The sequence below is a fragment of the Pantoea sp. QMID4 genome (genome assembly GCF_030270445.1).
In the GTDB taxonomy this organism is placed as follows: Bacteria; Pseudomonadota; Gammaproteobacteria; order Enterobacterales; family Enterobacteriaceae; genus Pantoea; species Pantoea vagans.
The window spans coordinates 286,728-344,398 of record NZ_BSXL01000003.1; the positions used below are offsets into that span (position 1 = coordinate 286,728).

General features: G+C 52.2%; 49 protein-coding genes, 1 tRNA gene, 2 pseudogenes and 1 riboswitch (1 of these 53 only partly in view). Of the genes and pseudogenes, 21 read left to right on the top strand and 31 right to left on the bottom strand.

Going from position 1 to position 57,671, the window contains the following annotated elements; genetic code table 11:
- The 5 genes from QSK07_RS08750 to QSK07_RS08770 form a co-directional block, all read left to right on the top strand.
- Positions 1–109, top strand: partial view of a TRAP transporter substrate-binding protein gene (locus QSK07_RS08750; protein ID WP_285721383.1) — the 3' end only. 863 nt of this gene lie to the left of the window's left edge; the window shows 109 of its 972 coding nt (coding positions 864–972); the start codon falls outside the window, past its left edge; it ends in the stop codon at positions 107–109.
- A gap of 49 nt (positions 110–158) precedes the next feature.
- Entirely contained in the window at positions 159–665 is a 507-nt protein-coding gene (locus QSK07_RS08755) for a TRAP transporter small permease (protein WP_285721384.1), read from the top strand.
- A 14-nt stretch (positions 666–679) separates the two neighbouring features.
- Positions 680–1,966 (top strand): TRAP transporter large permease, encoded by a 1,287-nt coding sequence (locus tag QSK07_RS08760; RefSeq protein ID WP_285721385.1) that lies wholly within the window; start codon positions 680–682, stop codon positions 1,964–1,966.
- A 133-nt stretch (positions 1,967–2,099) separates the two neighbouring features.
- The gene (gene metC / locus QSK07_RS08765) at positions 2,100–3,290 is read left to right on the top strand and encodes a cystathionine beta-lyase (RefSeq protein WP_285721386.1); all 1,191 of its coding nucleotides are present in this window, start codon (positions 2,100–2,102) and stop codon (positions 3,288–3,290) included.
- A gap of 175 nt (positions 3,291–3,465) precedes the next feature.
- Positions 3,466–4,128, top strand: a complete 663-nt coding sequence (locus QSK07_RS08770; RefSeq protein WP_275221542.1) for a DedA family protein — start codon at positions 3,466–3,468, stop codon at positions 4,126–4,128.
- Positions 4,129–4,158: 30 nt separating this feature from the next.
- Here the strand turns inward: QSK07_RS08770 and QSK07_RS08775 are convergent, their stop codons facing one another.
- Positions 4,159–5,067: an AraC family transcriptional regulator gene (locus tag QSK07_RS08775; protein ID WP_150014756.1), complete on the bottom strand. Its 909-nt coding sequence runs from the start codon at positions 5,065–5,067 to the stop codon at positions 4,159–4,161.
- 203 nt (positions 5,068–5,270) lie between these two features.
- Between QSK07_RS08775 and dkgA the strand changes: the two genes are divergently transcribed.
- Positions 5,271–6,095, top strand: coding sequence for a 2,5-didehydrogluconate reductase DkgA (dkgA, locus tag QSK07_RS08780; RefSeq protein ID WP_061063370.1), 825 nt, complete (start codon positions 5,271–5,273; stop codon positions 6,093–6,095).
- Between the two features lie 91 nt (positions 6,096–6,186).
- On the opposite strand, the gene ftsP is transcribed toward dkgA, so the two are convergent.
- The 4 genes from ftsP to QSK07_RS08800 all read right to left on the bottom strand — a co-directional run bounded on the left by ftsP (position 6,187) and on the right by QSK07_RS08800 (position 11,773).
- Positions 6,187–7,617 (bottom strand): cell division protein FtsP, encoded by a 1,431-nt coding sequence (gene ftsP, locus QSK07_RS08785; protein WP_098052354.1) that lies wholly within the window; start codon positions 7,615–7,617, stop codon positions 6,187–6,189.
- 142 nt (positions 7,618–7,759) lie between these two features.
- Positions 7,760–8,497: a 1-acylglycerol-3-phosphate O-acyltransferase gene (locus tag QSK07_RS08790; RefSeq protein WP_285721387.1), complete on the bottom strand. Its 738-nt coding sequence runs from the start codon at positions 8,495–8,497 to the stop codon at positions 7,760–7,762.
- 45 nt (positions 8,498–8,542) lie between these two features.
- Complete coding sequence (parC, locus tag QSK07_RS08795; RefSeq protein ID WP_033733904.1) at positions 8,543–10,816, bottom strand: DNA topoisomerase IV subunit A; 2,274 nt, start codon at positions 10,814–10,816, stop codon at positions 8,543–8,545.
- A 192-nt stretch (positions 10,817–11,008) separates the two neighbouring features.
- Positions 11,009–11,773 carry a transporter substrate-binding domain-containing protein gene (locus QSK07_RS08800; RefSeq protein ID WP_285721388.1) on the bottom strand — a complete coding sequence of 255 codons (765 nt, stop codon included), beginning with the start codon at positions 11,771–11,773 and terminating at the stop codon, positions 11,009–11,011.
- Between the two features lie 166 nt (positions 11,774–11,939).
- Between QSK07_RS08800 and QSK07_RS08805 the strand changes: the two genes are divergently transcribed.
- Both QSK07_RS08805 and QSK07_RS08810 read left to right on the top strand, forming a co-directional pair.
- Positions 11,940–12,521 carry an NAD(P)H-dependent oxidoreductase gene (locus QSK07_RS08805; RefSeq protein WP_285721389.1) on the top strand — a complete coding sequence of 194 codons (582 nt, stop codon included), beginning with the start codon at positions 11,940–11,942 and terminating at the stop codon, positions 12,519–12,521.
- Positions 12,522–12,570: 49 nt separating this feature from the next.
- Positions 12,571–12,879: a putative quinol monooxygenase gene (locus QSK07_RS08810; protein ID WP_098052350.1), complete on the top strand. Its 309-nt coding sequence runs from the start codon at positions 12,571–12,573 to the stop codon at positions 12,877–12,879.
- Between the two features lie 363 nt (positions 12,880–13,242).
- Here QSK07_RS08810 and QSK07_RS08815 read toward each other — a convergent pair whose 3' ends face one another.
- The 6 genes from QSK07_RS08815 to nudF all read right to left on the bottom strand — a co-directional run bounded on the left by QSK07_RS08815 (position 13,243) and on the right by nudF (position 18,692).
- The gene (locus QSK07_RS08815; protein WP_098052348.1) at positions 13,243–14,142 is read right to left on the bottom strand and encodes a LysR substrate-binding domain-containing protein; all 900 of its coding nucleotides are present in this window, start codon (positions 14,140–14,142) and stop codon (positions 13,243–13,245) included.
- A gap of 92 nt (positions 14,143–14,234) precedes the next feature.
- Complete coding sequence (gene parE, locus QSK07_RS08820; protein WP_033733909.1) at positions 14,235–16,130, bottom strand: DNA topoisomerase IV subunit B; 1,896 nt, start codon at positions 16,128–16,130, stop codon at positions 14,235–14,237.
- 49 nt (positions 16,131–16,179) lie between these two features.
- Complete coding sequence (gene yqiA / locus QSK07_RS08825) at positions 16,180–16,761, bottom strand: esterase YqiA (protein WP_285721390.1); 582 nt, start codon at positions 16,759–16,761, stop codon at positions 16,180–16,182.
- A gap of 3 nt (positions 16,762–16,764) precedes the next feature.
- Positions 16,765–17,592 (bottom strand): 3',5'-cyclic-AMP phosphodiesterase, encoded by an 828-nt coding sequence (cpdA, locus tag QSK07_RS08830; protein WP_098052347.1) that lies wholly within the window; start codon positions 17,590–17,592, stop codon positions 16,765–16,767.
- A gap of 42 nt (positions 17,593–17,634) precedes the next feature.
- A complete protein-coding gene (locus QSK07_RS08835; protein WP_008925735.1) occupies positions 17,635–18,060 on the bottom strand; it encodes a DUF1249 family protein in 426 nt (141 codons plus the stop codon).
- Positions 18,057–18,692, bottom strand: coding sequence for an ADP-ribose diphosphatase (gene nudF, locus QSK07_RS08840; protein WP_098053129.1), 636 nt, complete (start codon positions 18,690–18,692; stop codon positions 18,057–18,059). The genes QSK07_RS08835 and nudF overlap by 4 nt, the downstream gene beginning before the upstream one ends.
- Positions 18,693–18,905: 213 nt before the next feature.
- On the opposite strand from nudF, the gene tolC reads away from it, so the two are divergent.
- From tolC to QSK07_RS08855, 3 genes are all read left to right on the top strand, one after another.
- Positions 18,906–20,372, top strand: coding sequence for an outer membrane channel protein TolC (gene tolC / locus QSK07_RS08845; protein WP_098052346.1), 1,467 nt, complete (start codon positions 18,906–18,908; stop codon positions 20,370–20,372).
- A 142-nt stretch (positions 20,373–20,514) separates the two neighbouring features.
- Positions 20,515–21,186 (top strand): DUF1190 family protein, encoded by a 672-nt coding sequence (locus QSK07_RS08850; protein WP_285721391.1) that lies wholly within the window; start codon positions 20,515–20,517, stop codon positions 21,184–21,186.
- Between the two features lie 7 nt (positions 21,187–21,193).
- Positions 21,194–22,354 (top strand): glutathionylspermidine synthase family protein, encoded by a 1,161-nt coding sequence (locus QSK07_RS08855; protein WP_285721392.1) that lies wholly within the window; start codon positions 21,194–21,196, stop codon positions 22,352–22,354.
- Positions 22,355–22,407: 53 nt separating this feature from the next.
- Here the strand turns inward: QSK07_RS08855 and ygiD are convergent, their stop codons facing one another.
- On the bottom strand, positions 22,408–23,193 hold the full coding sequence (gene ygiD, locus QSK07_RS08860; RefSeq protein WP_285721393.1) for a 4,5-DOPA-extradiol-dioxygenase: 786 nt from the start codon (positions 23,191–23,193) through the stop codon (positions 22,408–22,410).
- A 234-nt stretch (positions 23,194–23,427) separates the two neighbouring features.
- Positions 23,428–24,084: a 3,4-dihydroxy-2-butanone-4-phosphate synthase gene (ribB, locus tag QSK07_RS08865; RefSeq protein WP_013359061.1), complete on the bottom strand. Its 657-nt coding sequence runs from the start codon at positions 24,082–24,084 to the stop codon at positions 23,428–23,430.
- A gap of 110 nt (positions 24,085–24,194) precedes the next feature.
- A riboswitch (FMN riboswitch) is annotated at positions 24,195–24,352 on the bottom strand.
- A gap of 171 nt (positions 24,353–24,523) precedes the next feature.
- Here ribB and ubiK point away from each other — a divergent pair.
- The gene (gene ubiK, locus QSK07_RS08870) at positions 24,524–24,913 is read left to right on the top strand and encodes a ubiquinone biosynthesis accessory factor UbiK (RefSeq protein ID WP_095706653.1); all 390 of its coding nucleotides are present in this window, start codon (positions 24,524–24,526) and stop codon (positions 24,911–24,913) included.
- A gap of 38 nt (positions 24,914–24,951) precedes the next feature.
- On the opposite strand, the gene hldE is transcribed toward ubiK, so the two are convergent.
- From hldE to QSK07_RS08885, 3 genes are all read right to left on the bottom strand, one after another.
- The gene (gene hldE / locus QSK07_RS08875) at positions 24,952–26,376 is read right to left on the bottom strand and encodes a bifunctional D-glycero-beta-D-manno-heptose-7-phosphate kinase/D-glycero-beta-D-manno-heptose 1-phosphate adenylyltransferase HldE (protein ID WP_285721394.1); all 1,425 of its coding nucleotides are present in this window, start codon (positions 26,374–26,376) and stop codon (positions 24,952–24,954) included.
- Positions 26,377–26,446: 70 nt separating this feature from the next.
- A complete protein-coding gene (gene glnE / locus QSK07_RS08880; protein ID WP_285721395.1) occupies positions 26,447–29,299 on the bottom strand; it encodes a bifunctional [glutamate--ammonia ligase]-adenylyl-L-tyrosine phosphorylase/[glutamate--ammonia-ligase] adenylyltransferase in 2,853 nt (950 codons plus the stop codon).
- Between the two features lie 33 nt (positions 29,300–29,332).
- Entirely contained in the window at positions 29,333–30,643 is a 1,311-nt protein-coding gene (locus QSK07_RS08885) for a CYTH domain-containing protein (protein WP_285721396.1), read from the bottom strand.
- A 271-nt stretch (positions 30,644–30,914) separates the two neighbouring features.
- On the opposite strand from QSK07_RS08885, the gene QSK07_RS08890 reads away from it, so the two are divergent.
- Positions 30,915–31,535: a TIGR04211 family SH3 domain-containing protein gene (locus QSK07_RS08890; protein WP_285721397.1), complete on the top strand. Its 621-nt coding sequence runs from the start codon at positions 30,915–30,917 to the stop codon at positions 31,533–31,535.
- Between the two features lie 157 nt (positions 31,536–31,692).
- Complete coding sequence (locus QSK07_RS08895; RefSeq protein WP_285721398.1) at positions 31,693–32,925, top strand: multifunctional CCA addition/repair protein; 1,233 nt, start codon at positions 31,693–31,695, stop codon at positions 32,923–32,925.
- Positions 32,926–32,940: 15 nt separating this feature from the next.
- Here the strand turns inward: QSK07_RS08895 and bacA are convergent, their stop codons facing one another.
- Both bacA and folB read right to left on the bottom strand, forming a co-directional pair.
- Positions 32,941–33,759: an undecaprenyl-diphosphate phosphatase gene (gene bacA / locus QSK07_RS08900; RefSeq protein WP_098052337.1), complete on the bottom strand. Its 819-nt coding sequence runs from the start codon at positions 33,757–33,759 to the stop codon at positions 32,941–32,943.
- Between the two features lie 191 nt (positions 33,760–33,950).
- Positions 33,951–34,310, bottom strand: a complete 360-nt coding sequence (gene folB / locus QSK07_RS08905) for a bifunctional dihydroneopterin aldolase/7,8-dihydroneopterin epimerase (protein WP_033733928.1) — start codon at positions 34,308–34,310, stop codon at positions 33,951–33,953.
- Between the two features lie 108 nt (positions 34,311–34,418).
- Here folB and plsY point away from each other — a divergent pair, with 108 nt between their 5' ends.
- On the top strand, positions 34,419–35,024 hold the full coding sequence (gene plsY / locus QSK07_RS08910; RefSeq protein ID WP_098052336.1) for a glycerol-3-phosphate 1-O-acyltransferase PlsY: 606 nt from the start codon (positions 34,419–34,421) through the stop codon (positions 35,022–35,024).
- A gap of 29 nt (positions 35,025–35,053) precedes the next feature.
- Here the strand turns inward: plsY and tsaD are convergent, their stop codons facing one another.
- Positions 35,054–36,067, bottom strand: a complete 1,014-nt coding sequence (tsaD, locus tag QSK07_RS08915) for a tRNA (adenosine(37)-N6)-threonylcarbamoyltransferase complex transferase subunit TsaD (protein ID WP_275221549.1) — start codon at positions 36,065–36,067, stop codon at positions 35,054–35,056.
- A gap of 276 nt (positions 36,068–36,343) precedes the next feature.
- Between tsaD and rpsU the strand changes: the two genes are divergently transcribed.
- The 3 genes from rpsU to rpoD all read left to right on the top strand — a co-directional run bounded on the left by rpsU (position 36,344) and on the right by rpoD (position 40,627).
- Positions 36,344–36,559, top strand: a complete 216-nt coding sequence (gene rpsU / locus QSK07_RS08920; protein ID WP_001144069.1) for a 30S ribosomal protein S21 — start codon at positions 36,344–36,346, stop codon at positions 36,557–36,559.
- 118 nt (positions 36,560–36,677) lie between these two features.
- Positions 36,678–38,423, top strand: a complete 1,746-nt coding sequence (gene dnaG, locus QSK07_RS08925; protein ID WP_098052334.1) for a DNA primase — start codon at positions 36,678–36,680, stop codon at positions 38,421–38,423.
- A 362-nt stretch (positions 38,424–38,785) separates the two neighbouring features.
- Positions 38,786–40,627: an RNA polymerase sigma factor RpoD gene (gene rpoD, locus QSK07_RS08930; protein ID WP_013359071.1), complete on the top strand. Its 1,842-nt coding sequence runs from the start codon at positions 38,786–38,788 to the stop codon at positions 40,625–40,627.
- Positions 40,628–40,701: 74 nt separating this feature from the next.
- Here the strand turns inward: rpoD and mug are convergent, their stop codons facing one another.
- Entirely contained in the window at positions 40,702–41,220 is a 519-nt protein-coding gene (mug, locus tag QSK07_RS08935; protein WP_285721399.1) for a G/U mismatch-specific DNA glycosylase, read from the bottom strand.
- Positions 41,217–41,801, bottom strand: coding sequence for a TetR/AcrR family transcriptional regulator (locus QSK07_RS08940; protein ID WP_285721400.1), 585 nt, complete (start codon positions 41,799–41,801; stop codon positions 41,217–41,219). The genes mug and QSK07_RS08940 overlap by 4 nt, the downstream gene beginning before the upstream one ends.
- Before the next feature lie 138 nt (positions 41,802–41,939).
- Here QSK07_RS08940 and QSK07_RS08945 point away from each other — a divergent pair, with 138 nt between their 5' ends.
- The 3 genes from QSK07_RS08945 (at position 41,940) to QSK07_RS08955 (ending at position 43,467) form a co-directional block, all read left to right on the top strand.
- Positions 41,940–42,731 carry an SDR family NAD(P)-dependent oxidoreductase gene (locus QSK07_RS08945; RefSeq protein ID WP_285721401.1) on the top strand — a complete coding sequence of 264 codons (792 nt, stop codon included), beginning with the start codon at positions 41,940–41,942 and terminating at the stop codon, positions 42,729–42,731.
- Between the two features lie 202 nt (positions 42,732–42,933).
- Positions 42,934–43,009, top strand: a tRNA-Ile gene (locus tag QSK07_RS08950).
- A gap of 239 nt (positions 43,010–43,248) precedes the next feature.
- Positions 43,249–43,467: a hypothetical protein gene (locus tag QSK07_RS08955; RefSeq protein WP_285721402.1), complete on the top strand. Its 219-nt coding sequence runs from the start codon at positions 43,249–43,251 to the stop codon at positions 43,465–43,467.
- 108 nt (positions 43,468–43,575) lie between these two features.
- Here the strand turns inward: QSK07_RS08955 and QSK07_RS08960 are convergent.
- From QSK07_RS08960 to QSK07_RS09005, 10 genes and pseudogenes are all read right to left on the bottom strand, one after another.
- Positions 43,576–44,112 (bottom strand): annotated as a pseudogene (locus QSK07_RS08960) (IS30 family transposase); the annotation flags it as partial.
- A 103-nt stretch (positions 44,113–44,215) separates the two neighbouring features.
- Positions 44,216–44,716 (bottom strand): site-specific integrase, encoded by a 501-nt coding sequence (locus QSK07_RS08965; RefSeq protein WP_352230961.1) that lies wholly within the window; start codon positions 44,714–44,716, stop codon positions 44,216–44,218.
- 1,394 nt (positions 44,717–46,110) lie between these two features.
- Positions 46,111–46,992: an EamA family transporter gene (locus QSK07_RS08970; protein ID WP_285721403.1), complete on the bottom strand. Its 882-nt coding sequence runs from the start codon at positions 46,990–46,992 to the stop codon at positions 46,111–46,113.
- A 13-nt stretch (positions 46,993–47,005) separates the two neighbouring features.
- Positions 47,006–48,301, bottom strand: coding sequence for a type III glutamate--ammonia ligase (gene glnT / locus QSK07_RS08975; RefSeq protein WP_285721404.1), 1,296 nt, complete (start codon positions 48,299–48,301; stop codon positions 47,006–47,008).
- A 19-nt stretch (positions 48,302–48,320) separates the two neighbouring features.
- Positions 48,321–50,996, bottom strand: coding sequence for an aminomethyl-transferring glycine dehydrogenase subunit GcvPB (gene gcvPB, locus QSK07_RS08980; RefSeq protein ID WP_285721405.1), 2,676 nt, complete (start codon positions 50,994–50,996; stop codon positions 48,321–48,323).
- Positions 50,989–52,284 carry an ATP-grasp domain-containing protein gene (locus QSK07_RS08985; protein ID WP_285721406.1) on the bottom strand — a complete coding sequence of 432 codons (1,296 nt, stop codon included), beginning with the start codon at positions 52,282–52,284 and terminating at the stop codon, positions 50,989–50,991. The genes gcvPB and QSK07_RS08985 overlap by 8 nt, the downstream gene beginning before the upstream one ends.
- Positions 52,285–53,157, bottom strand: coding sequence for a phytanoyl-CoA dioxygenase family protein (locus QSK07_RS08990; RefSeq protein ID WP_285721407.1), 873 nt, complete (start codon positions 53,155–53,157; stop codon positions 52,285–52,287).
- Positions 53,158–53,169: 12 nt separating this feature from the next.
- Positions 53,170–53,376, bottom strand: a complete 207-nt coding sequence (locus QSK07_RS08995; protein WP_285721408.1) for a hypothetical protein — start codon at positions 53,374–53,376, stop codon at positions 53,170–53,172.
- A gap of 18 nt (positions 53,377–53,394) precedes the next feature.
- Positions 53,395–55,353: a carbamoyltransferase C-terminal domain-containing protein gene (locus QSK07_RS09000; protein ID WP_285721409.1), complete on the bottom strand. Its 1,959-nt coding sequence runs from the start codon at positions 55,351–55,353 to the stop codon at positions 53,395–53,397.
- 378 nt (positions 55,354–55,731) lie between these two features.
- Positions 55,732–56,857 (bottom strand): annotated as a pseudogene (locus tag QSK07_RS09005) (IS3 family transposase).
- Between the last annotated feature and the right edge of the window lie 814 nt (positions 56,858–57,671).

A 57,671-nucleotide genomic window follows, 5' to 3' on the forward strand; every position in this document is an offset into this window, starting at 1 on the left:
CTTCCAGCAGACCGACCGCGACTATTTCGTCAAAGCGACTCAGTCAGTACGCGATCAGTTTGGCGGCAAATATCAGGATCTGATGACCCGGATCGCTGAGGTGAAATAACCCTTCCCGCGCCACGCTGCCGTGTGGCGTACTTAATCAGGTATCAATTATGTCTGCTTATACGCGTCTGATGGATGGGCTTTATCTGCTCTGCATGCTGGTGGCCGCCGTGGCGCTGTTGATCATGGTGACGGTGATCCCGATTGGGATCTTCGCCCGTTACGTGATGAACGGCGCACTCTCGTGGCCGGAGCCGGTTGCCATTATCTGCATGATTATTTTTACCTTTATTGGCGCGCCGGTGGGTCTGCGCGCCGGAACCCATATCTGCGTGTCGATGGTCACTAATCGCCTGTCGCCTGCCCGGCAGCGCCTGATGCTGCGCGTCAGCGATCTGATGATGATCGTTACCTGTCTGGTGATCTTCCAGGCCAGTTACAGCCTGTGTGAAGCGATGTGGGTGCAGACCCTCGCCTCACTCCCGGCTGTGACCTACGGCGAAATGTATCTGCCGATACCGACTGGTGCAATTTTCACTCTGCTGTTTGTTATTGAGCGCTTGCTGCGCGGCGATCAGAGCCAGCGGCCGATTGTCATGCTGGGCGGCACCCACTAACGCGGAGCAGAAAAATGGATGCATTGATTTTGATAGGCAGTTTGCTGGTGTTGCTGGTGGTGGGTTTTCCGGTCGCCTTTGCGGTGGGACTGAGCGCCTTTATCGGAGCCTGGTGGATCGATCTGCCGCTGGAAGCGGTGGTGATTCAGGTGACCAACGGGATTAACAAATTTTCGCTGCTGACCATTCCGTTCTTTATCCTCGCTGGCGCGATTATGGCAGAGGGCGGCATTGCCCGTCGCCTGGTCAACTTCGCCTATATCTTTGTCGGCTTTATTCGCGGCGGGCTGTCGCTGGTTAATATCGTCGCGTCAACCTTTTTTGGCGCTATCTCCGGTTCGTCGGTAGCCGATACCGCCTCGATTGGTTCGGTGATGATTCCGCAGATGGAGGAGAAAGGCTATCCGCGTGACTTTGCGGCTGCCGTAACCGCCAGCGGCTCCGTTCAGGCGGTGCTGACGCCTCCCAGCCACAACTCCGTCATCTACTCGCTGGCGACCGGCGGCATGGTAACCATCTCCTCGCTGTTTGTTGCCGGGATCTTCCCTGGCCTGCTGCTCGGCGGTTGCCTGATGGTGATGTGTCTGGGCTTTGCACATAAACGCGGCTATCCCAAAGGCGAGCGTATTCCGTTTCGTCAGGCGCTGAAGATTTTCTTCGACGCCTTCTGGGGGCTATTTACCGTCGTGATCATTATGGGCGGGATCCTCTCTGGCATCTTTACCGCCTCGGAGTCCGCTGCGATTGCGTGTATCTGGGCGTTCTGCGTCACCATGTTTATCTATCGCGACTTCAAATGGAGTCAGTTGCATATCCTGCTGTTCCGCACCATTAAAACCGTCACCATCGTGATGGTGCTGATCGCTTTCGCGGCCGGGTTTGGCGCGGTAATGACCTTTATGCAACTGCCGACTATTATTACCGAAGCGTTTACCAGTCTCTCCGATAACAAATATGTCATCCTGATGTGTATCAACATCCTGCTGCTGGTGGTAGGCACGCTGATGGATATGGCGCCGCTGATTCTGATCCTGACGCCGGTGCTGCTGCCGGTAGCCACCGCGCTAGGGGTCGATCCGGTTCACTTTGGCATGATCATGCTGACTAACCTGGGCATCGGGCTGATTACGCCGCCGGTCGGCACCGTGCTGTTTGTGGCCAGCGCAGTGAGTAAGCAGAAGATTGAGCAGGTCGTCGGGGCGATGTTGCCGTTCTACGGCATGCTGTTCCTGGTGCTGATGCTGATTACCTATATTCCCGCTATTTCACTCTGGTTGCCGCGCCTGATGGGCGTGATGTAGCACCATGAAAACCGGCCTGTTCGCAGGCCGTTTTTTTTCCTGCGACGCACTCTGATAATCACCATTGAGTCTCAACCCTGCTGGCCGTTTCGTGATAACGTGGGGGCTTAGTCTGAAGCGGTAAAGGCGACTCATGACCACCAGAAAAATTGATACCACGCTCGTCAGTGCAGGACGCAGCAAGCGTTATACCCAGGGCTCGGTGAATAGCGTCATTCAGCGCGCCTCTTCGCTGGTTTTTGATACGGTTGCGGAGAAGAAACGCGCCACCGCCGGTCGGGCAAAAGGCGAACTTTTTTATGGCCGCCGCGGCACCCTGACGCACTTTGCACTACAGGATGCGATGACCGAGCTGGAAGGCGGTGCGGGCTGTGTGCTCTATCCCTGCGGCGCGGCTGCCGTGGCGAACGCGATTCTGGCGTTTGTCGAGGCGGGCGACCACGTACTGATGAGCGGCGCGGTCTATGAACCGACGCAGGATTTCTGTACTAAAATTCTCGCTAAGCTGCAGGTTTCCACCGGCTGGTTCGATCACTGTATCGGCAGTGAAATCGGGGAGCTGGTGCAGCCCAACACCCGTGTTGTTTTCCTTGAGTCGCCCGCTTCGATCACGATGGAAGTTCAGGATATTCCGGCGATTGTGGCAGCGGTACGCGCTAAAGCGCCCGAAGCGATCATCATGATCGACAACACCTGGGCGGCCGGTATTCTGTTTAACGCGCTGGCGTACGGCATTGATATTTCGATTCAGGCCGGCACCAAATATCTGATTGGTCACAGCGATGCAATGATCGGCACGGCGGTCGCCAATGCACGCTGTATCGATCAACTGCGTGAGAACTCTTATCTGATGGGCCAGATGGTAGATGCCGATACCGCCTACATGGCGAGCCGCGGTCTGCGTACGCTGGGCACCCGTCTGCGTCAGCATGAAGAGAGCGCAATTCAGGTGGCAGAGTGGCTGGCGGCGCGCCCGGAAGTGGCACGGGTGAATCACCCGGCACTGGCGCAAAGCAAAGGTCATGCATTCTGGCAGCGCGATTTTAACGGCAGCAGCGGCCTGTTCTCATTCATCCTGCAGGAAAAATTAGACGCGCCCCAACTGGCGGAATATCTCGATCACTTCCATCATTTCAGCATGGCTTACTCCTGGGGCGGCTATGAATCCCTGATCCTGGCGAATCAGCCGGAAGAGCTCGCTGAGATTCGTCCGGCGGGCGGTGTGGATTTCACCGGCACGCTGGTGCGGCTGCACATTGGTCTGGAGCACGTTGATGATCTGCTGGCTGACCTGGAGGCCGGTTTTGCGCGTCTGACGCGCTAAGTCAGATAAACAGAAAGTAAACAGAAGATAAACCACGTAGCGGCGGCCCGGAGAGTTTGCCGGGCACCGGCTCATTTGTTGTTAAAATTTATCCCGCATCGTTCAGCTTACCGGTGAGATTGCTGTGCTGCCTGAACGCAGACGGATTGTTCCTTGTGACGTGATGGAATCGCTAATGGGTGTTTTACACGAGATTGTCCAGGCGCTCTGGCATCAGGATTTTGCCGCGCTGGCAAATCCGGAGGTGGTGTGGGTGGTATACGGCGTGATGTTTCTGACGCTGTTTCTGGAAAATGGTCTGTTGCCCGCCTCTTTCCTGCCGGGTGACAGCCTGCTGCTGCTGGCCGGGGCGATGGTGGCTAAAGGGGTGATGGATTTTGTGCCGACGATGGTGATCCTCACGACCGCCGCCAGCCTCGGCTGCTGGCTGAGCTATCTGCAGGGCCGCTGGCTGGGGAATACCCGACTGGTGAAAAGCTGGCTGATGCATCTGCCGGCACAGTATCACCAGCGCGCCTGGAATATGTTTAACCGTCACGGGCTGATGGCGCTGCTGGTCGGCCGTTTTCTTGCCTTTATCCGCACTATCCTGCCGACCATGGCGGGCATTGCAGGCCTGCAGAATGGCCGCTTTCAGCTGTTTAACTGGCTCAGCGGCGTGCTGTGGGTCGGCATTGTGGTTGCCTTTGGCTATGGCATCAGCCAGGTGCCGTTTATCAAGCGTCATGAAGATCAGGTGATGGCGATTCTGATGATACTGCCGATGGTGCTGCTGGTGCTCGGCCTGTCCGGCAGCATTGTGGTGATCTGGAAAAAGCGTCGCCAGAAACGCGCCTGACGCGCGTCTGCCTTTCGGATCCGCCGCCATTCAGGCGGACGGATCCGCTACCGTCTGCCTGACACGACTCACCTCTTCCCCCGGCGTCACGCCGAAATAGCGTTTAAACTCCCGCGAAAACTGTGAAGGGCTTTCATAGCCCACCCGCACCGCCGCCGCACTCGCCTTGAGTCCATCGTGCAGCATCAGCAGTCGCGCCTGATGCAGGCGATAGCGCTTGAGATACTGTAACGGCGAGGTCTGCGTCACCGCTTTGAAGTTATGGTGAAAGGCTGAGACGCTCATGTTTACTTCCGCTGCCAGCGCATCGACGCTGAGGTTTTCCGCATAGTGATTTTCAATACGCCGCAGGGCGCGCGCGATGAGGCTGAACTGCGTCTGTCGGCTCACCAGCGAAAGCAGCGCGCCGCCAATCGGGCCAGTCAGCACATAGTAGATAATTTCCCGCACAATATGCGGTCCCAGCACGCGCGCATCGCGCGGCTGGGTCATCACATCCAGCAGTCGCTCCGCGGCGCACAGCATCGGTTCCGTCAGCCACGCCGAGTGAATACCCGAAGTCTGCGGCTGCGGCTGAAACTGATCGTCGTCGCCGATTTCAATCAGCAGATCCTGCAGGCTGGCGGTATCAACCCTGAGACACAGCCCGGCAATCGGGATCTCCGGCGAGGCCCAGGTTTCGCACTCCACCGGCAGCGGCACGGTCAGCATCAGGTATTTGCTGGCGTCATACTGAAACACGGTGCTGCCGAGATAGCCGGTTTTGCTGCCCTGAAACAGGATGACAATGCCGGGCTGATACATCATCGGCGTACGGGGACGATATTGACTGGCATAAATCAGCGATACATTTTCGACCGGACAAAGACGGTCGCGACCATGGGTCATTAAGGTGACTACCTGCTGTGCCAGCCGGTGACACAGTGCATCGTGCGCCATAGCGACTCCTTTACGGGCAAAAAGCCAGTGTGCCGTGCTAATGCCTGAACCACCAGCAGCCTGGAGAATCAGGCAAGAAATTTACCGGATCGGGCAGAAGACCAGACCCGCTGTTGTTGCTGGCGCTGAGCAGGCTGAAAATTGTTGGCTAGACTTAAGCACAGTGAATTCTCACGGGTTAACCGCAACGGAAAGGAGCAACTATGGCAGACCAACCCATTATCAAACTGCGCGATGGCAATATGATGCCGCAACTCGGACTCGGTGTGTGGCAGGCCAGCATCGAAGATGCGCGTCATGCAGTGCTGAAAGCGCTTGAGGTCGGCTATCGCTCAATCGATACCGCCGCCGCCTATAAGAATGAAGAGGCGATTGGCCAGGCTCTGCAGGAAACCGATGTGCCGCGCGAAGAGATTTTCGTGACCACCAAACTGTGGAACGACGATCAGCAGAATGTTCAGCAGGCGATGGAAACCAGCCTGGAGAAACTCAAACTGGAGCAGGTCGATCTCTATCTGATGCACTGGCCGTGCCCGGAAAAAGACCATTACGTTGATGCCTGGAAGAAGATGATCGAACTGCAGCAGCAGGGGCTGACCAAAAGCATTGGCGTCTGTAACTTCCATGAAGCGCACCTGAAGCGTCTGCTGGATGAAACCGGTGTGACGCCGGTCGTGAACCAGATTGAGCTGCACCCGATGCTACAGCAGCGCACGCTGCATGCGTGGAACGCGCTGCACCAGATCCAGACCGAATCCTGGAGTCCGCTGGCGCAGGGCGGTAAAGGCGTTTTTGATCAGGAGATCATCAAGTCGCTGGCGAAGAAATATGGCAAGACCCCGGCGCAGATCGTGATCCGCTGGCATCTGGATAGTGGTCTGGTGGTGATTCCGAAATCGGTGACGCCAGCTCGTATCGAAGAGAACTTCAAGGTCTTTGACTTCCGTCTGGATAAGCATGAAGTGAGTGATATTGCGAAACTGGACAGCGGCAATCGTCTGGGGCCGGATCCGGAAACCTTTAACTGACGTGAAGGTGATCTTAACCACTCTGCCCTGCCGTTGACGGGCAGAACGGGCTTAACGCGGTCAGTCGGGCTCTTCCCGCCTGACCGCGCTGTTATGCGGTGGGCTGCACCACCAGTTGACCGGCAGTGCCGCGATCGGCCAGTTCCAGCGTCTGACTGTAATAGACGAAGGGGAAGTGATCGGACGAACTTTGCGGGAAGCTGACCATCAGTTCCACGCTGCCATCGACCCACACCGTATCTTTCCAGCCACGATCTTCACCCATCGGTTGTGCGCCATTCACACTTTTAATCAGGAACATCACGCCCTGAATATGCAGCGACTGCGGCCGATCGGCGTGCAGGATCCAGCGCTCAAAGGTGCCCTGCTGCGCAGTGGTGTCAATGCGGTTCATATCCCAGAGCGCACCGTTGATGCCCGGCATGCTGTCACCGATGCGGAATTCACGGGTGCGCACCGCCACGCCATCCAGAATCTGGTCGGCCAGCAGCCGCATCGGCAGATTATCCGTCACCAGCGGCAGTAAGCCGGTTGGGCGCAGCGTCAGGATCAGGGTGGAGGTCAGAATAGAAGATGGCTCAAAGAAACCGCGCAGCCGATCCATAATGCCTGCCGCCGTTCCCGCCGTAATCGATACTTCATCACCCTGCGACATATCCACCAGCACTTCGCGACGTTCGCCTGGTGCCAGTGACAGACGCTGCACCGCAACCGGCGCAGACAGATAGCCCTGATCGCTGGCAATGACCATAAACGGACGATTGTCGCTGAGCACCATCTCATAGCGTCGCGCATTCGAGGCGTTCAGCAGACGCAGGCGCACCCAGCCGCGTGACACCTCAACATAAGGATTGCGTACGCCATTCACCAGCAGCGTATCCCCCAGGAAACCACCATCCTGCGGCGGGTCATAGACCGGCGTGGCAAAGTTATCGAGCCGCTTGTCCTGAATGATGATGGGGAAGTCATCGACGCCGTAATGTTTCGGCAGCGGCAGCTGTTTGCCGATGTCATCTTCCACCAGCCACATACCCGCCAGACCGTTATAGATATGCGGCGCCATGCGGTTTGGGGTATTGGCGTGATACCAGCAGGTTGAGGCCGCCTGACGAATCGGCAGCACCGGCGACCAGTCGACACCGGCCGACATCATACGTGGCGCGCCACCCATTAACGCACCCGGCAGCTGCAAACCGCTGACGGTCATGGAGACGGACTCATTCAGCCGGTTGCTGTAGATCAGCTTAACGTCGTCACCGCTGTAAACCCGGACGGTCGGGCCAAGGTAAAGGCCATTGATGCCCCACACCGGCACTTTGTTATTGTCGCCATTAAATGACCAGTGGCTGCGCTGCATCGTCAGGAACAGCGGCTGGCCGCGACGGGATTCCAGCAACGGCGGAACCGGAAGTGGCGTATCGCCATTGGCTGAAGAAGCGGCATGTGCCGCATGAGGGAGTAAACTGGCGCTAAGCGCCGCTCCGGCAGAAAGCTGGATGAACTGACGTCTGCTGAAAGACATAAAACTTCTGACCCTTTACGCGTGGCGCTAAGCGCCGGCCCTGTTTTTATTGATCTGTTTTTGCTGTGCTGCGTTCACGACGAGCCGGATAAGGCCCGCCGCGCGGCATCCATGCAGGATAGTTCGGCGAATGACTCGCCGGTCAGATTTTTCCGTTTTTTTCGCGTTCTGCGACTTCGGCGTTGAGCTCTTCCAGCTTCGCCGCCATCAGTTCGCGACAGTGAGTCGCCAGCTTACGCACCGACGAAGACTCGAATGCTTTTACATCAACCGGCGGCAGCATCTCAACAATGACCAGACCGTTGTTCCAGCGATTGAGATCGATCTTGCCATGGGTATTGGAGACCACAATCGGAATGATCGGCACGCCCGCCGCCACGGCAGCGTGGAAGGCACCGGTTTTAAATGGCAGCAGGCCACGGCCACGGCTGCGCGTCCCTTCCGGGAACATCCAGATAGAGATGTGCTTGCGGTTAAACTGATCCACCAGCTCACCGATGGTGCCGCGCGCTTTGGCCCGGTCATCGCGGTCAATCAGCAGGTTGCCGGTCAGCCAGTAGAGCAGGCCAAAAAACGGCACCCACAGCAGGCTCTTTTTACCCACGGTTACCGTATAGGGCTGCACCATTTTGGCCGCGGTGACCATGTCGTAGTTGTTCTGATGGTTGGCAATATAGATCGCATTACCATAATTCTCCGCACCTTCCGGTTTGCGCAGATCAACTTTAAGACCAAACACCGTCGATAATTTGCCGAACAGATGGCCGAAAGTGGCGACGTGGCGCGGATCGCGTGGTGAAAAAAGACACCAGATACTGCCAAAGATACAGATCAGGATCGAATAAATGACGACGATAATGGCACGCAGAATCAGTAACATAGTTCCCTCATAGAGCCACGGCTGACGCAGGGCCAGCCGGGTTGTTTACGCTTCGCTATCCGGGCTCGCCGGACGCGCAGGGGCATCCAGTTCAACTCGATCAATTTTTTGCAGGCCGCGCGGTAACAGCGTGCCGCGACGTCCGCGATCGGCGCGGAATTTCTGTAGCTCTTCACTGCGCAGCAGCATTTTACGCTTGCCCACGTGCAGCGTGATCGCGCTGCCCGGCGGCAGGATCATCAGCCAGGCCAGTTTGTCCTGACCGGCAGCGGCTTCTGCTGACGGAATCGAGATGATTTTGTTGCCCTTGCCTTTCGACATCTGCGGCAGTTCGCCGACAGGGAACATCAGCATCCGTCCCGCCTGGGTGATCGCCAGCAGCATGTCATCTTCATGATGGACCGCCATTGGCGTCATCACGCGGGCATTGTCGGGCAGCGTCAGCAGCGCTTTACCGGCGCGGTTGCGCGATATCAGATCGCTGAAGGTACAGATAAAGCCGTAGCCCGCATCAGACGCCATCAGCAGTCGCTGGTCATCTGGCTCCATCAGCACCTGTTCAACTACCGCACCCGGCGGGGGCGTCAGTTTACCGGTCAGCGGCTCGCCCTGTCCGCGTGCGGAAGGCAGCGATGTCGGATCCAGCGTATAGCTGCGGCCGGTGGAGTCGATAAAGGCCACCGGCTGATTGCTCTTGCCGCGTGCGGCAGCCAGATAGCTGTCGCCCGCTTTATAACTCAGTCCGGCTGGATCGATATCGTGACCTTTCGCGCTGCGCACCCAGCCCATCTGCGACAGCACAATGGTGACCGGTTCAGACGGCACCAGCTCGGTTTCGCTCAGGGCTTTGGCTTCTTCACGCTCACACAGTGGCGAACGACGATCGTCGCCGTAGCTGGCGCTGTCAGCCTGTAACTCTTTTTTCAGCAGGGTGTTCATCTTGCGTTCAGACGCCAGCGTCGCCTGCAGCTGATCACGCTCTTTTTCCAGATCCGCCTGCTCGCCACGGATCTTCATCTCTTCCAGTTTTGCCAGGTGACGCAACTTCAGTTCGAGGATCGATTCGGCCTGCGTTTCACTGATGCCAAAACGCGACATCAGTACCGGCTTCGGCTCATCCTCAGTACGGATGATCTCGATCACTTCATCGATGTTCAGGAAAGCAACCAGCAAACCTTCAAGAATATGCAGGCGGCGCAGCACGCGATCCAGTCGGTAGTTCAGACGGCGTTTGACCGTGTCGCGGCGGAATACCAGCCATTCGGTCAGGATCTCGTGCAGGTTTTTCACCGCCGGACGGTTATCCAGGCCGATCATATTGAGGTTAACGCGGTAACTCTTCTCCAGATCGGTGGTGGCGAACAGATGGTTCATCACCTGATCGAGATCGACGCGATTAGAGCGCGGCACGATCACCAGACGGGTCGGGTTCTCATGATCTGATTCATCACGCAGATCCTCCACCATCGGCAGCTTTTTGTTGCGCATCTGGTTAGCAATCTGCTCCAGCACGCGCGCGCCTGATACCTGATGCGGCAGCGCGGTGATAACCACCTCGCCCTCTTCTTTCTTCCATACCGCACGCTGGCGGATGGAGCCGCGCCCGGTCTGATAAATTTTGCGGATTTCGTCACGCGGCGTAATGATCTCTGCCTCGGTTGGATAATCCGGTCCCTGGACAATATCCAGCAGCTGGTCCAGCGTAGTTTTCGGCGCGTCGATCAGGGCGATCGCCGCCTGAGCCACTTCGCGCAGGTTGTGTGGCGGAATATCGGTCGCCATGCCGACGGCGATACCGGTGGTACCGTTCAGCAGAATATTGGGCAGGCGCGCCGGTAACATCTTCGGCTCCTGCAGCGTGCCATCAAAGTTCGGCTGATAGTCGACCGTGCCCTGACCCAGCTCGCCCAGCAGCAGCTCGGCATATTTTGACAGACGGGATTCGGTGTAACGCATCGCCGCGAACGACTTGGGATCATCCGGCGCACCCCAGTTACCCTGGCCGTCAACCAGCGGATAACGGTAGGAAAACGGCTGGGCCATCAGCACCATCGCTTCATAGCAGGCGCTGTCGCCGTGCGGATGGTATTTACCCAGCACGTCACCCACGGTACGCGCCGATTTTTTGAATTTTGCGCTGGCGCTCAGGCCCAGCTCGGACATGGCGTAAACGATACGTCGCTGAACCGGCTTTAATCCGTCGCCAATGTAAGGCAGTGCGCGGTCCATGATGACGTACATCGAATAGTTTAAGTACGCATTCTCGGTGAATGTGTGCAGGGCAAGACGCTCTGCACCATCCTGAGTCAGTTCACTCATTGATTTCTCATCCTCACATCGTGGCCCACAACGGCGGGACACCCGGCGGTGGTTTGGCGAGGATAGTACCTTATTCCCTGGTGTTAGTCACAGGGGAAGCGCGGGACAAGAGGTGTTCCGCCGCGCAATTTCATGTGCCTGAGGCACGCCGGATTCAGACCGGCAAGTGCCTGACCTCTCAGCGGAAGTGAATCAGGGCTTTGCCCCTATCCACTGACGGGCAATATCACGATATTCACCGGTGGCGGTGCTGAGATGCACCCACTGATCGACATAGAGCTTCCAGCTGATGTCGTCACGCGGGATCATGTAAGCCTTCTCGCCATACTGCAGCGGTTTGTCGGGATTGATCGCGCAGAGCGTCGGGTAATGCTGCTGCTGAAAACGCGCTTCAGAGGCATCGGTAATCATCACATCCGCCTTGTTGTCGACCAGCTGCTGGAAGATGGTGACGTTATCGTGGAACAGCGTCAGCGAGGCCTCTGGCAGATGGCTGTGCACAAAGGCTTCGTTGGTGCCACCAGCCGGTTCAATCAGACGTACGTCTGGCCGGTTGAGCTGTTCGATGGCCTGGAAGCGATCTTTATCGCGGCAGCGCACCAGCGGAATTTTGCCATCCACGTCCAGCGGCTGTGCGAACCAGGCGGTCTGCTGGCGTTTCAGCGTGACTGAGACGCCGCCGACGGCGATATCACACTGCTTTGCCAGAAAGTCTGGCATCAGGTTTTTCCAGCTGGTCTGTACCCACTCCACCTTCGCACCGAGTGAGGTAGCCAGCGCATTCGCCATGCTGATATCCAGCCCTTCATACTGACCATCGGGTCGCAGATAGCTGTAGGGTTTGTAATCGCCGGTGGTGCAGACTTTGAGCGTCTTGGAACTGAGAACGGTGTCAAGATGAGACTGCGCATGGACAGCACCGCTGGCCAGCAGCAAAGCGAGGATTAATTTTTTCATTCTGATTTTTTCTATAATTTTTTATGGTGAGTTTGCCCACCGATGGTGCCACAAACCGGCGTATTGTTGCTGCTACAGCAAAAGTGTTGTGATCAACTTCGCATTTTTCTGCAGCTGCGGCGCGCGTAAGCTGAGCACCCTATTCAGGAAACGAGGCAACCTATTCATGAGCAGGATTTTAATTATCGATGGCGGCAAAACTTTTGCCCACTCTAAAGGCGAACTGAACCACACCCTGACCGATGTTGCGGCCAGCCAGTTGCGTGACATGGGACATGAGGTGACAGTCACCGTAGCTGACAGCGATTACGTGACCACCGATGAAGTGCAGAAATATGTCGACAGCGATGTGGTGATTTATCAGATGCCGGGCTGGTGGATGGGCGAACCCTGGACGGTGAAGCGTTACATCGATGAAGTCTTTACTGAAGGCCACGGTTCACTCTACGCCAGCGATGGTCGTACCCGCTCCGATGCAGCAAAAAAATATGGTTCCGGCGGTCTGCTGCAGGGCAAAAAATATATGCTGTCGCTGACCTGGAATGCGCCGCTGCAGGCCTTTACCGACCCGGAGCAGTTCTTTGAAGGCGTCGGCGTCGATGGTCTCTATCTGCACTTCCACAAAGCCAACCAGTTCCTGGGAATGGAAGCGCTGCCGACCTTTATCTGCAATGACGTGATTAAAGCACCGGACGTGCCACGCGATATTGCCGCTTATCGGACCCATCTTAGCCGCGTTTTTGCGTAAGATAGTCAGGAGATACCACCCCATTTTCTCACGAAAGAGGAATTCGAGAATGTTAACAGTCGTAGCTGAAATTTGTGTTAAACCCGGTCGCCGTCAGGCCGTGCTGGATGCAGTGAAAAAGCTGATCCCGCAGGTCTTAGAAGAAGACGGCTGCCATCAGTATGACGCGCTGCTGGATCATCAGGCGCAGGTGCCATGGAAGCAGAACTCGCCAGACTCTATTTTCATGGTGGAGCAGTGGGAAACGTTGCGCCATCTGGAGCAGCATCAGCAGATGCCGCATATGGATGCGCATCGCGCCATCATTAAAGATGATGTGGTGGATGTGAAGATTCTGGTGCTGGAACCGAGTGCCTGACTAATAAGCTGATTGCTGATGTGCCTGTATTCGTGCTGGAGGCTGCTGACAAACTCAACGCTGAGTGCCTCTGGCAGCAACACATTAGCGCAACACGAAGGGAATATGGGCGCGTCCCGCGCCGGGGACAAAAACGCCGGGAGCGTTTTTGAACAACGCAAAGCGTTGGCCCGGCAACGGGCGCTCCTCATGGATGAGGTGCGTACTCGTGCGGGTCGAGCGACCAGGGACTGGCTTAAGCGTCTTTCCAGTCTGTCCATATTCCCTGAGCGGGCACAATCAGAAAGCAAATCCGGCCAGACTTTGTCACCCTCCTCAAACCTCTGCTCTGCGACAGCGATTTTTTGTTTCTGACAGACCGTTTTAAAGCATTTGACGCCGATCAATCTCGGTGCGGAGAAAATCGAGAAAGCAGCCGATACGCGAAGAGAGCGTGGTGTTACGGTAATAAACCGCATGCACCGGCAACCGCAAATCGCGGGTTTCCGCGGGAAGAACCGGCACCAGCCGGCCAGCGGCGCAATCTTCCCGGCTGACAAAGTCGGAGAGGCGGGCAATCCCTTGACCTGCCAGCGCCAGCTGCCGGATGGTTTCACCGCTGGAAGCTGAGAGTGTCGGCTTGACGCGCATAAAATCCCCATCAGGCTGCCAGATCGGCCAGACGTTGAGGGTGTCAGGATAACTGAAGCCGATGGTCTGATGCTGTGCAAGATCGGCAACGCTCTGTGGCGTGCCCGCTTTCGCCAGATAGGCCGGACTGGCCATCAGCCGGATTGCACTACTGCCGAGCAACCGGGCGCGCAGCGTAGAGTCACGCAGTTCGCCAATGCGAATGGCAATGTCGGTCTGCTGCTCCAGCAGATCGATCATGATGTCGTCGGTATTCAGCTCAAGCTGGATCAACGGATAACGGGCGCGAAAATCCTCTACCAGCGGCACAATCACATGCAGCATAAAAGGCGTCGCAGCGTTCACCCGCAGCCGTCCTGACGGCATCTCGCGCCGCAGGGCAATCTGCTCTTCGGCCTGCTCAACCGAGGCCAGGATCTGGCGCGCATGCTCCAGAAACACCTGTCCCTCTTCAGTCAGCGCCAGCCGTCGGGTAGTCCGATGCAACAGCGTGGTCTGCAGCTTGCTCTCCAGCCGCGACAGCGCCCGGCTGATGCCTGAACTGGTCTGCGCCAGCTGGGATGCCGCCGCAGTAATAGAACCGCTGTCCACCACCGCCACCCAGGCGCGTAGCTCTTCCAGGGTAATTTTCACAATGGTTACTGTCTCTGCTCTGAATCTGCCGGGTTCTCTGAGGATGTGCAGGCTGAAGCACAAAGAAAACAGGACGCTTTCGCGTCCTGTTTTTACACTTCAATATCGGCCATATCGCCTTTTTCCTGCAACCAGTTACGCCGGTCTTCGGAACGTTTTTTCGCGAGCAGCATATCCATCATGCGCAGCGTCTGGTCAACATCCTCTTCACTGATCGTCAGTTGTACCAGGCGGCGGGTATTCGGATCCAGCGTCGTTTCGCGCAGCTGCAGCGGGTTCATCTCGCCCAGCCCTTTAAAGCGCTGAACGTTCGGTTTGCCCTTCTTGCGTTTCAGCTGTTCCAGCACGCCCTCTTTCTCATCTTCGTCCAGCGCGTAGTAGACCTCTTTACCGAGATCGATACGATAGAGCGGCGGCATGGCAACGTAAACGTGACCGTTTCTGACCAGTGAGCGGAAATGTTTTACGAACAGCGCACAGAGCAGTGTGGCGATATGCAGACCATCGGAGTCCGCATCCGCCAGAATGCAGATCTTGCCGTAGCGCAGCTGCGAAAGATCTTCGCTGTCAGGATCGATGCCAATCGCCACGGAAATATCATGCACTTCCTGCGACGCCAGCACCTCATCGGAAGAGACTTCCCAGGTGTTCAGGATCTTGCCTTTCAGCGGCATGATCGCCTGATATTCACGATCGCGCGCCTGCTTGGCCGATCCACCTGCCGAGTCCCCTTCGACCAGGAACAGTTCTGTTTTATTCAGATCCTGCGCGGTACAGTCCGCCAGCTTGCCCGGCAGAGCCGGTCCGCTGGTGAGCTTTTTACGCACCACTTTTTTGGCTGCCCGCATACGACGCTGGGCGCTGGAGATCGCCAGCTCAGCCAGCATTTCCGCCGTCTGAATATTCTGATTCAGCCACAGGCTGAAGGCATCTTTTACAACGCCAGAGACAAAGGCAGCACACTGACGTGAGGAGAGACGCTCTTTGGTCTGCCCGGCAAACTGCGGATCCTGCATCTTCACCGACAGCACGTAGGCACAGCGATCCCAGATGTCTTCCGCTGAGAGCTTCACACCACGCGGCAGGATGTTGCGGTATTCGCAGAATTCACGCATCGCATCCAGCAGCCCCTGACGCAGGCCGTTAACGTGCGTACCGCCCTGCATGGTCGGGATCAGGTTAACGTAGCTTTCCGTTAACAGCTCGCCGCCTTCCGGCAGCCACAACAGCGCCCAGTCCACCGCTTCGACATCACCGGCAAAGCTACCCACAAAGGGTTTTTCCGGCAGCGTCGGCAGGCCATTCACCGCCTCACACAGGTAGTCGGTCAGGCCATCTTCGTAGCACCAGCGCTGCTCGGTATTGTTCAGCTTGTCTTTGAAGACAATCTCAACGCCAGGGCAGAGCACCGCTTTGGCTTTCAGCAGATGGGAAAGACGCGATACCGAGAAACGCGGGCTGTCGAAGAAGCTTTCATCAGGCCAGAAATGGACGCGCGTGCCGGTATTGCGTTTCGCCACCGTGCCGGTGACGGTGAGATCCTGCACTTTGTCGCCATTTTCGAACGCCATGTCATAGATTTCGCCATTACGGCGCACCGTGACTTCGACACGTTTTGACAGGGCGTTAACCACAGAAATGCCGACGCCGTGCAGGCCGCCCGAGAACTGATAGTTTTTGTTGGAGAACTTGCCGCCCGCATGCAGACGACACAGGATCAGCTCAACGGCAGGCACGCCCTCTTCCGGATGAATATCCACCGGCATGCCGCGACCATCATCAATCACTTCCAGCGACTGATCAGCGTGCAGAATCACTTCAACCCGCTTTGCGTGGCCGCCCAGCGCCTCATCGACGCTGTTATCAATCACTTCCTGACCCAAATGGTTGGGACGCGTCGTATCGGTGTACATGCCCGGACGACGGCGAACAGGCTCAAGGCCAGTCAGGACCTCAATGGCATCCGCGTTATAGTTAGATTGACTCATCGTAAATGTCTGATTAGAAGGGTGAAATGGGGTGCGATTTCCGCATTACTCAGGGATGATTCAGACCGAGAAAGTCCAGAATCTGCGGGAAATGGCGCTCGAATCCAGTAAATGCATGATTACCGCCCTTTTCTACCGTATGACGGCACGCGCTGTAATAGTCGAGCGCCTGGCGGTAATCGAGAACTTCATCGCCGGTCTGTTGCAGCAGCCAGAGTAAATCGGGCGCTTCCAGCGGTTCAATCTGCATTACTTTGAGATCGTAAATGTGTCGTGACTCTAACACATATTGCTGACCGGTGTAGGGATTCTGATTTTCGCCCAGGAAATCCGCCAGCAGCTCAAAAGGTCGCACCGCAGGATTAACGACCACGGCAGGCAGCATAAAGCATTGCGACAGCCAGGTGGCGTAATAACCGCCCAGCGAAGAGCCCACCAGCCCCAGCGTTTCGCCACTGCGGCTCAGCACCAGATCTTCCAGCATGGCCGCGGCATCGGCCGGAAAAGTCGGTAACTGAGGCACGATCATCTCGATCCCGGGATGCTGCGCCTCTAACCATTGCCGGAACTGCGTTGCCTTCGCCGACTGCGGCGAGCTGTTAAAACCGTGCAGATAAAGCAATGCCGCCACGCGTCAGTATCCTTCTGAATCTAAATCGGGACGAAAAGCGTCGGTGTCGAGCCGGTTGACCTCGGTCTCAAGGCCGCCATCCGGATGCAGGGTAAACCAGCGCCAGCCAGGCGCCACGGTGTCAATCGTAAAGCTGGTGCAGTGCGGTTTAAACTGGACGCAGGTTGACGGCGTCGCCAGCACGCGGCGGCCATGCCACTCCAGATCCAGCTCCTGATGAATATGACCACAGATCAGCGTCCGGGCTAACGGATAGCGCTGTAACACCGCATCAAGTTGATGAGAATTACGCAGGCTGTGCTGATCGAGCCAGGTACAGCCCGAGGCCAGCGGATGGTGATGCAGCAGGACCAGCGTATGGCGTTGCGGGAAGCGGGACAGCGCGTTGTCGAGCCACTCCAGCTGATAGTCGCTCAGCATCCCATGCGGGACACCGTAAACCTGGCTGTCGAGCAACACAATCTGCCACTGCTCACCCACCAGCACCTGCTTGTGGGCATTGATGTGTGCTGCCGCCAGCGTGTCGACCATCGCGGGCTGAAAGTCGTGATTACCGGGCAGCCAGACACAGGGGCGCGGTAAACGTGAGATACCCTCAGCGAAATGCTGATAGGCTTCGACAGAGTGATCCTGGGCGAGATCGCCGGTGGCGATGATCAGGTCATAGTCGCGCTGTTGCGCAATAATCGCATCCAGCACTGCGTCATAACTCGACCAGGTATTAACGCCAAGCAGCGATTCATGTTTTCCCGCGAACAGGTGAGTATCCGTGATTTGCAAAATCCTGATTTCGGAACCGTTCGCTGCAGGAAGAGTTAGCAGGCTATCCAAAGCGTTTCCTTCGTCTCCACGCCATTTATTGCATTATACGCATCAGCAGACCGGAACTGCCATTGCGCCATGCGCCAGGCAGTAGCGCAGCCAGTCTGCAAGAAACTGGTTTATCTGATGCTTTTCATCGCGCTGATGCAATTTTTTATTAGGATAATCATAACGCGCTTTGAAGCGATAGATCTGTTGAGTTGAACACACTTCGGCGACCATCGCATCGTGATAGAGCCGAACCGACATTGAGGGCAGGCTCCAGTAACTCACGGCAGGCGCGACCTGGCGGATCTCCACCAGCGTGGTGTAGCGCGTCGACTCCTGAATCGTCAGCTGATAACGGGCGCCACTCACCTGATAAATCACCGATTCGCCCGCCTCATCGTTGCGCGGCAGCAGGCGGCGTAACTGGGCGAAGTTGGTTTCGCAGAGCCGCATCATTTCGGGAAAGTCAGGGGTATAGCGCTGTTTCATTTTTGTATCCACTCTTCGCATAGTTTTTCATGGTGCAACGCCAGCCATTGCAGGGCGATGACAGACGCCGCATTGTCGATTATCCCCTCTTCCACCCAGCGATAAGCCTGTTCGCGGCTCACCACATGCACAAGAATATCCTCATTCTCTTCCTCCAGACCATGGCATCCCTCTGCCTGGCTGGCATCCACTTCCCCAACCAGCACCGACAGACGTTCGCTGGTGCCACCAGGGCTGGCCAGATAGCTAAGCACAGGCTTAACCCGGCCAACGTCTAAACCTGCTTCTTCAACGGCTTCACGGCGCGCAACCTGCTCAACCGATTCGCCGGGTTCAATAATGCCGGCGACCATCTCCAGCAGCCAGGGTGAAGCACTGCTGTCATAAGCCGGGATGCGGATCTGTTCAATCAGCACCACTTCATCGCGTAAGGGATCATAAGGTAGCAGCACGGCGGCATGTCCGCGCTCAAAAACTTCGCGCTGCACTTCTCCACTCATTTCGCCATTAAACTGACGGTGGCGGAAGTGGTAACGTTCGACGGAAAAAAAACCATCATAGACGGTTTCGCGTGCAATAATTTCTACATCGTTTTTTGTGAAAGTCACAGGGGATTTTTGTTCTTCCGGCATCATCGGGTTCCTTATACAGATTAGGGTGGAGCGAAAAAAGCCTGTCACCGTGCTCCATGTAAGTGGTTCTTTCTGAACTATTTACGTAAATTAGGGGGAGAAGGCACGTTCAGCCAACTTATCTCACAGTTGCCCTCTGCTAGAATCGGCGATAATTTTTTGGCTTACCCGGCAGCGCACCCACTGCAATTTGCTGCAACAAAAGGAATGCAAATGAAAAAACTGCTCCCATTTTTTATTGGGCTGAGCCTGGGCGGTTTCAGCTTCGCCAGCCAGGCCGAAGACCTGCTTCAGGTTTACCAGCAAGCGCGTCTGAGCAACCCGGATCTGCGCAGCGCCGCTGCCGATCGCGATTCTGCTTTTGAGAAAATCAACGAAGCGCGTAGCCCATTATTACCCCAGCTCGGCCTGGGCGCAGACTACACCTATAACAACGGCTATCGCGACAGTAGTGGTCTTCATTCCAACACGACCAGCGGCACACTGCAATTGACTCAGACTATTTTCGACATGTCGAAATGGCGGGCGCTGACCCTGCAGGAAAAAGCAGCCGGTATTCAGGATGTAACCTATCAGGTGGCGCAGCAGGATCTGATTCTGAACACCGCGACGGCCTACTTCAACGTACTGAAAGCGATTGATACGCTTTCTTACACCGAAGCGCAGAAACAGTCGATTTACCGCGAGCTGGATCAGACCACTCAGCGCTTTAACGTTGGCCTGGTTGCCATCACTGACGTACAGAACGCCCGCGCGCAATATGACAGCGTGCTGGCCAACGAAGTCACCGCGCGTAACAACCTTGATAATAACGTAGAAACGCTGCGTCAGATCACCGGCATGGATTACATGTCGCTGGCTTCGCTGAGTATCGATCGCTTCAGAACCGATAAGCCTGAAGCGGTCAGTGCGCTGCTTAAGCAGGCTGAAAGCCGTAACCTGTCGCTGCTCTCTGCACGTCTGAATCAGGATTTAGCCCGTGAGCAGATTCGCTCTGCAGAAACAGGTCATATGCCGACGCTGGATCTGACCGCTTCTACCGGCATGTCTAACAGCAAATATGGCGGCAGCCGTGCGAACCAGAGCACCGGTTCTACTGACTCGATTACCGGTTCAAATCAGGTTGGCCTGAGCTTCTCACTGCCACTTTACAGCGGCGGCAGTGTCACCTCTCAGGTGAAGCAGGCGCAGTACAGCTTCGTCAGCGCCAGCGAACAGCTGGAAAGCGCCCACCGCTCAGCGGTTCAGACGGTACGTTCATCGTTTAACAACGTGAATGCGTCTATCAGCAGCATCAACGCCTACAAACAGGCCGTCGTTTCTGCGCAAAGCTCTCTGGATGCGTCAGAAGCAGGTTATCAGGTGGGTACGCGTACTATCGTCGATGTGCTCGATGCGACGACCGTGCTCTACAACGCGAAGCAGCAACTCTCTGATGCACGTTATAGCTACCTGATTAACCAGCTGAATATCAGCTATGCGCTGGGTACGCTCAATGAGCAGAGCCTGCAGAAACTGAACAGTCAGCTGGGTAAAGCGATCCCGACGTCACCGGAAACCGTGGCACCGGAAAATGCCCAGCAGACCGCACGTGTGGATAGCGGTCCGGCGGCAACCGGCTCTTCTGAGGCAGCGCGTCCTGCAGCTCGCCACAGCAGCGGTAATCCTTTCGGTAATTAATCAGCGGGCGGGCTGCTTTGCGGCCCGCCTCTCTGTTGAACGTATAACTAAGTAAAGATCCCTGTTGTATCAGGCCTTCAGCTTCAATTTTACCCCCCCATCCCCTATTCTATGCGCTACCTTTGGGCACAGGATAATCATAATGAAACGCACAAAATCTATTCGCTATGCCGCTTTTCGTAAGAGCTGGCAGGCACGCCATTTAACGCCCGTTGCGATCGCCGTTTCGGCGGTATTTATGTTGGCTGGCTGTGAACAGAACGATGAAACGGTTTCGATGTACCAGAACGCCGATGACTGTTCGAAAGCCAATCCGGGCCAGAGTGCGCAATGTACTACCGCATTCAATGAGGCCAAAAAAGAGGCGGATCGCACCGCGCCAAAATATGCCACCCGTGAAGATTGTGTCGCTGAATTTGGCGAAAACCAGTGTCAGCAGACACCGGCTCAGGCAGGCGTGGGCACCACCAATGCGGAATCACAGCAGAGCGGCGGCAGCTTCTGGATGCCACTGATGGCGGGTTACATGATGGGCCGCATGATGGGTGGTGGTTCGGGCTTCGCACAGCAACCGCTGTTCTCGCCGAAAAATGCCCGCAGCCCGGCCAATGGTCAGTTTGTTGATGCATCGGGCCGTAACTACGGCGCTGCCACCTCTGGCAAAACCATGACCGTGCCGAAAACGGCGCTGGCACCAAAACCGGCGACCACGTCGACCATTACCCGTGGTGGCTTTGGTGAAACCGTTGCGAAGCAGAACAGCATGCAACGCAGCAGCGCCACCGGCACCGCCAGCCGCTCAATGGGAGGCTAACGCCCCGATGGAACGCATTGCCATTTCAGAGCGCCCGGGCTGGCGCGAAAAAGCCATCGAGTTCGGTTTTCGTTTTCACACCATGCATGGCGAGCCTTACTGGTGTGAAGATGCTTATTACCAGTTCACGCTGGCGCAAATTGAGCATCTGGAAGAGGTCACCGCTGAGTTGCATCAGATGTGCCTGCAGGTGGTGGAAAAAGTGGTCAACAGCGAAGCGCTGCTGACTAAATTCCGCATCCCTAAGCACACCTGGGATTTCGTGCGCGATTCATGGCATCAGCGTCAGCCATCGCTGTACTCTCGTCTGGATCTCGCCTGGGATGGCAAGGGTGATGTGAAGCTGCTGGAGAACAATGCTGATACGCCGACCTCGCTGTATGAAGCAGCATTTTTCCAGTGGCTCTGGCTGGAAGACCAGCTTAATGCCGGTCAGCTTCCCGCCCGCAGCGATCAGTTTAATAGCCTGCAGGAAAAGCTGATTGAACGCTTTGCCGCGTTAAATCAGCAGCACGGCTTTAACTGGCTGCATTTCGCCTGCTGCCGCGACACCGACGAAGATCGTGGCACCGTGCAGTATCTTCAGGATTGCGCCACCGAAGCGGGTCTGCCGAGTGAGTTTCTCTATATTGATGAGATTGGCCTGGGCGAAAAAGGTGAATTCACCGACGCTCATGATCAGGTGATGAGTAACCTGTTCAAGCTCTATCCGTGGGAATTCATGCTGCGTGAAATGTTCTCCACCAAGCTGGGTGATGCTGGCGTGCGCTGGCTGGAACCGGCATGGAAAAGCATAATCTCGAATAAGGCCCTGCTGCCGCTGCTGTGGGAGATGTTCCCGAATCACCCTAACCTGCTGCCCGCCTGGTTCGCGGAAGATGACGTGCCACACATGGAAAAATATGTGGTGAAGCCGCTGTTTTCACGTGAAGGGGCTAACATCCGCATCGTAGAGAATGGTCAGGAGATTGCCCGCGTTGATGGGCCGTATGGCGAAGAGGGAATGATCGTCCAGCAGTTCCATCCCCTGCCAAAATTTGGCGACAGCTATACGCTGATCGGTAGCTGGCTAATCGACGATCAACCAGCCGGGATCGGCCTGCGTGAAGATCGCGACCTGATCACTCAGGATCTTTCCCGTTTCTATCCGCACGCCTTTATCGGTTAACGCACCGTGTTAATAACAGGCCAGCTTCTGGCCTGTTTTCTCTCAGCTTCGTCCTAACCTACCTGAACCGATAACATGCTGATGGCACCCATCTCCATGCCATCAACCGGGATACTGATGGCGTCATCCGGCTGACGTGCGCCAAGCACATACAGCAGCGGCAGATAGTGCTCAGGCGTCGGGTTAGAGAGCGCCGCGCCAGGGTGATCCATAAAGTTGACCAGCGGATGAGAAGCCGCATCGCTCTGTACCGCCAGGTTATCGCGGACGAACTGTTCAAAACTGCTGGCCCACGGATAGACTTCGCTATTGCCATCCCAGCGCACTTTACGCAGGTTATGCACCACATTGCCGCTGGCGACAATCATTACGCCCTGATCGCGCAGTACAGCCAGTTTCTGACCCATCTCAAAGTGCCATGCCGCAGGTTTAGTGCCGTCAATACTGAGCTGTACCACCGGAATATCAGCATCCGGGTACATCTTAATCAGGACACCCCAGGAACCATGGTCCAGACCCCAATCCTGATCCAGCTTCACCTCTATGGGCGCTAACTGCTCTGCCAGCTGCCGAGCCAGTTCAGGCGATCCCGGTGCCGGATAGCGCGTATCAAATAACGCCTGCGGAAAACCACCAAAATCATGAATCGTCTTCGGCTGTGCCATTGCCGTCACGGCGGTGCCACGTGTATACCAGTGCGCCGAAACCGCAATGATAGCGCGTGGACGTGGCAGCGTGTCGCCTGCGTGACGCCACGCGGCGGTATAGCGGTTCTCTTCAAGGGCATTCATCGGGCTGCCGTGGCCTAAAAACAGGGCTGGCATGCGTAACTGGCTCATCCGTACTCTCCGGTATCCGGTGGTTTAATAGCCACTACGATACGCGCATTCGCCAGGTTATCACGCGGATAAGTATGATGATGATCACCAGGAAATTTGAATGAAATTTAACGTGGCAGAGGGCACAGGTATTCAGCAGAGAAGTGAGGAAAAGCGAGAATTCAGCCCGCGTCATGGCGGTACGACAGAAATGAAACAGGCCCTGATCGGGGCCTGTTTATCGCAGCAGAAGGATTAGCTGGCGTGGCGCGTTTCGTGTCCGCGACGCCAGGCGATCAGATCTTCAATAGTCACTACCGGCATGTTGTGCTGACGCGCAAACGTAATCGCTTCGGGCGCATGAGCCATGGTGCCGTCGTCGTTGGTCAGTTCACACAGCACACCCGCAGGCTTAAAGCCGGCCAGAGTCACTAAATCGATAGTCGCTTCAGTATGTCCGCCACGAGTTAATACGCCGCCTTCGCTGGCGCGCAACGGGAAGACATGACCAGGGCGATGCAGATCGGCAGGTTTAGCATCATCGGCAATTGCCGCACGAATGGTAGTGATGCGATCCTGCGCGGAGACGCCGGTGGTGACGCCTTCAGCCGCTTCAATGGTCACGGTGAAGCCGGTGCCAAAGGAGCTGGTGTTGTTTTCCACCATCATGGGCAGGTCAAGCTGCTGGCGACGCGCTTCGGTCAGGCAGAGGCAGACAATGCCGCTGCCGTGACGAATAGTCAGCGCCATCTGTTCAACAGTCATGGTTTCTGCGGCGAAGATCATATCGCCTTCGTTTTCACGATTTTCATCGTCGAGTACCATCACACCGCGTCCCTCACGCAGGGCGGCGATAGCACGTTCTACACGCTGTTCAGGCGTGCCAAATTCAGAAAGTAGCGTCTGATTCATGGTAATAAAAACCTTAAAATGTATGGGTTACCAGAATCAGGGCGTGCTTAGGAGTGACGTCAAAAAGACGTGGCAATAACGTGATGCAGACACAATTGTCCGACAGATGTCGTTACCCTCTCCCATCCGGACTGTAACCGTCGGCCCCGGAATTACACCGGATCTGCTGACCTTTACCTCTCTTTTCATCGAGATAAAGCGCTCGCGGGCTTTCAGCCGAAGCTGATTTACCGCCGGTGGGGAATTGCGCCCCGCCCTGAGAATAAGCCTTTCAACTATAACGCCGATCGTTTGAAGCGGCAATCATCAATAGCGCAATTGCTTTTGCATTTCCTGCGTTACCGATTTGAGGTTTATCCTTTTCATTTCTGGCATTACACTTAACACTTATTACGTTGGTAAACACGCTGACACAGCTCCCCGTAACCAGGAAATCATCATGATCGACACGAAAAAAATTGAACAACTTGCCCGTCAGGTTCACGAAGCGATGCCTAAAGGTGTTCGTGAGTTTGGTGATGATGTCGAAAAGAAAATTCGTCAGGTTCTTCAGGCGCAGCTGACCCGCATGGATCTGGTCAACCGTGAAGAGTTTGATGTGCAGACGCAGGTATTACTGCGTACGCGGGAGAAACTGGCGGCGCTGGAGCAGCGTCTGGCCCAGCTGGAAAGTCAGGGTTCATCAGCGGGTACGCCTCCGACGGCAACCGCACCGGCAACACCTGTTGCAGCAGCTACACCATCTGCTTCAGTAGCCACCTCACCTGCCGTTTCACCGCCACCGGTTGCCGATGTCGTGAAACCTGTTCCGGACAACAAGTCAGAATAAGCGGTAAGCGGGAGCCTGGCTCCCGCTTACCCTCTGCGTTAGCTGCCGCGAATGGTTTTGATGATGTTGGTGGTGGAGATACCATCCTCGAAGTTCAGCACCTGCACGTCGCCGCCATTTGCCCAGACCTCTTTGCTGCCTGCGATATCTTCCGGCTTGTAATCACCGCCTTTGACCAGCAGGTCAGGCAGAATGCCCGCAATCAGCCGCTGCGGCGTATCCTCTTCAAAAACAACCACCCAGTCGACCGCTTCCAGCGCGCCAAGCACGATCATCCGGTTTTCCTGCGGATTGACCGGACGGCTTTCACCTTTCAGGCGCTTAGTAGACGCATCGCTGTTCACCGCGACGATCAGTCGATCGCCGAGCTTGCGGGCATTGGCCAGATAAGAGACATGTCCCGCGTGCAGTATGTCGAACACGCCGTTAGTCATCACCACTTTTTCGCCACGACGGCGGGCCATCTCAACGGCGGCTTTTAACTGCGCTTCCGTCATGATGCCAAAACCCTGTTCCGGACGGGCATGAATCGCATTTTCCAGCTCAACGGTGCTGACGGTCGAGGTACCGAGTTTACCCACCACCACGCCCGCTGCCGCGTTGGCCAGGAAACAGGCTTCTTCCAGCGAGTCGCCCGCCGCCAGCGCAGCCGCCAGCACGCCAATCACCGTATCGCCGGCACCGGTCACGTCATAGACTTCCTGCGCCTGGGTTGGCAGATGCAGAGGTGCTTTGCCCGGCTGCAGCAGCGTCATACCGTTTTCGGAACGGGTCACCAGCAGCGCAGAGAGATCAAAATCCGCGATCAGCTGCGTCCCACGCGCCACGATCTCGTCTTCGGTTTTGCATTTGCCGACCACGGCTTCAAATTCAGAGAGGTTCGGCGTCAGCAGCGTTGCGCCACGGTAGCGCGCAAAATCAGTGCCTTTTGGGTCGATCAATACCGGCACGCCCGCTTCGCGCGCAAGGGTAATCATGGTCTGCACGCTGGAGAGCGCGCCTTTGGCATAATCGGACAGCACCAGCGCACCCGCAGCAGCCAGTGACTCACGCATCTTCTGGTGAATCGGCTCCGGATCGACCTGTTCAAAGCCCTCTTCAAAGTCGAGGCGGATAAGCTGCTGATTGCGGGAAAGCACGCGTAGTTTGGTAATGGTCGGATGGCTTTTGACCGCCACGAAGTCACAATGAACGTTGACGTCTTTCAGCGTGTTGCTCAACACGCGCGCCGCGTCATCTTCACCGGTCAGGCCGATTAGCCGGGACACGGCACCGAGTGCTGCAATGTTCATCGCGACGTTTGCCGCACCGCCAGGGCGCTCTTCAACCTGGTCCACTTTCACCACCGGAACCGGTGCTTCAGGGGAGATACGGCTGGTTGGGCCATACCAGTAACGATCCAACATTACATCGCCAACAACCAGCACTGAGGCTTGGCCGAACGCGGGCAGAGTCACTTTCATTCAAGACACTCCAGACTGCATTAAAAATAGTGCGCGGATGATAGCACAGTTGCGATTTGTGCTATCAGCATCACGCCAGGATAGACGCAGGTGCTATCAGCCAGCGCTGCCAGCTGTTCAGAACCGTCTGCCGCTCCGCTGCGTAAGCCTCTGGCTCAACGTGGCCAGGCAGCTCCTGCAGGGCGCGATTGTGCAGGGCGTCGCGCAGCGTGACATAAGCCTGCGTCAGCGCCTGCGCTTCATCGGCGGGCATTTTATAGTACTTCGCCATCAGCTCGAAAATGCGCACATTATCAGACCAGCGCGTCAGTTCATGCTGCTCAGCGGCGTAGCGTAAGACAAGATATTGGGCGATGAATTCAATATCGGTGATGCCACCCGCATCGGCTTTGATATCCCAGCGACCTTTATGTTTGTTGCTGAGGTGAGCGCGCATCTTTTCACGCATCTCACGCACTTCAGTTTGCAGCGCGTCTGCAGGACGTGGCAGCGACAGAATCGTCTGACGAATCGCGTTGAAACGATCACCCAGCGCTGCTTCGCCAAACACCACGCGCGCCCGGACCAGCGCCTGATGTTCCCATGTCCAGGCTTCACTGCGCTGATACTCTTCAAACGCCTCAAAGGTACTGACCAGCATCCCCGCCGCGCCGGAAGGACGCAGACGCGCGTCCACTTCGTAGAGAATGCCGGAGGCGGTGCGGGTACTGAAGAGATGCATAATGCGCTGAGCCAGGCGCAGATAGAACTGACGGCCATCGATGCTGCGCTCCCCATCGGTCACGGCGTCTGCCGGACAGTCATGCAGGAAGACTAAATCGAGATCGGAACTGTAACCCAGCTCCCAGCCACCCAGCTTGCCGTAGCCCAGCACCGCAAAACCGCGTTCATGTTCATTGCTCAGGTGAGAGGGATGACCATAGCGCTGCACCATCATGTTCCACGCCTGACGCACCACAGAGTCGATGATCGCTTCCGCCAGCCAGGTGAGATGATCGCTGACTTTCATCACCGGAAGCGTGCCCGCGATGTCAGCAGCAGCGATGCGCAGATGCTGCGCCTGCTTAAACTGCCGCACCGCTTCCAGCTGCTGCTCTTCATCTTCAGTGGGGATGCGTAGCAGATACTGCCGCAGCTCGTCACGATAGGCATCGGTGGCAGTCGGCTGATAGAGCGTAGCGGGATCGAGCAGTTCATCCAGCAACAGGGGGTGACGCGCCAGCTGGCTGGCCACCATCGGTGAGGCCGCACACAGGCGAATCAGGTGACGCAGGGCACCGTGATATTCGGTCAGCAGCTCCAGATAGGTGCTGCGGGTCAGCACACCGAGCAACAAAGGCGTCAGACGGCTCAGCGTGATAGCCGCATCTTCACGCGGGCAGACTTCGCTCAGCAGACGCGGCATCAGCTGATCCAGCGCCTGACGGCCACGCGGGCCGATGGTGCGCCGGCTGATGTCCTGACGAAACGCCTCCAGCGTCTGATGCAGCGTCTGCCGCTGATCGTCACTGAGCTGCGGCACCAGCGGTGCCAGCTCGTTATCCTCCAGCTGGTCCTGCCACAGCACCTGAAACTCCGCCAGCTCACGCTGATCGCCAATCTCAGGCGTATCTTCCCCAATCAGCTCGTCAAAGATTGTCCGTACTGCTGCCATCTGAGCATCGAGTTGGGTCATCAGCGCAGGCCAGTCGGCACAATTCATCGCCCACGCCAGTCGGGCGCGATGCAACTCATCCTCGGGCAGCGTCTGGGTCTGCTCGTCGCCAAGGCTTTGCAGTAGATTCTCCAGCCGCCGCAGAAACAGATAGGCGTCACGAAGCGCATCGACCTGTTCAGCAGGCAGCAGAGCCAGCGTTTTGATCGCCTCAAGCGTCGGCAGCAGCGAACGCAACTGAAGCGAGCGCTCACGCCCGCCGCGAATCAGCTGGAACACCTGCACGATAAACTCGGTTTCACGAATGCCGCCCGCGCCGAGTTTGATATTGTTTTTCAGCCCGCGTCGCCGTACCTCGCGGCTGATCATCCCTTTCATGTTACGCAGTGACTGGATCACGCTGAAGTCGATGTAGCGGCGATACACGAACGGCCGCAACATCTGCTGCAGCTCCAGGCTCCAGCGGTCGTGGTCATCGCCCATCAGGCGCGCCTTAACCATCGCGTAACGCTCCCAGTCACGTCCCTGTTCCTGATAGTAATCTTCCAGCGCGGCAAAGCTCATCACCAGCGGACCACTGTCGCCAAACGGCCGCAGTCGCATATCCACACGATAGACAAAGCCATCCATGGTAGGTTGATCCAGTACTTTGATCAGCCGCTGGCCCATACGGGTAAAGAACTGAGCATTATCGAGCTCACGCCGTCCGCCGCGCGTGGTGCCGTTTTCCGGCCAGGCAAAAATCAGGTCGATGTCAGACGAGAAATTGAGTTCGCCGCCACCCAGCTTGCCCATGCCCAGAATCAGCAGCGGCTGCGCGTCGCCGTCGGCATTACAGGGCGTACCAAAATCACGGCAGCAATCCTGATATACCCAGTCACGCGCACTGCTGATCAGCACCTCAGCTAAGACACTGAGCTGTTGCAGGCTCTGTTCGGTCATTGCCTGTTGCAGAGCCTGCATCCAGGCGATACGCACCAGCATACGGCGGCGAAACAGCCGCAGTTCGCGCATCAGGCTCGCTTCACTGTCGATGCCGCTGAGCACCTCGTTTAGCCATACAGCGTAGTGCTGCCACTCATCAGGCTGCGGCGGCTGGTCGAGCATCGTCTGCCACCAGTCGGGATGTTGTTGCAGGTTTTCCAGCACGAAATCACTGAAAGCCAGCCCGGTGGCCTGCTCCTGGCTGAGCGAAGCCAGCGGAACCCCAAGCTGTCGGGCGGCCTCTTCGGCCTGGTCGCGTAGCGACGCGGGAAGTGCTGCCAACATAATGCCCTCCTTGATGGCGGTACGAATTACCCGTTAGCGGCCAGCGCCGCTGGTGAGCCAGAATGGCTGCTGTTTCAGGGCCTGCGATGTCAGCCAGGCTAATCCGGATGATTGCTTTTCATGAATCGCTGACAGCAGTTGCTGCCACGGTTCCAGCCAGCTCATCACCGTTTCTGCAGGATAAGATCCGGCCAGCAGATGCACCGTAAGCAGCTGGCGCGCCAGACGAGTGGCTTTGTCCTGATATTCGTTGGGCTGTTTGACCGTGATGAAGGTTTCTCGCAGATCGGCATTGACGCGGCTCAGCATGATGTCGCTGAAGCGCTTAAACGAACCCTGCAGCTTGGCTTCTCCTTTGGCATCGATCCACTGACGCCACTGAGACTCAGCCAGCCAGTGGGTCAGCGCCAGTTGCGTTTCAACCGAGAGAGAAGACAAGCAGAACGTCGCCGCCTCCTGCTCTTCGTTTACCAGCGTCTCTTCCAGCGTGGTCAGTTGCTGACGCAGAGCACTGCTGGCTTTGCGTGGCACCAGCGCACCAAACAGGCTGAACGCCTGACGCAGCAGATCCAGCGCTTCACGCACCGCTTCCTGCGCCGCCGCGTTGCCGCGCAGCCAGACTTCTTCATGATATTGCCAGTGACGCAGGCCAGCCGACATTGCAGCGACCATGCCCTGCTCTACCGTGGCCTTGCCGCCTGCTTTCAGCAGCGGGAAGGCCTCAATCTGACGGGGCGGATTACCCTGCGCCAGCAGATAACCGCGGGCGGCTTTGCTCAGGCTGCCCATACGCAGGCCACCCAGTGCCGCCAGCTGCTGCGCAAAAGCCAGCAGGTCCTGGCGTTCGCCGCGCTTCAGCTCCAGTTCAATCTCGCAAAGCGGCTCACTGAACTCACCCGCCGTGACTTCACCCTGATCAAACGCCACTTCAATTTCACTGTCGCCTGTGGTGATCAGCCAGACTTCGCGCTGGAAATGGGTGGTGAACAACGGCTGTAAGCGCTGTTGCAACGCCGCGACATCGGTGCCCTTTGGCCAGATTTCTGCGGGCAGGCGGGCAATATCCAGCACCGGCTCGCTGAGTTCAACGTTGTATTCCGGACGCTGATGCAGCCCGCCGAGCGTCTGCCCCGCCGCTTTCAGCGTCATTTCATACCGCTGATTGACGCCACGGATACGTAATCCCATATCCCAGCGCCGAAGCTGGTTGTCGTCAGTTTCGAAGTAGATGTTGGTCAGCTCGCGAGCAGCCTGATGCTGATGCGGCAGAGTGGAGAGCAGTTCAGCCAGTTTCACGGCTGCCTGTGGAGTTGCAATGAACTTTAGTTCGATTTCGATGGTCATAATTTTTTATTCACTACGCCGCTGGCACTTAAGAGGGTTTTTCCTGCATATTTCAGGCAATTATCAGCAGGTTACTTACGCTGTCGCCTGGAGGGCAAGGGGTTATCAGGCGAAGATTAATGCACAGAAGCCGCGCTGTCTCTGCTTTCTTTGCTCTTTCGCAGACCTTTTCGCACTCTCATGAGACCAGGATAGTTCTCATTCAGATTTATGCGAGGCCTCTCCAGACTGTGCCGGTAAATTTTAGTCAGACTAAGCCAAACGAAATCGAATGAAAAAAATCACACTCGCTGGAATCACTTTGCTGGCCCTCAGCACCCTTGCACCAGCCCATGCCGACGAAAAACGCTATGTTTCTGATGAACTCTCAACCTGGGTACGCAGCGGGCCGGGCGATCAGTTTCGCCTGCTCGGTAAGCTGAACGCCGGGGAAGAGGTGCAGTTGTTACAGACCAACAATGACACCCATTATGGCCAGATCCGTGATTCGGAAGGCCGCACTACCTGGATCCCCCTGTCGCAGCTCAGCGCCAATCCGAGCCTGCGCACCCGGGTGCCGCAGCTTGAGCAGCAGGTGAAAGATCTGACAGCCAAGCTGGATAACATCGACAACAGCTGGAACCAGCGCACCGCTGAGATGCAGAACAAAGTCGCCAGCAGCGACGGCGTGATCAACGGGCTGAAAGGCGAGAACCAGAAGCTGAAAAATGAGCTGATCGTCGCCCAGAAGAAAGTCAGCGCCGCTAACGTTCAGCTGGATGACAAGCAGCGCACCATCATCATGCAGTGGTTTATGTATGGCGGCGGCGTGCTGGGTGTTGGCCTGCTGCTGGGACTCTTACTGCCGCACATGCTGCCGCGCCGTAAGAAAAGCGATCGCTGGATGAACTGACCCGCTTCTGTCGGGTTTGAGCAGGGGATCGCAGGATCCCCCTTTTGGCATGTCTGCAATCCGGGGAATCTGTGCAACAATAAAATGAGATGCACCGCTGATTTCAGGCGCGGAATATGCCCGGCGTGCAGGTCATTTCTTTTCTCTGGAGTTTTGCGTGAAGACGTTTCTTGTTGGCGGTGCGGTGCGTGATGCGCTGCTGAATCTGCCGGTTACAGACAAAGATTGGGTGGTAACAGGTTCCACGCCCGAAGCCATGCTTGAGCAGGGTTATCAACAGGTCGGTCGCGATTTTCCCGTTTTCCTGCATCCCGTCAGTCGCGAAGAGTATGCGCTGGCCCGGACCGAGCGGAAAAACGGGAAAGGCTACACCGGCTTTGTCACCTGGTCTGCGCCCGACGTGACGCTGGAGCAGGACTTACAGCGCCGCGATCTGACTATCAATGCCATCGCACAGGATGAAAACGGCGAGCGGGTTGATCCCTACAACGGCCAGCGTGATATTGCCCAGCGCCTGCTGCGTCACGTCTCGGAAGCCTTCAGTGAAGACCCGCTGCGGGTATTGCGCGTCGCGCGCTTTGCTGCACGTTTTGCCCATCTCAACTTTCGTATTGCCCCCGAAACCCAGCAGCTGATGCAGCAGATGGCCGAAAGCGGTGAGCTCTCGAATCTCACTGCCGAACGGGTGTGGAAAGAGACGGAAAAAGCGCTGAGTTCACGCAATCCGCAGGTCTATTTTCAGGTGCTGCGCGACTGCGGTGCGCTGCAGGTGCTGTTTCCTGAGCTGGATAATCTGTTTGGTATTCCTGCACCGATTAAATGGCACCCGGAGATCGACACCGGTGTGCATACGCTGATGACGCTGGCGATGGCCGCCGCGCTCTCCAGCGAGATCGATGTGCGCTTTGCTACGCTGTTTCATGACGTCGGTAAAGCGCTGACCCCCCCTGAGCTGTGGCCGAGCCACCACGGTCATGGCCGCGCAGGCGTTCCGCTGGTCGAGGCGCTGTGCCAGCGGCTGCGGGTGCCCAACGCAATTCGCGATCTGGCGCTGATTGTGACCGAATTTCACGACATTGTGCACACCATTGAGCGCCAATCTGCAGCATCACTGGTGGCGCTGTTTGACCGCATCGATGCCTGGCGTAAGCCGCAGCGCGTTGAGCAGATGGCGCTGACCAGCGAAGCGGATGCGCGCGGACGTGCCGGGCTGGAGAGTATGCCTTATCCGCAGGGCGACTATCTGCGTCGTGCTTTTGCGCTGGCACAGTCAGTGCCGACCAAAGCGGTTGTCGAAGCGGGATTCAAAGGGATGGAAGTGCGGGAAGAGATGACGCGACGACGCATTGCCGCCGTCGCGCAGGGTCTGGCGATCGGGCAGCCTGACTAGCAGGCTGCCACGGGGTTACATGAAGATCATGTAAACCGCTGCCGCCACGATAAAGCGGTAAATGGCGAACGAGACAAACGAGATGCGTTTGATCAGCTCAAGGAAGGCTTTAATCGCAATCAGCGCCACGATAAACGCGGTGACAAAGCCTACAGCGAACATCGGGAAGTCTGCCATGGTCAGGAAGCCGATGCTCTTGTACATGTCCAGTACGGTCGCACCCATCATCATTGGCACCGCCAGAATGAAGGAGAATTCTGACGCGGCATAGCGGCTCACACCCATCAGCATCCCGCCAGAGATGGTTGCACCGGAACGTGAGAAGCCTGGCCACAGCGCTAAGCACTGGAAGCAGCCAATCATGAAGGCCTGACGATAGGTAATATCATCGACGCCGACAGCTTTCGGCTGTTTAGGCTTAAGGTACTCTGCGGCCAGCAGCAGTACACCACCCACGACCAGCGCGTACATCACGTTGATCGGATTGAACAGCGTTTTGATCTGATCGTGCAGCACCAGACCCACTACCACAGCCGGAACCATACCCAGCAGGATGTGGATCAGCGACAGACGTCCGGTGCCGGTGCCTTCATGTTTGACTTCGCCAAAGTGAATGCCGATCAGGCCAAACAGACGGCGCCAGAACATCACTACTACAGCCAGAATCGATCCTAACTGGATCACAACTTCAAAGGTCTCGGCTTTTTCACCTTCAAAGCCCAGCAGGTGACCCACTATAATCATGTGCCCTGTGGAAGAGACCGGTAAAAATTCGGTCAGCCCTTCCACAACGCCCAGGATTGCAGCTACCCAAAGCTGATGAATATCTGCCATCAAATGTTCCCTCTATCCGTTTCAAAACCACTAAAAAGGCGGTAGCGCGTTGCTATCGCCTGAAATCATGCCGCAATTAGCCTGAATTAAACCTTAAGGTCCGCTCCGTTTCGCCTGCTGTAACGAAACGGTCCACGCTATGACAGACAGTAATTTGGTTTGGTTTCATTGTGATGGCAATCACATCGTATTTATTTAGGAATAGTCCCGCGCTCAATTCGTACGCCAACCTGCGCCGCCTGGGCTACAGCGCCCGGTTTGCTTACCTTTATGCGTACGCCAGGCGAATTGAAACGGTTCATCAACAGATCCGCGATTTCTTCAGCCACCCGCTCAACCAGGGCAAAACGCCCCCCGTTCAGATGGGTCAGAATCGCCGAGGAGACATCGGCATAGCTGAGACAATCATTCACATCGTCGCTGCTGGCCGCCAGACGGTTATCCCATGCCATTTCGACATCGAGCACCAGCTTCTGCTGTATACCCTGTTCCCAGTCGTAAACGCCAATGGTGGTGAACACCGTGAGTTGTTCTATAAATACGATATCCATGATGAGGGTCTCTGTTTTTGGCTAAGCCGGATACCACTTCCGGCGGATTATGCGTATTATCCACGGTTGATGAGATCAAAACGACCCTAAAGGGAACGGTACGGTGTTATGAGTGCTTTCGCGCTTGGTATGATTATTTTCGCGTATCTTTGCGGTTCGATTTCCAGTGCGATTCTGGTTTGCAAACTCGCTGGCCTGCCCGATCCCCGCACACACGGTTCCGGTAATCCGGGCGCCACCAACGTACTGCGTCTGGGCGGTAAAGCCGCAGCAGCCAGCGTATTAGTGTTTGATGTGCTGAAAGGGATGGTGCCGGTCTGGCTGGCTTATCTTATGCACGTGACGCCGCTCTATCTAGGCCTGACCGCCATTGCCGCCTGTCTCGGTCATATTTATCCGGTGTTCTTTCACTTCCGCGGTGGCAAAGGTGTGGCAACGGCCTTTGGCGCGATTGCGCCGATTGGCTGGGACTTAACCGGGCTGGTCACCGGCACGTGGCTGCTCACCGTTTTACTCAGCGGCTATTCCTCGCTGGGAGCGATTGTCAGTGCACTGATCGCGCCATTCTATGTCTGGTGGTTCAAACCGCAGTTTACCTTTCCGGTTTCCATGCTCTCCTGTCTGATCCTGCTGCGCCATCACGATAATATTCAGCGGCTGTGGCGCGGTCAGGAAGGCAAAATCTGGAAGCGCAAAAAGAAATCTCAGCCATAAAAAAAGCCGGCAAGCCGGCTTTTTTCACGTCAGATGGCGGGCAATTCCGCCAGTGGCCAGCGCGGTCGCACACTGACACTCAACTCGCCCCGCGTTCCGCCTTTTAACCGCACCATGCCCGCGTACGCGATCATCGCACCATTGTCGGTACAGAACTCCGGGCGGGCGTAAAACACTTCACCGCCGCGCTTTTGCATCATAATCGCCATCTGCTCGCGCAATGTGCGGTTAGCGCTGACGCCACCGGCAATGACCAGACGCTTAAAGCCGGTCTGATCCAGCGCGCGCTTACATTTGATCGACAGCGTATCCACCACGGCATCTTCAAAGGCACGGGCGATATCAGCACGGGTCTGCGCATCATCAGGATTAGCACGAATCGTATTAGCGGCAAAGGTTTTCAGGCCGGAGAAGCTGAAGTCCAGACCTGGACGATCGGTCATCGGCCGCGGGAAGGTGAAACGCCCCGCCGTGCCCTGCTGCGCCATCTTCGACAGCATCGGCCCGCCCGGATAATCCAGGCCGAGCAGCTTCGCCGTCTTATCAAAGGCTTCGCCCGCAGCATCATCGATCGATTCACCCAGCAATTCATATTCACCGACGCCGGTGACGCTGATCAACTGGGTATGTCCGCCGGACACCAGCAGTGCGACAAACGGAAATTCCGGTGGATTCACTTCCAGCATCGGTGCCAGCAGGTGGCCTTCCATATGATGAACCGGCACGGCAGGCACTTTCCACGCAAACGCCAGCGCGCGGCCAATGGTGGCGCCGACCAGCAGCGCACCGACCAGCCCGGGACCGGCAGTGTAAGCCACAGCGTCAATCTGTTGCGGCTCGAGCCCCGCCTCTTTCAGCGCCGCCTGAATCAGCGGCACGGTTTTACGCACGTGATCGCGTGAGGCCAGTTCCGGCACCACACCACCATAATCGGCATGCAGTTTTACCTGGCTGTAGAGTTGGTTTGCCAGTAATCCGGCCTCGTCATCATAGATTGCGATGCCGGTTTCATCGCACGACGTTTCAATACCCAGAATTCGCATTCATCACCTCATTCTTGCGGCGCGCAGTTTATCACAGCAATGTGATGTGCAGCGCGGGCATCCCGCGTAAAAAGTCATTTTCTGTCGGCTAAAGAGTGCGCTATACTCCCGCCCCTGGAAAAACCGGCAGCCGCACAGGCAAACGCTCCTGTTGGTTTCAAATTATGCATGGTGCTTTACAAACCAACATGAGTTGGAGTAAAATGCTGCACCATTTTGAAATGTGCTGGCGCCGCAGTCAGCAGCAAAACCGAATTTTATCGAGGTGAGAGTTACATGCCGGTAATTAAAGTACGTGAAAACGAGCCATTTGACGTAGCACTGCGTCGCTTCAAGCGTTCATGCGAGAAAGCAGGCGTTCTGGCTGAAGTTCGTCGTCGTGAGTTCTATGAAAAACCGACTACCGAACGTAAGCGCGCTAAAGCGTCAGCAGTTAAGCGTCACGCCAAGAAACTGGCTCGCGAAAACGCACGCCGCACTCGTCTGTACTAAGTCGTTCCGGAGGTCCGCCTCCACCGCGTGATTCACGCAGACAGAGTCAAGTAAAAGGCCGTGCTTTCCGAAAGGAAGCGCGGCTTGTTGCCGTTTATGAGCTGAAAATCTGGGGCGTATGGCTGGACGAATTCCACGCGTATTTATCAATGATTTACTTGCCCGCACGGATATCGTGGATCTTATCGATGCCCGCGTTAAGCTGAAAAAGCAGGGTAAGAATTTTCATGCGTGCTGTCCTTTCCATAATGAAAAAACGCCCTCTTTCACCGTAAACGGCGAAAAGCAGTTCTATCACTGTTTCGGCTGTGGTGCACATGGCAACGCTATCGACTTTTTAATGAACTTTGATCGTCTGGAGTTTGTTGAAAGTATTGAAGAGTTAGCCACTTCCCACGGTTTAGACGTGCCTTACGAAGCAGGCAGCGGGCCCAGCCAGATGGAACGCCATCAGCGCCAGAGCCTGTATCAGCTGATGGAGAACCTTAACGGTTTTTATCAGCAGGGTCTGCAGCAATCCAGTGCGCAGCCAGCACGCGATTATCTTGATCGTCGTGGTCTGAGCGCCGACATCATCAATCATTTCGCCATAGGTTACGCGCCAGCCGGCTGGGATAATGTTCTCAAGCGTTTTGGTAAGCAATCGGAAGATCGCGAATCGTTGATGGAAGCGGGCATGCTGGTCAGCAATGACAAAGGCCGTACCTATGACCGGTTTCGCGACCGCGTCATGTTTCCGATCCGCGATAAACGCGGACGCGTCATCGGTTTTGGTGGTCGCGTACTGGGTAACGATACGCCGAAGTATCTGAACTCACCGGAAACCCCTATTTTCCATAAAGGCCGCCAGCTTTATGGCCTTTATGAAGCCGTTAAGAACCATCCTGAACCCGCCCGCCTGTTAGTGGTCGAGGGATACATGGACGTGGTTGCGCTGGCGCAGTACGGCATCGATTATGCTGTTGCGTCGTTAGGCACCTCCACCACGGCTGAACACATTCAGTTGCTGTTTCGCAGTACCGACACCGTGATCTGCTGTTACGACGGCGACAGGGCGGGTCGTGAAGCAGCATGGCGTGCGCTTGAGACCGCATTGCCTTACATGAATGATGGTCGTCAGCTACGCTTTATGTTTTTACCCGATGGTGAAGACCCGGATACGCTGGTACGCAAAGAGGGTAAAGCCGCCTTTGAGGCGAGGATGGAGCAGGCGATGCCGCTCTCTTCGTTTTTGTTTGATAGCCTGCTGCCGCAGGTTGATCTGAGCTCACGCGACGGAAAAGCGCGTCTGAGCACGCTGGCTTTACCGCTGATTACGCAGATCCCTGGTGAGACCTTACGTATTTATATGCGTCAGGAGCTGGGGAACAAGCTCGGTATTCTTGATGACAATCAGCTTGAAAAGCTGATGCCAAAGCTGGCCGCAAGCGGAACGGCGCCGGTTGCGCCACCGCTGAAACGGACCACCATGCGCGTGCTGATCGCCCTGCTGATTCAGAACCCGCAGCTGGCGACCCTGGTGCCTTCGCTTGATGGGCTGTCTGAGTCAAAAATGCCGGGTTTACCGCTATTTATTGAGTTAGTGGGTCGTTGTACTGAGAATCCTGGATTGACCACCGGACAGCTACTAGAGTTATATCGCGGAACAAATTTTAGTCAGACGCTTGAAACGCTGGCGATCTGGAACCACATGATAGTAGATGAAGAAGCCGAAGCGGTGTTTCAGGACTCGCTGGCCAGCATCTATGATTCTGCTCTTGAAGAGCGCCTGGAATTTTTAATTGCGCGTGAACGCACCCAGGGACTGAGCGCCGATGAGCGCCGCGAACTCTGGACACTCAGTCAGGCGTTTGCCAGAAAATAATTAGCACGCTGCCCGTTCTGACGAAGGGCGGCGTGGTTGTTTTAAGGCCGGGAGCGTTAAGCCAGGCCGTCAGCACAGGAATTAAAAGCCAGGCGTCGAAGCCAGTCTGGTTACCGCCAGCGCACAACTCTCGCAGCGTACTGAAGTACGTGAGGAGAGCGAGCACTGCCGGGAAGCAGAATGGCGAGTAAGCCAGGCCTGCACCACCAAAAATTTATACAAGCGGCTTAAGTGCCGATTACTGTTGGGCAAAGCCCACGCCGCGACGAAGGCAGCGGCAAGAATTAAACGCCTTCACTGCTATTGTTGGCGCGCTGCCGACCGACACCAATCTAATTTAACAGAAGTGTGGATACCGTCTTATGGAGCAAAACCCGCAGTCACAGCTCAAGCTTCTTGTCACCCGTGGTAAGGAGCAAGGCTATCTGACCTATGCTGAGGTCAATGACCATCTGCCGGAAGATATCGTCGACTCAGATCAGATCGAAGACATCATCCAGATGATTAACGACATGGGTATTCAGGTGGTTGAAGAAGCCCCGGATGCCGACGATCTGATGCTGAATGAAAACAGCTCCGATACTGACGAAGATGCCGCGGAAGCTGCCGCTCAGGTGTTATCCAGCGTTGAATCTGAAATCGGGCGCACCACTGACCCGGTTCGCATGTATATGCGTGAAATGGGTACCGTTGAACTGCTGACGCGTGAAGGCGAAATCGACATCGCCAAGCGTATTGAAGACGGTATCAACCAAGTTCAGTGTTCTGTAGCCGAATACCCTGAAGCGATTACTTATCTTCTGGATCAATACGACAAAGTTGAAGCAGGTGAATCACGCCTTTCCGATCTGATCACGGGTTTCGTCGATCCTAACGCAGAAGAAGATCTGGCCCCGACGGCAACGCACGTGGGTTCTGAACTTTCTGAAGCCGATCGTAACGACGACGATGAAGAAGATGAAGAGGATGATGACAGCTCCGACGACGATAACTCTATCGACCCGGAACTGGCACGCGAGAAGTTTTCTGACCTGCGTAAGCAGTATGAAACCACCCGCGACGTGATTAAAAGCAAAGGTCGCAGTCATGCTGCTGCCGTTGCCGAAATCCAGAACCTCTCCGACGTCTTCAAGCAGTTCCGCCTGGTACCGAAGCAGTTCGATTACCTGGTAGGCAGCATGCGCACCATGATGGAACGTGTCCGTACCCAGGAACGTCTGATCATGAAGCTCTGTATTGAGCTGTGCAAAATGCCAAAGAAAAACTTCATCACGCTGTTTACCGGTAATGAAACTAATGAAAGCTGGTTCAAAGCCGCACTGGCAATGAACAAGCCGTGGTCTGAGAAGCTGCTGGAAGTGCAGGATGACGTGATGCGTTCCCTGCAGAAACTGGCACAGGTTGAAGAAGAGACCGGCCTGACCATTGAGCAGGTTAAAGACATTAACCGTCGCATGTCGATCGGTGAAGCTAAGGCCCGTCGCGCCAAGAAAGAGATGGTGGAAGCGAACCTGCGTCTGGTTATTTCGATTGCCAAGAAATATACCAACCGCGGTCTGCAGTTCCTCGACCTGATTCAGGAAGGTAATATCGGCCTGATGAAAGCGGTAGATAAGTTTGAATATCGCCGTGGTTACAAGTTCTCGACCTATGCGACCTGGTGGATCCGTCAGGCTATCACCCGCTCTATCGCTGACCAGGCGCGTACCATCCGTATTCCGGTGCATATGATTGAGACCATCAACAAGCTCAACCGTATTTCGCGCCAGATGCTGCAGGAGATGGGCCGTGAACCGACGCCGGAAGAGCTGGCTGAGCGTATGCTGATGCCGGAAGATAAAATCCGCAAAGTGCTGAAAATCGCTAAAGAGCCGATCTCAATGGAGACGCCGATTGGTGATGATGAAGATTCACATCTGGGCGATTTTATCGAAGACACCACGCTGGAGCTGCCGCTGGATTCTGCTACCTCAGAGAGCCTGCGTTCTGCTACCCACGACGTGCTGGCTGGCCTGACCGCGCGTGAAGCGAAAGTACTGCGCATGCGTTTCGGTATTGATATGAACACGGACCATACGCTGGAAGAAGTGGGCAAACAGTTTGACGTTACGCGTGAACGTATTCGTCAGATTGAAGCGAAAGCCCTGCGTAAACTGCGCCATCCGAGCCGTTCGGAAGTGCTGCGTAGCTTCCTCGACGATTAAGTCTGACAAAAACCCCGGTTCGCCGGGGTTTTTTATGCCTGCCTGTTAGCGCCTCTCCCCTGCCCTTCGCAGATTCAGTTGCTCTCCGGATGCAGCTCCAGCCAGAGCTGACGATACGCCTCCACCATTTCGTCCAGTGATGCACGATTCAGACCACTGGGATTGGGCAACACCCACACCTGCGTCTTTCCCATACAGATCGGCTGTTTCCCCCATTCGACTTTGCTCTGCTTAAAGGCGCGACGAAACGCATCTTTACCCAGAATCGCCAGCGCGGCGGGCTGATAATTCAGTACCTTCTGCATCAGGCGTTCGCCGCCGTCCCGCAGCTCATCAGGTGCTAACTCATTCGCCTGCACCGTGGGCCGCTCGACCAGCATCGTGATGCCGCAGCCGGTTTCCGTCAGGCGCTGTTCTTCCTCGGGTTTCAGCTGTTCACGGGTAAATCCCGCCAGATGGATTACCTTCCAGAAGCGATTACCGGGATGTGCAAAGTGGAACCCCTGATGGGCCGTTGACTGGCCAGGGTTAATGCCGCAGAACAGCACATCAAGACCGGAACTGATGATGTCGCGGATAGCGTGTTCACTCATGCTGCGACCTCCAGCGTGCGCTGCTTCAGCGCGGCTCGACTGCGTTGCAGCAGCAGGCTGGCCTGTTCCGCATCCGGACAGGCTCGCGCCAGCGCCAGCGCGCCAATCATCTCTGCCATCATGCTTGAAGCCAGCGTATCCGCATCCGTCCACCCCAGCTCACTCAGCAACTGCGTCAGACTGGCATGCATCGTACTGAAGCCCTGGGCGAAGATCTGTCGCGTCGGTTGGGGAAGATGCGCCATTTCGCTCACCAGCGCTGCCAGCGGACAGCCCTGCGCCGGTGCATTGCGATGCGCCTCGGATAAATAGCTATCAATAAAGTCTGCCAGCTGCTGCGCTGGCTGGGTCACGGACTGAGCGGGCTTAAAGATATCGGCTTCAGCGAACATATGCTTCAGCACCTCCTCAACCAGCTCCTCACGTGACGCAAAATGCGCATAAAAACCGCCGTGTGTCAGCCCTACCCGCTTCATCAGCGCCGCTACACCGATTCCTTCGGTGCCGGTTTCACGCATGACACGCGCCGCCTCATCAAGGATACGCTGCCGCGTCTGTGCTTTGCTGCTCTGCTTCTCCATCTTATTTCCTTTGGTTTCTGCCCGGTAGCTTCTGGCTATTATAGTAATTATTACGGTCATCATATTCCAGCTTGACGGCTGATATGATGAACGTCATATTTATAGTCATTATGACGTTCATCATATGAGGAAGAAAAGATGTCAAAATCAGGCACAGCATTAATCACCGGCGCATCCAGCGGTATCGGCGCGACCTATGCAAAACGACTGGCAGCACGCGGTTATGATCTGATCCTGGCCGCCCGGGATCAGGCACGACTCACCACCCTCGCGGACGCACTGACACAGCAGCACGCCATTCAGGTGACCGTGATGAAGGCTGACTTAACCCGGGAGCAGGACCTGCAGCGCGTGGAGTCAGAGCTGGCCAACAACGCTCAGATTACGCTGCTGCTGAATAACGCAGGCATGAGTGTGGAAGGCGAGTTTCTGGAGGCGGACATCACGCGCATTAACAGCATGCTGGCGTTAAACATTCTGGCGCCAACCCGTCTGGCACAGGCGGCTGGCCGGGCGTTTAAAGCACGCGGTCACGGCATCATCATTAATATCGCCTCGGTGCTGTCACTGATGCACGAGATGTTCAATGGCGCCTATAACGCCACCAAGTCTTACGTGCTGACGCTGACACGGGCCATGCAGCGTGAACTCGCCGGGAGCGGCGTGCAGGTTCAGGCCGTCTTACCCGGCGCAACCCGCACCGAAATCTTTGACCGTGCCGGCCAGTCGATCAATGAAATCCCAGCTGAGATGCTGATGGACGTGGATGAGATGGTGGACGCCGCGCTTGCCGGTCTGGACAGCAAAGAAGCAGTAACTATTCCGGCGCTGGAAGATCTGCAGATGTGGCATAACTACGATCGGGCGCGTGGTGCAATGGTTCCTCACCTTTCACGGGATAAATCGGCATCACGCTATGGTCAGAACTGAGTTAGCATAAACTCATCGCGGCTGAAGTCCGGTTTCGTTAACGGTACGGAGAAGCATTATCCGTGCCGTTTTGCGACTTCAGCTTCAGGCGTTGCCAGATTTGTTATAGAAATCAGCAGCTAAATTGCTGCTGCTTATTTCAGCAACCGGTGGCGGAGTGCTGGATTGCCCTGAAGAGATACTTTATAATCCCCGCTCCGCTGGCCCCTTAGCTCAGTGGTTAGAGCAGGCGACTCATAATCGCTTGGTCGCTGGTTCAAGCCCAGCAGGGGCCACCAAATAAAACAAGGAGTTAGATGCGAAATCGTCTGACTCCTTTTTCTTTGGGTGCGATTCAGGTGATGTAGTGGGTGACGTAAGAGAATGGCTGGGTGACGTAAGTAGTGTGGGTTTAAATGTCTGGCTGGCCGGTTGCCAGAAACCTGATTTCCTTTTTCGAAAAGCCTGACAGCCATCCAGATTCAATCATTAAGACAGCCTTATCTGACCCCCCAGGATTGCAGGACAAAAACAAGCCATGAGTTTCGACGATTCCATTCAGCAATTGCGTAATGAGCAACTCGCGCGCCGGTCCGATACAGAACGCTTCATCAGTGTTAAGACTCTATTTGAACGGCTCAAACAGCGTTATCCAGATCAGAGCTACAACGCCCTGTGCCTTTTAGCGCTGAAAAAGTATCGACGTTCAGAGCATCAGCCTTCGCTGTATTGGTTTAGATATGAAAGCTGGTATTGACCTGCTCCCCGTTGATTAAAACTTTATGATGTCAGTAATTCCTTGCAAATTTCTACTACGCACTCTCAGCAAGTGTACCCGGTTGCAAGTCCGCTTTGTGCTGTGAGTTCAACTGATAGGTGCAACACATTGGTTAAAACGCTCTGCAGGTGATTCATAATTTAGCGTTTTTCTTGGCCTCTCGTTGAGCTGCCTGCCAACACTGTCTAGTCTTTGCTGGCTGTGAACCGATGAGTCAGTTCCTTTTGGAAATACTGCCTAAGCAATCTGTTTGTATTTTCATTGGAGCCGCGTTACCAGGGGGGATTGAGGATCGCAGAAGTAAACCTGGATATCTGTGGCTACAGTAAACCGGGTGTCGCTGGTCATTTCAGCTCCCCGGTCCCATTTTAATGTTTTATAAAGCTCAGCAGGTAATTCCCGGGCTTTTTTGATGAGTGCAGATATAACCGTTATGGTCTTGTTGTCCCTGATCCTGGCCAGCATAACAAAACGGGAATGACGTTCTACGAGGATGACGATACAGGAGTTTTCCGAGCTCTGGATCAGGTCACCTTCCCAGTGACCGGGTATGTCTCTGTCAGCGGCTTCAGGTGGTCTTTCGCTGATAGAGATCGTATCACGAATTGACCCTAATCCCGACCCGTTGAACTCACAGGCTACACCCTGCTATATCTAGATGAAAGTCAGGTATGCACTGGGAGAATTAAAATCTCATCACAGAATGCGATCCCCGTTCCGGGACACCCTAACTATAAGCAACATGCATAAACGCCAGGTCGCGCAGTTGCTGCAGGCGGGATGAATGAGCCCATTCAACATCCAGACGGTTCAGGTCAGGCCGGCAGAATGGAGCTGCCTGCCCTGTGCGCTCACCTAACATGACCGCGGTACGGTTTATCTTCTTCCTGGCCCGCACAACGTCAGTCACGACCGTTGGCGGCACCAGACCTGCATTACGGTGTAACATTGAAATTGACGCCGCGCGCACCGAAATGGTGGAGGTCGAACGGCCGATGGCCTGCAGGTGAAACAGGTAGTCCTGCATGTCATCCGGGGTCATCGGCAGAAAGGAGCGACGATTCTCCTGAGACCAGCGCCAGTAGATCCGCATCACGCTCAGCAGCTGACGCCACGTGTTGGCCGAAAAAGCCTCCCGATGGCGGACGAACGCAGCCAGTTCCGCAGTGAGATCATCACCGGCGCTGCCGCTGAGAATCATACCGGTAAAACCGGATATATCGTTCATGTCTGCTCCGTTTAGCCCTGTTGACTGAAAGGCAGCGCTACGTGAATTCTGAACAAGACGTTGGGGCAGTTGCCCATCAGATTTCACGTAGCGATGCCTGATTTTTAACCACCTCCGTAAAGGTGTCGTTCAGGCGCACGCCGTACAGAACGCAGCCATTATCATATAAATGGCTGTATAGTTCATTATCCAGCCCCAATCCGCATGTTACAGGGTTTCAGAGACTCTGTCTGGCCTTATATAAAATGTTTATTATATAAGTTTATAGAATTATAAGTCGAACGGGCATGCGAATTAGAATTGGATGACTATTACTGGGCAAGATTGGTTAAACCCCGGTCTATCACAGCGCCGTGAGCGTTATGTACCTTTTAACCTGCAAATAACACGACTCAAAGTCCTGATGCTGCCGGTCAGTTTTCTATGCACATTGCAGGAATGTTATCAGAGCGCCGCCGCTTTAGTTACCGGTATATCAGGAAACTTAAGGTGTGAAAATTTTCGTTCTAACACTAGCGGCTTAGCTCCACCTTTCCTTAAGGTCCGAGCTTGAAATGCAGATGCCACCGTGAAAGACTGGCGACTAAGTGTTTTACACTTCTTCGCCTAAATGAATCGGACCTGGCATGTTCGAAAGCTTTTATAATGAATATTCTTGGCAGAGGCCGAAGAATTTTGCCTATTCTGCGTATTTAATTTTAAAGAACCAGACGGACAGCGCTGCATTCATGATTAAATGCATTGAGAAGACTCATATTCTGGAAAATAGCCAATCAATACTACGAAAATTAAAAAATTCAGACACCAGAATTTACCAGCAGAATTTTCGATCAATGGAGTTATGAAAATGATGTTGCGCTGCGATTAATCCAGCCATGTAAGTAATCTCAGCGAATATTTATAAAAAGTTTTAAAAGTTTTAAAAGTTTTAAAAGTTTTAAAAGTTTTAAAAGTTTTTTCAGAATAAGTTCCTTAATCATAATGGTTCAGCAATGTTATTTATGACCATAAAGTCATTCATGACTTTAGGCTGTACTATAATGAGCCCAATCCTTACTTCAAAATAAATTATCAGAAAAAATCTAAATATATAGCAAGTATGGATAAGAGAGGATTAAAAGAAAAAAAACCCACTAATTAATATTTTTATCTAACTCTAAGTGTCTATTAATTATTTTTTAGAAATCGAAATCGAAAATTTATTTTTCGAAGTGACACATGCTAGAGCGAATTATTCAGCCCCAGGAAAAAAATTGAAACCCGACCTCACTAATCGGGTTTTTGCTAAAAAGACACAAGAGAACCGAATTTTATTCGATTGGAAAACTTCAAATATTGCTAAAATATGAGGTTTTTATTTTAAATTCGCATTAAGCAAGATGGGTCATTATTTATTAGGCATCCTTCCTCCTTGCGTTAAAATATATGCATGCCAGAGATAGCGTTACTATTAAAAGAACAACCCAAGATCTAAGATCCATTGTATGATTATGACGGTAGATTTTATCAAAGAATAACACCACAGCAGGCGACAAGGTTAAAGTCGTGCTCACAATCAATGGTGTAGCGAATTCCACTCCTTTTTGCAAAAAGTAATTTGCGAGAGCTAAACCAACTAAAGCAACAAAAAGAATTATATAAACCTGTTCCTTGGAAATTTCTAATAATGACGAACGTGGTACAAGACTCCATGAAATCAATATTAGTAAGGGAAAGCGCAGAGAAAGCACCACATAACTTGGTATCTTATTTTCTGAAAAGACACGTGAGACTGAGATTGTCATCGCAACAGTGATAGCACATAGTAGGGAAATTATAACACCCAAAATAGTGTTGTTACCTGAGCTACTACTTTGTGATATATAAGAATTAACTAAAAACACTATACAAAGCAAAATTAGCGAATGGAAGAGAATGGTTGTAGATGAAGGTTTTTTGCCTCTAGCTATCATGAAAAAAGAAATAAACACGGCCGGCATACACTGTGTAATTGTTACAACTGCAGAAGGATTGAGAAATTTTATTGCAAAGAAATAAAAAATCCAGTTGCAAGCAGAAACAAAATTTATTATCAATATTTCTCTTTTAAGCTCAACCAGTGAAGCGACAAAACGTCGCCCTTTTGCAAAAAAAAGAGAGGTATACAAAGACATAACTATACTAAAACTCAGTGCTACGATTAAGAATACGTTTATCCCATTTAACCAAGAACTTAAAAGCACACTCTGTAAAGAGGCAACAATAATGTTGCCTATAATAAACAAAACACCTTTCATTATTTACCTCTACTCAACAGTCGAGAGTGAACATATGCTCCCAAGAGCTAACTGTACTATTGTAACTATGTAACTGCTGACGGCGTAATTTAATTAATCCTGTAGCGAGCTCATTACCAATATACTCTCTTATCAGGTGAGACCCCTCTAAGGTAGTGAGAGCATTTTCAACGCATTGCGGATATTCAACGAGACTTCCGTCTGAAGAGTAAGCAGTTTTAGATTTACCTGGCTCGATACATTCAGTAATTCCTATCATACCTGCTGACATTACACCTAATTGTAAAAGATAGGGGTTTGCAGAACCATCGGGAATTCGATATTCAATACGGCCTTTATCGGGAATGCGAACAGCATGGGTTCGATCATCTCCTGACCAAGAAAGTCGTTGTGAGACCCAAGTAGAACCAGAAGAAGTAGTTATAGCTCCGAGACGTTTATAACTGTTAATAGTAGGATTTGTTAAAGCACTAATGGCTCCTCCAAATTTCAAGAGACCACCAGTAAAATGTCCAATTACTGATGAATTGACAGATTCTGCATCTTGAGTTAAAAATATATTCTTCCCATCATTATTCCATACAGAACAATGAATATGGCAACCATTACCAGTTAAATCATTAAATATCTTTGGCATAAAGCTTGCCCGTACTCCATGCTTTTCTGCGATACTCTTAACAGCAAACTTAAAAAATGTGTGTCGATCTGCCGTAGTTAAAGCATCACTATATTTCCAGTTAATTTCAAACTGTCCATTAGCGTCTTCATGATCATTTTGATATGGTGACCATCCAAGTATATCTAAAGACTTACATATCTCGCTAATAATATGATAACTTCGCATTAATGCTGTTTGATCATAACAAGGTTTATGATAAGCATCATATGCATCAGCCGTGTTTAAATCATCTTTATTAAGTAAAAAAAACTCAGCTTCAACCCCAGTTTTTAAATTACGATCATGACGCTTCTCATCTTCTACTTTTAATCTTAGTTGATTGCGAGGAGATTGATCGAATAAGTGGCCATCTGTGTATAAATCACCAGTAATCCAAGCAACACCGGGCCTCCATGGTAATGGAGTAAAAGTCGAAACGTCAGGATGAACAACGATATCAGGATCTGCAGGCGTCAGATTAAAATGCGCAGCAAAACCTGCAAATGCAGCACCGTTTTCAATCAATGTATCAATGGCTGAAACAGGAATTAACTTAGAGCGCACAATACCAAAAAGGTCACTAAATGACGCAAGTATGAAATCTATTTTTTCTTCTTTGCAACGAGCTTTCAAAACTGATGCTTCAGACACAATTAATCCTCCATCCATTTTATTCGCAGATGCTTTTCATGGCATTAATAAAAGAGTCTAAGGTTTCTTTACTCTCGGTTTCAGTTGGTTCAATCAGCATCGCCTTAGAAAGTTCTCCAGGGTACCAAACACAGCCTGCACCAACCATTGTTGGTGGATGGAACCCTTGAGAGATAAGAATATTTGAGATCTCATTTACTGATTTTTTAACGCTATCGGCACGTAATAGACATTCGTGCATGCATTTTTTATTAAAAGCTGCAGGAAAAAAATCATTCAAATGATATTGAATATAATTAGCATTAAGGACTGCATATTCTGAAGCCTCCTTTAATCCTTTTGCTCCCAATGTCCGAATGTATGACCATGCTCTAATCAACACGGAGAAATGACCATAATATTGTTTTAATTTACCTATACTATCCATACAATGATCACGTAACTTATAGCATTCGTCTTCAGGCGAATACACAATTTGAGGTACCGGTAGATATTTAGTCAGTTTTTCTTTTACTGCAACAGGACCTGCTCCAGGTCCTCCACCACCATGAGGCGTTGAAAGTGTTTTATGTACGTTTAAGTGAACAATATCAAAGCCCATATCTCCAGGACGCACAAGACCCATAAGTGCATTCATGTTTGCACCATCGTAGTAAAGGAGCCCGCCTTGTTCATGAACCAGAGCAGCTACAGATTCGATATTTTCTTCAAACAATCCGAGTGTTGAAGGGTTAGTTATCATTAACCCAGCAACATTTCTTCCCATTTTGTTTTTAAGATCATTCAAATCCAGCATACCTTCATCATTAGTAGATATGATTTCACAACGAAATCCAACCATAGCTGCTGTAGAAGGATTTGTACCATGCGCTGAATCTGCGATAAGAAGTGTGTCTCTACTCTCACCCTTGGACTGGAAATATTTACGCATCATTAGTAGCCCTGTAAACTCACCATGTGCGCCAGCAGCTGCTTGTAACGAAACAGCTGACATACCTGTCAGCTCGGCAATAAATAATTCAAGTTCATAAAGTACACGCAATGTTCCCTGAATATCTTCTACTGGTTGTGACGGATGAACAAATTTGAAAGCATCTAAATTAGCATATTTGTCGTTACGCTTTGGATTATATTTCATAGTGCAAGAACCCAATGGATAAATCCCTGAATCAACACTATAATTTTTATGGCTTAGTTTGGTATATAACTGTACCAGTTTACGCTCGGGAACAGACTCTATTAATTTACGACCCGAGAGACGAGGCAAACTATTGTACAATTCTCTTTTATCAATCAATGAAATTTGAGAATCTTTTATATCAAGAGAATCAGTCGAACTATTTAGGAAATTTTTAATATTTGATATAACAAAATCTAACTGTTCTATTGTTTTAGTTTCAGTAACTGCTATACTTATGCAACGCTCCATTCCTTCGAAAGGAACTAATATACCACCGTAAATATTTTTTCTTTTTAATTCATTAAGTAATTGCTGTGGCTCACAATTTACTTCAATAATAAACTCATTAAAAAATGCAGCATTAAAGACAAGTTTAACACCCGGGATTTTTACGATCTCAGAGCAAAAGTAGTAGGCTGCATCCACATTATCATCGACAATTTTCTTTAACCCATCACTACCTTTTAGGGAGAGATAAATAGCAGCTTTCATCACGCAACTTGCTTGATTAGAGCAAATATTACTTGTTGCCTTATCTCGTGCAACATGTTGCTCTCTTTCTTCATTAACAAGTGAAAAATAAGGATTATTTTGCGCGTCGCACTTAATACCTACAATTCTCCCTGGTATGGAACTAGAAAATTTATCATGGCATCCTAAAAAACCAAATGTAGCACCGCCTGCGTTCAGATGGTTCCCAAGCATTTGCCCTTCGCCGCATATAATATCAATTCCTAATTCACCAGGCGGCACAAAAGCACCGGAAAGCAATGGATTATAATAAAGCACTGAAATTACATTATATTTTTTACATAATTCATTTATTGCATCAATATCTTCAATAACTCCAAACGCATTAGGGCACTGAAAGCCGAATGCATCTGGTGCTTTGACCGCGAATTGCGTCTCAAGGAGATCAAGATCTAGTTTGCCATCATGTTTCCATGGACTTTCCTTAAGAATTTCTGCTTTCCCAGCCATGCTGCTTTCAAAAATAAGTTTTGTCTGGTGCCAAACTGTTTCAGCAATTTGGAAGCGATTTTTTCTAGCGTGTGCAGAAGAAAAGATGACCATGTTGAAGGCATCAACAAAAGAAGTACTTCCATCATAAGATGAGGCATTAACCGTGTTAACACCTAGTAAAGCCTTCATTTTATTTTGGTAATCCCATAGAATTTCTAAGGAACCTTGGCTCATCTTAGGTTGATATGGTGTATAACTTGTCAAAAGCTCACCACGCTCGCTTAAATAATCAACTACTGCAGGCACATGATGTTCATATAATCCATTACCTAAAAAGCTTATATTATCTAGAACAGTACTATTTTTACGTGAGATTTCCCTGACTAGTAAATCGAGTTGCCCTTCGTTAAGTGGGGCTGGCAGGTCGAGTTCTCTTTTGAGTCGGATGCTGTCCGGTATAACATCGAATAACTCCTTTAAATTTGAAAGACCAATGGACATCAGCATTTCTTTAACATCATTTTCACTATGGAGCACATAAGGGTTATGCATATAAACCATTCTCCTGAACAGGTAGTTCACTGAGTCTAACTTTTATTTTGTTATTTAAAATATCCGCAGCATTAAAGGCTTCATCCAAACTATTTCCAGATGCACATATCTGCCCCAATAGCATATTTCCATGAGGCGGACGGTAATTAATATCACCCTTCCCCAAGAACAATTTAAAATAAATAATATTTTTAAAATATTCTTTCCCATTAGGAACGACAATTTCTTCTATTTTTCCACCATCGCAAATTACAGCTATTGCCACAACAACCTTCCCAGTTCTTTGTAGTGATGGTTGCTCAGGCTTTCTTCCACATGAAATATCTAAAGTGGCTTTGATCGCACAGTATCCGTATGCTTCACGAGTCATATGAGATATAGGTCCACCACCTGCGCGACAACCCATTTCAACAATATACGGAAGCCCGTTGTGATACCTGATTTCTGGATGTAAAACACATCGCCACAATCCCTGAGCTTTGGCTGCAGATTCAACCAGTAAGCGAATTTCTTCAATTTGTTCAGAAGAAAGACGCGTCGGCATTGTATAAATGTCGTTATCAAAAAGATTTTTCTCAGGTGATAACCTATCGCCAATAGCACCGATCGTAACAACACCATTCCAAACCCAAGCTTCAAGACTGTGTTCACTTCCGTTTAAATATTCTTCTACAAGAATACCGTTAGGCCCTTTAGAAGAAAAACCAGGTTCAGAAAATGACTGCGAATGAATCGTCAGTCCTTTTTTTGCCTTACGGTATCCGTTAATTAGCTCCTCTATATTTTTTACTTTATAAATATGCTCACTACCACCGCCCAATGTCGGCTTAACGATCAAGGGAAAACCAACTTCTTCTGCGAAAACAACAGCATCGTTTTCATTTTCAATGAGGTGATATTTTGGATGCCTTACAGACCCGTCTTTATGAGCGTTACGCATAAAGTACTTATTACGACAGATTAGAGCACTTTGCAGTGAAATGCCGCGTAAGCCTAACTTACTAGCTATACTTGATGTTGCAATAACCGAAAATTCAGTTACTGTTGCTACAGCATCAAAATGATGCTCATGATTCCACTCTACTGCCTCCTTTATAAACGCGTCATTTGTCAAGTCTTTAACGACCCTGACATTTGGTGCATACATATCAGCATATTTTTCTTTTGCTATTAGGAAAAATAACTGGTAGCCATTTTCAATAAATGACTTATAACCGGATTTTTTGCACTCACCAGATGGCTCCACTTCGACCACCAAAATTTTAGGTTTTCCCAGTATTTTATTCATTTACTCTGCCCATCCCAATTGCCGTGCTGAATATGGCTCTATAAATGGTGATGCGTAACCATCACGAGTCCAGAGAATAGGAAAATCAGTTTCTTCCATTTCAATGTTGCCAAATCGCTTATATCGGCTATAGGTACGGTTAATAGCAGCAGGATTAGCATTAAACTTTGAATCTGAAGACATACAATGTGCTACGATTGTTCTTCTTGGCACATCCATTTTATTAACATCAGAGCCATGCCAAATCCAGCCCGAATGGAACGTACCCCCACCTGCAGGAACTTCAACTTTTATCGTTTCTAACTCCCCTTTGTTCATTTTTTCCATTGCTAAACGCAAATCTTCATGCGGGTCGTTAGGGCCGTGAAACTGTTTGATTTTTCCGGTTTTATGCCATAAATGAGAACCAGCAACATATTCAACTGTACCACCAGAAGCAGTTGTATTATCTAGTGCGATCCAGCAGCTTACCCAATCATTTGGCGTAATGAATTCTTCATAAGATGAATCCTGATGGAATCCAATAGGACGACCACCAGGTGGTTTCCATAGTAAGTTATCTTGCGTAATACGCGTACCGGGCCATCCGCCTAATAGAGCACATGCTTTGCCTATAGCTTTTTGTAAAATAACACTGGCGACATATCGATCGGATTTCCATCCATTGCAAATCTGCCGGGTCAAATTCTCATCATCTCTTCCCTTTTTCCAGTTCACTTCATCAGGATCTAATCCCGTTTCATATTCACCATTGAAAATTTTATTAAATCTATTTAATAATAAATCAACCTCATCCTTCTCAATAATTTTATTAACAATAATAAATCCGTTATTCCGATATTCATTTATCTGACTTTCTGTGATTTCTAGCATTCTAAAATATCCCTATGCATGATCAATATCATCACCGATACGAGCAAACCAAACCATATCTTTAAAAACGTATTGAATTTCGTAAATACTGCAAATATACCCATTTAGATTGGCGAAATGGTGATAAGCTTCAGGCTCAACTTCTATTTCGGCCAAACTATTTTGTAGCGATTTATTTGTGGCAAGTTCGCTCATTAATTTTTTCACATCTTCTTTCATTTTTATCTTAGCCTAAAATTAAGATTTTGATTTAGTTACTCGCCAACCATTTAGGTACAGAATTACATCATCAGGACTTTGCTTAATAAATTCAATTGCATCTTCAGGCGTTTCCATTATTGGTTCGTTCGGACCGTTGAATGATGTATTCATGACTACAGGGCAACCTGTTTTTTCAAAAAAAGCTTTAATTAATTCGTAATATCGCCCATTAACCTGAGAAACCGTTTGTACACGTGATGTTCCATCAACATGTGTTACAGCCGGTAACATTTCGTTTTTAGCGGTAAAGTTAAACAACATGTATGGAGAGTTATCTGGCCCCCCATCAAAGTAATCTCTGAGACACTCTTTAAGCATTGACGGAGCAAATGGCCTCCAAAGTGCTCGTGTTTTTACATTATTTACTCGTGGCCAGTTATCAGCACTTCGTGGATCAGCCAAGAAAGAACGATGTCCTAATGCTCGTGGGCCAACTTCACTAGCACCATCATAAAAAGCGATAATCTTATTATTTGCCAAATCATTTGCTGCAGCTTCGCCTGGATTTTCAGCACGTACAAAAACAACACCTTCGGCATTTTCTAATGCTTTCAGGCAGTCCTCATCGCTGACTGGATTCCCCAGATACGGATTTACAAGCAAATCCCCATTACGCTCAATGAGAGGTTGTTCGAACAAATTATGATAAGCCCATAAACCGGCACCGATTGAACAGCCACTATCATCAGTAAACGGGGGAATAAAGAGATCTGGGAAGATTTTGCTGTCATAAATTTTAGTATTAGAAGGGCAATTCAACATGCAACCTCCTGCTAAGCATAATCCGTCGGCTTTTAACTGAAATGTATCGAGCAGATCTCTAGCAACTTCGGAAGTGGTGAACATGGTTTCTTCAAATAATTTTTGGAGCGATGCTGCCAAGTCAACATTTGCACCTTCAAGTACCTTTTCTGGATCACCAAGAAGAGACATGTCATAATCTTTTTCTTCAAGCTTCTGGATCAAATATTCATGCCATGCATACCGCTTCTCAGTTGCTTTTGGAAAACGACCAATACGTTCCAGTTCATCAAAATCAGCGGCATTTCCTACTAACTCTGAAACAAAAAATTCAGGTTTACCATATGGAGCCAACCCCATCATTTTGCCATCAGGTGATCCACCAAGCTTGATCAATGAGCGTGAGGTTTGTGAATAAAAACCTCCAATCTCAAGATGGTGTGGTGCTAATGGTATAAGTTTTTCATCATTACCATGGAAGAACCAACCACCACGCATACCACCTGCGCCGCCATCCGCAGTAATGACTGCTGATTTCTTAAAACCAGAACTGTAATATGCACTTGCTGCATGCGCCGCATGATGGTTCACGATATAGCACGGCAAAGATTTGCCCATAAAAACGGCGCTTGCTGGGTAGTGGAAACCATATTGAGCATCTTCAAATATTGTTTTATCTTTGCCAAGACTTTTTGAAATTTTACGCAGTGGTACGTACGGCATCTCTTGATTTACTTTTGCGAAGTCCATCCAAGGCAAATATACAAATGATGCTGCTTTTTCACGATACTGAGGATTCAAGGCATGTGGGACAAGAATACGACGTAAACGTAGTTCTTTCTCCTGTGGTGTATTACCTAAGAAAAAATCAACCGGGTCTTTACCTTTTTCATTAAGAAAATTTTCTATTAAGGATGGGACTGTATCTGAAGGATGGCGTTTATATTCAACCGTTAGAAGGCCATCCATTTCGATGTAAATATCTTCTCGTTGTGTAGAAGTTAATGCGATTGCATCAATATCCTCGACTTTTATTTGATGAGCACTAAGAAAACTGTTAATTAATTCGCTGCTTAACCCAATAAAAAGCTTCTTTTTCTTTACACGTTCAGATAACTGAGTACCAATTATTTCGCCGTTGCGGATGTACGTGACAGCCGAGTCGTGACCGAAGTGAAACGATAGGATATTCATTAGATATTTCCATTATTATGTGGTTAACAATGGGAAAAATAACCTATATTACTTGTTAATTAAAATCAAGCTTATAGTTATTGGATTGTATATGGAATCTTTACGATCAGGATAAAAAAACTAAAAATTACTTAAAAATCAACAACTAACGCAGTATTCTTTGTAGGCGATGATTATATTTCAGAAAATCCTCAGTCACTATGTTTATGACCAATCATCAATTACCCACATCAATCGCTCAAAAAAAACACTATTCCCCGTGAAAAATACTAAATATTTGTTAACATTTGACTTCATCTTTCTTTCCAGATTTTACTTGATTAAAAAAGCATCAACTCAACAAGTTAATTGACCTGCCCCCAAGATTAAATGCAAAACTTAGTTAGTAATGTCGGATCCTTCACTCTCAGAATTACTCTTTCTCCAGCCCGCTGCAAATTCAGACGGCGTCCGATAATTCAGCGTGGAGTGCGTGCGACATTCGTTATAATCCTGACGCCATTCGCTGATGGTTTTCCTGGCATGACTGACGTCGCTGAACCAGTGTTCATTCAGGCATTCATCGCGAAAACGTCCGTTAAAACTCTTAATAAATCCGTTCTGTGTCGGCTTGCCAAGCTGGATAAGCCCCAGCTCCACTCCATGCTCAAAGGCCCACTGATCGAGCGCGCGGCAGGTAAACTCCGGGCCCTGGCCTGGTCGGTTCTTATCGTAGCCAAATAGCCGCGAAACAGCGCAATGCTGTCCAGAATACGCATGACCTGCACGCCTGAAATCCCGAAGGTAACAGTGACCGTCAGGCATTCCTTTGTGAAGTCATCTACGCAGGTAAGGCACTTGATCCTGCGACCGGTAGCCAGCGCATCCATGACGAAATCCATCGACCAGGTCATCTTGGGCGTCGCCGGGCGGAGCAGCGGCAGACGTTCTGTTGCAAGCCCTTTACGACGACGCCTGCGTTTAACGCCCAGCGCGTTCAGATGATAAAGGCGGTACACGCGCTTGTGATTAACCAGAAGCCCTTCACCGCGCAGTAACTGCCATATACGGCGGTAGCCAAAACGCCTGCGCTCCAGTGCCACTTCAGTAATGCTCTCTGATAAATGGGCATCAGCCGCCGGACGCTGAGCGTCATAGCGGCAGGTCGACAGGGACAAACCTGTGAGTCTGCAGGCACGACGTTGCGACAGACCGGTCGCATCACACATCAACACCACCACTTCGCTCTTCTGGTCTGTCGTCAGTACTTTCGCCCAGGAGCCACCTGAAGCGCCGCCTTATCCAGCATGGCCTCGGCGAGCAGCTTCTTGAGTCTGGCGTTCCCTTCCTCAAGTGACTTCAGGCGCTTAACCTCAGGCACCTCCATGCCGCCATACTTCTTACGCTAGGTGTAAAAGGTGGCGTCGGAAATGGCGTGCTTACGGCAGAGTTCCCGGGCAGAAACTCCGGCTTCAGCCTCGCGGAGAATAATGATGATCTGTTCGTCGGAAAAACGCTTCTTCATGGGGATGTCCTCATGTGGTTTATGAAGACATTACTAACATCGCGGTGTATTAATCAACGGGTAGCAGGTCAGCAAAGTCAGCTTGCGCGCTGTGAACAATATGCTTTTTGCGCGCACGTTCAAAGAAACTATGCTTGCCGCAGACTGAAGTTTCTGGAACGGGCTGACTTAGCAGGTCGCCAATGGTGACCTTAGGCGTGTAATGTTGTTACCTTCGTTTGTCATGGGCTTTACCATTACCCTTCAGGGTACTTCGCACCCTCAGCGTGAACACTTAATTTGCGTCTAGCTTTACCCTGTAACGAAAAGAATGGCCGAAGATTCAATCACCTTATTCCCTCTGCTTAGGGTGAAATTGTTATAAAGAATAATGAATTGTTATAAGGAATTATCATTCGCTAAAAAATTAATAGTTGGAACCATTAACTCCCTTTTCTGCAAAATCAACAAATATTATCCTGTCAAAACATGTTTATTCTTTTTGGGAATATATAATCTTTATTTAAGTTAAGGTCGTTATTTCATAATCGCCGTTATAGCCTATAGCGTAAGCGCATATCATCAATAAGGCTTATGTTATGTCGATAACCACATTCTCTGGAGTGTACCAATCTTTCAATGATATAGCGTCAAATGGCATTAAATCACTGCTCTCCGAAATGCTGCTGGACTCGCTGAATTTAAGCATTGCTAATGAAAATTTACACTCATGTGATTTGCCAAACGACGATGAAATTCTGCGAATACTGGGCGTTACCTTCAACGATACGATACAAAAGCAGCTGATCGGTGAGGCAGATGCGGTATTAACCTA

Coding starts and splice junctions, on each gene's coding strand:
- QSK07_RS08755 (WP_285721384.1), top strand. CDS start 159: ATGTCTGCTTATACGCGTCTGATGGATGGGCTTTATCTGCTCTGCATG.
- QSK07_RS08760 (WP_285721385.1), top strand. CDS start 680: ATGGATGCATTGATTTTGATAGGCAGTTTGCTGGTGTTGCTGGTGGTG.
- metC (WP_285721386.1), top strand. CDS start 2,100: ATGACCACCAGAAAAATTGATACCACGCTCGTCAGTGCAGGACGCAGC.
- QSK07_RS08770 (WP_275221542.1), top strand. CDS start 3,466: ATGGGTGTTTTACACGAGATTGTCCAGGCGCTCTGGCATCAGGATTTT.
- QSK07_RS08775 (WP_150014756.1), bottom strand. CDS start 5,067: ATGGCGCACGATGCACTGTGTCACCGGCTGGCACAGCAGGTAGTCACC.
- dkgA (WP_061063370.1), top strand. CDS start 5,271: ATGGCAGACCAACCCATTATCAAACTGCGCGATGGCAATATGATGCCG.
- ftsP (WP_098052354.1), bottom strand. CDS start 7,617: ATGTCTTTCAGCAGACGTCAGTTCATCCAGCTTTCTGCCGGAGCGGCG.
- QSK07_RS08790 (WP_285721387.1), bottom strand. CDS start 8,497: ATGTTACTGATTCTGCGTGCCATTATCGTCGTCATTTATTCGATCCTG.
- parC (WP_033733904.1), bottom strand. CDS start 10,816: ATGAGTGAACTGACTCAGGATGGTGCAGAGCGTCTTGCCCTGCACACA.
- QSK07_RS08800 (WP_285721388.1), bottom strand. CDS start 11,773: ATGAAAAAATTAATCCTCGCTTTGCTGCTGGCCAGCGGTGCTGTCCAT.
- QSK07_RS08805 (WP_285721389.1), top strand. CDS start 11,940: ATGAGCAGGATTTTAATTATCGATGGCGGCAAAACTTTTGCCCACTCT.
- QSK07_RS08810 (WP_098052350.1), top strand. CDS start 12,571: ATGTTAACAGTCGTAGCTGAAATTTGTGTTAAACCCGGTCGCCGTCAG.
- parE (WP_033733909.1), bottom strand. CDS start 16,130: ATGAGTCAATCTAACTATAACGCGGATGCCATTGAGGTCCTGACTGGC.
- QSK07_RS08835 (WP_008925735.1), bottom strand. CDS start 18,060: ATGAAACAGCGCTATACCCCTGACTTTCCCGAAATGATGCGGCTCTGC.
- nudF (WP_098053129.1), bottom strand. CDS start 18,692: ATGCCGGAAGAACAAAAATCCCCTGTGACTTTCACAAAAAACGATGTA.
- tolC (WP_098052346.1), top strand. CDS start 18,906: ATGAAAAAACTGCTCCCATTTTTTATTGGGCTGAGCCTGGGCGGTTTC.
- QSK07_RS08850 (WP_285721391.1), top strand. CDS start 20,515: ATGAAACGCACAAAATCTATTCGCTATGCCGCTTTTCGTAAGAGCTGG.
- QSK07_RS08855 (WP_285721392.1), top strand. CDS start 21,194: ATGGAACGCATTGCCATTTCAGAGCGCCCGGGCTGGCGCGAAAAAGCC.
- ygiD (WP_285721393.1), bottom strand. CDS start 23,193: ATGAGCCAGTTACGCATGCCAGCCCTGTTTTTAGGCCACGGCAGCCCG.
- ribB (WP_013359061.1), bottom strand. CDS start 24,084: ATGAATCAGACGCTACTTTCTGAATTTGGCACGCCTGAACAGCGTGTA.
- ubiK (WP_095706653.1), top strand. CDS start 24,524: ATGATCGACACGAAAAAAATTGAACAACTTGCCCGTCAGGTTCACGAA.
- hldE (WP_285721394.1), bottom strand. CDS start 26,376: ATGAAAGTGACTCTGCCCGCGTTCGGCCAAGCCTCAGTGCTGGTTGTT.
- glnE (WP_285721395.1), bottom strand. CDS start 29,299: ATGTTGGCAGCACTTCCCGCGTCGCTACGCGACCAGGCCGAAGAGGCC.
- QSK07_RS08885 (WP_285721396.1), bottom strand. CDS start 30,643: ATGACCATCGAAATCGAACTAAAGTTCATTGCAACTCCACAGGCAGCC.
- QSK07_RS08890 (WP_285721397.1), top strand. CDS start 30,915: ATGAAAAAAATCACACTCGCTGGAATCACTTTGCTGGCCCTCAGCACC.
- bacA (WP_098052337.1), bottom strand. CDS start 33,759: ATGGCAGATATTCATCAGCTTTGGGTAGCTGCAATCCTGGGCGTTGTG.
- folB (WP_033733928.1), bottom strand. CDS start 34,310: ATGGATATCGTATTTATAGAACAACTCACGGTGTTCACCACCATTGGC.
- plsY (WP_098052336.1), top strand. CDS start 34,419: ATGAGTGCTTTCGCGCTTGGTATGATTATTTTCGCGTATCTTTGCGGT.
- tsaD (WP_275221549.1), bottom strand. CDS start 36,067: ATGCGAATTCTGGGTATTGAAACGTCGTGCGATGAAACCGGCATCGCA.
- rpsU (WP_001144069.1), top strand. CDS start 36,344: ATGCCGGTAATTAAAGTACGTGAAAACGAGCCATTTGACGTAGCACTG.
- dnaG (WP_098052334.1), top strand. CDS start 36,678: ATGGCTGGACGAATTCCACGCGTATTTATCAATGATTTACTTGCCCGC.
- rpoD (WP_013359071.1), top strand. CDS start 38,786: ATGGAGCAAAACCCGCAGTCACAGCTCAAGCTTCTTGTCACCCGTGGT.
- mug (WP_285721399.1), bottom strand. CDS start 41,220: ATGAGTGAACACGCTATCCGCGACATCATCAGTTCCGGTCTTGATGTG.
- QSK07_RS08940 (WP_285721400.1), bottom strand. CDS start 41,801: ATGGAGAAGCAGAGCAGCAAAGCACAGACGCGGCAGCGTATCCTTGAT.
- QSK07_RS08945 (WP_285721401.1), top strand. CDS start 41,940: ATGTCAAAATCAGGCACAGCATTAATCACCGGCGCATCCAGCGGTATC.
- QSK07_RS08955 (WP_285721402.1), top strand. CDS start 43,249: ATGAGTTTCGACGATTCCATTCAGCAATTGCGTAATGAGCAACTCGCG.
- QSK07_RS08965 (WP_352230961.1), bottom strand. CDS start 44,716: ATGAACGATATATCCGGTTTTACCGGTATGATTCTCAGCGGCAGCGCC.
- QSK07_RS08970 (WP_285721403.1), bottom strand. CDS start 46,992: ATGAAAGGTGTTTTGTTTATTATAGGCAACATTATTGTTGCCTCTTTA.
- gcvPB (WP_285721405.1), bottom strand. CDS start 50,996: ATGCATAACCCTTATGTGCTCCATAGTGAAAATGATGTTAAAGAAATG.
- QSK07_RS08985 (WP_285721406.1), bottom strand. CDS start 52,284: ATGAATAAAATACTGGGAAAACCTAAAATTTTGGTGGTCGAAGTGGAG.
- QSK07_RS08990 (WP_285721407.1), bottom strand. CDS start 53,157: ATGCTAGAAATCACAGAAAGTCAGATAAATGAATATCGGAATAACGGA.
- QSK07_RS08995 (WP_285721408.1), bottom strand. CDS start 53,376: ATGAAAGAAGATGTGAAAAAATTAATGAGCGAACTTGCCACAAATAAA.
- QSK07_RS09000 (WP_285721409.1), bottom strand. CDS start 55,353: ATGAATATCCTATCGTTTCACTTCGGTCACGACTCGGCTGTCACGTAC.